This window comes from Streptosporangium sp. G11, from assembly GCF_051192615.1.
Taxonomy (GTDB): domain Bacteria; phylum Actinomycetota; class Actinomycetes; order Streptosporangiales; family Streptosporangiaceae; genus Streptosporangium.
In genome coordinates, this window is the sequence record NZ_JBPJUQ010000001.1 from 113149 (window position 1) to 167393 (window position 54245).

Here is a 54245-nt window from a genome sequence, read left to right on the forward strand (position 1 = left end):
GGCGCAATCGTCTGTCCCGTGGGGAAAAGTCCGACACCCGATCACCATAGCCCTCCCCGTGGAGCACGGGCGGCGACGTCCGGCCCGGCATGCGGGCGTACCACGAGGAGCCGCTCGGACCGGTGGCCGGTGACGCCGAGGGATGGCAGAGTCCCAGAACAGAGTCCCAGGTCGGCGAAGACCGTCAGCGACCCAAGCCACCCAGAGAACCGACCTCTGTCAAGAAAATCGCGGGAGACGGTATAAGGGTCCGAGGCGCGTCCGGCGCGGCGACGCGCCTCACACGAACACGGTCGCTGACAGGAGCACCCGGACATGGCCGGAACGGCTACCCGCTATCTGTATCTCACCCGGCACGGCGAGGCCTCGCCGGTTGAGAGCGAGCTGACGGAGAACGGCCGCCGGCAGGCCGTGCTGCTCGGCAGGCGGCTTCGGGGCGTTCCCGTCTCGGTGATCCACCACGGCCCGCTGCCCAGGGCCGGCCAGACCGCACGGCTGATCGGCGAGCAGCTGGACGGCGTCCCCCTGCGCGTCTCGGAGGCCGCCGGAGACTACATCCCCTACACGCCGAGGAGAGCGGAACTGCCGCCCGAGTCGGCCGACCACCTGCTCCGCTTCCTCGACCTGTTTCCGGTGGAGGAGCGCGAGCGCGGCGAGACGCTGGCCGGTGAGGCTCTGGACCTGCTGACGGGCCCGGTGGAGGGTGACGAGGACCGCCACGAGCTGGTCGTCACCCACAACTTCCTGGCCGGTTGGCTCGTGCGGGCCGCGCAGGACGCCCCGCAGTGGCGGTGGCTGGCGCTCAACCACTGCAACGCGGCGCTGACGGTCATCCGGTACGCGCCCGGCCGCCCCTCCGCCCTCCTCTTCTTCAACGACATGAGCCACCTGCCCGCCGAGCTGCGCTGGACCGGCTTCCCCGCCGAGCCACGCGTGTGAGACGCGGCCCGGGCGTGGTGGTAGCCGCGATCCAAGCCGCTCGGACGTGGTGGCAGCCGTGATCCGAACCACCCGGACGTGGCGATGAACGGTCCGAACCACCCGGACGTGGTGGCGGACGGTCCAAACCACCCGGACGTGGAAACGGACGGCCCGAACCACCGCTTTTGAGTATTCGTACTGGTATGGAGCAGGTATTCGTACCGGGACTTCGGCGGCGCCCCTGGGGCAGAGTCGCAGTCATGAGATCAGTTCGCAGCGTGTTCCGCTCTGTCTCCCGGTACAGACGGGGCACTCTCGCCTTCGTCATCAGCGGCGTCTATGTTCTGCTCGTCATCGCCGCGCGCGTCGTCGTCGAGGTCGGCATGCGCCAGCCGGACGACCAGGGCCTGTCGGCGGTCATGTTGATCCTGGTGACCCTGCCGCTCTCGTGGCTGGTGATGATGATCCCCGGGGAGGCCCTTCCCGACGGCACCCACCTGCTGCTGCTCACCACCGCCGGGCTGATGCAGGCCTCGCTCCTGTGGTTCCTGCTGCGCGGCCGGAGGAAGGACGTGTCCTCGCCGGAGGAGAAATGACGTGCGCCGGCCCGGAGGACCCCGGGCCGGCGCGTCGCCTTGGTGGATCAGGTCAGGTCAGGGGTAGCTGACGACGTTGCTCGTCCCGTACGAACCGACGACGGGGGTGCCCGCCTCGTTGATCGTCCGCTCGATGCCGCCGCTGCCGTTGAGGAAGACCGTGACCATGTTGTGGAACTTGGCGCCGGGCGTCTTCGGGACCTCGATGCCGCGGTCCGCGCGGATGTCCACGCCCTGGTTGAAGTAGGAGTAGACGCCCATGCCCCACGCCTCGTGGTTCCGCACCCTGCGGTCGACCTTGTACGAGGCCCAGCCCTTGCCGGTCGGGCTGTTCCAGGCGGCCTGGCTCGGCGGGTCGTAGGGGATCTCGCTCTGGTAGAAGATCGTCCGGCCTCTCTCGCCGTTCCAGATCGTCTGGTACTTCTGGTAGTGCTCGACGAACAGGCCGTACGCCGTCACGTCGTCACCGTTGACCACGACGCCCGTGTCGGCCGTGTTCTGCGTCCAGCCGATGCCGTTGCCGTGGTCGCCGCGCCAGGCCCAGATGTTGTCGATGATCGTGTCGTCGCTGTTGAGCACGAGGCTCGTCTTCGCCTTGCCCACCCACGGTCCGCCGATGCGGAAGAAGACGTCCTGCAGCGAGATCGGGTTCCTGGAGTGGTCCCTGTGGCTGTGACGGTCACCGACCTCGACGAGCGTCTCGGACTCGCGGCGCCCGGCGTCGACGAGCACGCCCGCGATCCGGACGCCGTCGACGTCCTCGATCCGCAGTGCCGCGTCGCCGGTGTCGGGGGCCAGGCTCGGCATGCCCAGGCCGAGCACGACCGTGTTCTTGTGCTTGACGCGCAGTGCCCGGTCGAGGTGGTAGACGCCCGGGGTGAGCAGGAGGTGCTTGCCGCGCGACAGCTGGTGGTTGATCTTGGACGCGCTGTCGGTCGGCTTCGCGATGAAGAAGTCGCGGATCGGCAGCGACGACCCCTGCTGCTGCTGGCCGTCGGCCCAGGTCGTGCCCGAGGTGTTGTGGCGCAGGGCCGGGACGAAGACCCGGTAGGCGCCCGCGTCGTCGACGTACAGGAAGGGCTTCTCCCGCGTCACGGGACTGGTGGGCAGCGTCGTGTAGGGCGGGTTCGGGAAGCCCTCCGCGGGGGCGCCCACCACGCCGGAGAACACCTGGTTCCAGACACCGTTGGTCCACACGTCGCCGAGCACGCTGTCGCGCGTCAGCCACTGCTGCTGCGAGCCGTTGATCGTGACCCCGTCGATCTTCGAGTCGGCGATGTACCCGCCGCTGGAGAATCCGGCGTTCCCGGGCTCCAGCCAGAGGGTGCCGCGGATGTGGACCCGTCGCATCGGGGACGCCTGCGACACCGCCCACTGGTTCGACCAGTCGGTCGGCGTCACGGACAGGTTCTCGGCGGAGCGCCAGAAGTTGGTGAGGGCGGAGATGCCCGCCTCGGAGTTCGGGTCGGGCTGGCCGACGACGCGCACCGCGCCGTTGATGTCGACGTCGTCGGGCGACTGGCCGAGCCCGGCGACGGTGGTGTAGTAGCCGAGCTTCGCGTTGACGTCGTAGCGGCCGGGCTTGAACAGCACCGCGTACCGGTTCGTGCCCATTTCATTGTTCTCTTGCTGAGCGAAGAGCTCGTCGAGCTTGGCCTGGATCTGGGTGGCGGGTGTCGACGGGTCGTACACGAAGACGTTGGGCCCGAAATCCGGTGCCCCACCCGGATTCGCGGCGGCGGGGCTCGCCACGGACACCAGCCCCGTGGCGGTGAGCGCCGCCACCGAGGTGGTCAGCGCGAGGAGACGGACTAAGGAGATGCCTCTGCGTACGCGCGACTTCGCACGCACATCCTGGTCACGGGCTGTTCTCATCGACCTGCCTATCGAGAACGGACGGCGTGACGTCACCGGGATGCGAGAGAGCGCTCTCTCGCCGCCGCCTGGCTTACGTCAAGCCTTAAACGAAGGGGTGTCGTATTTCTATACGGTTAACCACGCCTCGCGCTACGGCAGCGAGGCACCTTTGTTGGCCCGTTCCCGATCTGGACGGCGAACGGGCGTGAAGGGGACCGGCGGTCCGCGGAATCCCCGCAGGTACCGGCGAACACGCGTGAAGGTAGCCACCGGTTCGTGAAGGCCCCCGCCGCTCGGAGTCCTTCACGAACCGGCGCCTCCCTTTTCGCGCGGCCGATCCGTCCGTCAGTTCCCGGAGTACGACCACCCGGACCAGCGGGTGACCTCGATCACGATCACCGGGCCCTCGGGGGAGCGCTCCCAGTACTGGGGGTATTTCCCGGCGAGCGCCGTTATGGCCGCGGCCCGCGTGGCACCGGCATCCAGGACGGCCGCCTCGCCGTCGGCGCGCACCCACCACAGCCGGGTCCAGTCGTCGTCGTAGTGATCGGCGAGGACGCACACCCGGGCGTTCTCCCGGATGTTGCGCAGGCGCCGCAGGTCGGTCGTGGTCTTCGGCTTGTGGTCGACGGCGATCACCACTCGGTCACCGTCCACGGCGAACGTGACCGGCACCAGATGCGGGGTCCCGTCACCACTCACCGTGGCCAGCCGCGCGACGCGTTCGCCCGTCATCCTCCGCCTGGCCTCGTCGCCTCTCACCACAAATCATCCCTAACCAGAACAGGCCTCACTAGAACATGTCTCGCCAGATCGCGTCGAACCGGGAAGGGAATCCACTCACGCGATCCCGCTTCCCGCCCGGTTCGCCCGAGGCTCGGGCGATCTCGCTCTCCTGCCCGGTTCGCCCGCACCCCACACGCCCGCCCGGTTCGCCGGCGACCCACACCGTCCCGCTCTCGCCCGGTTCGCGGGAGACCGGGCACGGTGGCCCGTCCCCGGCCACCGGCGGGCGTGTCGTTCAGCGCCCGCCGATGTGGGCGGCGAGGGTCCCCAGCCCGGTGGGGCCGCCGACCGGGCGGGTCGTCGCGGGCGGGTGGTTCAGCTCGGACTCGTCGTAGCGGCGGGTCCTCATGTGCCACAGCAGCACACCGGCCATCCACTCCTGCAGCTCCCTCACGTATCCGTCGAGCGTCTTCCTGCCCTCCCCGTCGAGGTCGAAGTCGTCGTGGAGAGCCGGGATCTCGGTGGCGACGATGTGCTCGAACTGTCGCATCCTGGACGTCATCAGGTCGTTGACGATGTCGGCGGCCTGTTGCGGGTCGCAGTCGAGGAATTTTTGGACCACCAGGACGCAGTTGTGCAGCTCGCCCTCGAACTGAATCTCCTTCTGGTACGAGAAGAGGTCGTTGACCAGGCAGGCGTAGTCGGCGGCCGAGTCGTCCAGCCCGCGCATCGTCCGGGTGTCGTAGATCTCGGGCGGCACCGCCCGGCCGTGGGCCAGTCGCGACAGGCTCATCGTGAGGTCGGAGCCGAAGGTCTTGCGGCGCATCTCGATGTAGTCGACCGGGTCGGGGACCCGGTTCTGGATGTGGTTGGCCAGCTCCCACAGCCAGCTCCCCGTCATGTCCTCGACGGCCCGGCGGAACGTGGCGCGCGCGGCCTCCGGCATCGGGGTCGCCGTACGGAACCACAGGTCGGCCAGGCCCCGCTCGATCGGGTTCGTCGGCGTTGGGGTGGCGGAGAGGTCGAGCGGCATGAACGCCGGCAGCCGCTCGTTGAACGCCTTCGCGCCGGCCATGTCGCGGCGGGACCCGAACACGACCGGGAAGTAGTCGTCGGCGTAGGTTCCCCAGGTGAGCCAGAACGTCGAGATGTCCAGCTCAGGACCGGGGGCGTCCGGGTTGATCGCCCCGGCGCAGATGGCGAAGTCGTAGGTGTCGAGCTTGTGCTCGGTCCAGACGGCCAGCCCGGGAAGGCCCGGCAGCTGCTCGAACATCCCCATCTCGCGCGCCCATTCGACGGCGTTGCGGCGGGAGCCGTCGAGGTTGGGGTTCATCCGGGCGGTGTACGGCATGTAGATCTCGGGCAGCGGCAGCGGTCCCACCTGCTTGAAAGGGACGTGGGTGTGGCTTCTGACGCCCCCCGGGCCCGTGATGCCGGGCGCCAGCCTGATACGCGCCGCCGAGACGCCCAGGCCCGTGGGCCCGCCGAGAAGGGCCGTGGCCACCGGGGCGGACCGCGAGGCTCCGTTCATGTAGCGGCTGGAGCGCATGTGCCACTCGTGACCGCCCGACTGCCAGTCCTGGAGTCCCTTGACGTACGCGAGGACGTCGAGGCGCGACTTCAGGTCCAGGCCGTGCTCCTCGAAGAGCGGGGGCAGCTCGGTGAGGACGGTGTTCTCGAACTGGTGCAGCCGGGAGGTGATCAGATCGTTGACGGCGTCGGCGGCCCGCTGGGTGTCGTAGCCCAGGAAGCGCTCGAAGACCAGGACGCCGTTGCTGAGCTCGCCCTCGTCACCGACCTCCCGCTCGTAGGAGAAGAGGTCGTTGCGCAGGTGCACCCCGTCGGAGAAGGTGTCTCTCAGCACGCGCATCGGCCTGCTCGCGGCGACGGCGGCCGGGACCTCGGCGCCCGCGGCGTGCTCGACCAGATTGGCCGACCAGGGGGCGCCGCCGACCTTGCGCCGCATCTCGATGTATTCGATCGGGTTGGCGACGCGCCCCGCGTTGATGTTGGCGAGCTCCCACAGGGACTCGTCGAGGAGGTTCCGGGTGCTCTCGACGAACCGGGCCCGCCAGTCGGCGGACATCGCCGGAATCGTCCGGGCCCACAGGTCGGCCAGACCGCGCTCCACCGGGTTCTCCGGCTCGGGGGGAGGCCCGGTGGGATGCACCGGCATGAAGGCAGCCAGCCTGTCGAGATACCGCTTGGCTCCGGTCAGGTCGCCGCTGCGTTTGAAGGTCTCCAGGAAGTGGTCGTCGAAGAAGAACACCCACACGTACCAGTCGGTGATGAGATCGAGCTCGGAGGCGGGGGCGTCGGGGTGGGTGTAGGCGCACAGGAGGCCGTAGTCCATGGCGTCGAGCTTGTGCTCGTCCCAGATGCCGAGGCCGGGGTCGAGAATGCCCATGTCGTACGCCCAGGCCCTGGTGTGCTCTCGCGCGGTCTCCACGTGGGGGTTCAGCCTGGCCGGATACGGCAGATAGAAGTCAGGGAGCTCGAAGGGTTGCATGTTCTGTCCTTCCATATCTGACTTCGACGCTTTCGAGAACGCCCTGGGCATCGGACGCCGGGACCGCGACGGAGTAGCGGGTGGGCGGATCGACGAGACGGTCTGCCCTCCGGAAGTCTCGCCAGCCAGAACGTTACGCAATGACCACGGAGAGTGAAAGTGGTTACCACGAATACCCCATGCCGCACTCCGGCCCCACCCGGGGGCCGGAGCCGGATCCGGGTGAGGCTCTAGGGCGTCCCGGCCAGGACGGGGCGTCGCACTCCGGCCGCGAGGTCGCGGAGCACGTCGGCGAACGCGAGCGCCTGCTCCGGTGTCATGCGGGGCTCGGTGCCGACGTAGAAGACCACGATGTCGCCACTCGGGGACGTCGTGGCCGCGAACGGGAGAGACGGGGAAATGACCATGATGGATTCATCATCACCTGTCCCACCGACAGTTCGCAGTTCCTTTATGCCCGGCAAGCGCTTCCCGCGGAGATCGGCGACGCCCCGCGCCCGGCTCGGCCGCGGTCCCACCTCGGAACTCATCGTCACAGGCCGCGGCACGAGAGACGCGCAACATCAACTAGAGCCTTCGCGGGAGTATGATGCGCGGAAATGAAGTGTCGGCGACGATCGCCCGACACGGAGCGAAGTGGGAGCGGAGGTCGCCGATGGGCGCGGGGTCGTCGTTGTCACACCGGGAAGGACCGGGCCGGGCGGGGTCGGACCAGGTGCCGGACCAGGTGCCGGACCCGGCGTCGGGTCGCGGGACGGACCAGGTGTCCGGCCCGGGGACGGGCCGGGTGTCGAGCTGGGCGGCCGAGCGGTTCGGCGACCGCGCCGATGTCGTGCGGCGGCAGCTGGCCGCGTCGCTGCTGGAGGCGATGGGCAACGCGCAGGACGCGCAGAGTTCCGGGCACAGCGACAAGCGATACACCTACGGCTTCACCATGATGGCCAGGCGCTACGAGGCGCTCGCCGAGGGGCTGCGCGACGAACCCGGTTTCCAGCTGGTCAGGCCGCACGGCTCACCGCACCACCTGGTGGTCCTGGGCGGCAACCTGCTGCTGCCCTTCCGCTACGCCGAGGACGACCGTACGCCGATCTCCGAGGCCCGCGTCAGCGACGGCCGCATCTCCTCGCTGATCCGCGAGCTGTTCGACCGGTTCGGGCCGGCGACCTCCTATCGCCAGGAGGAGCTGGACCTGGCGCTCGGGCAGGAGTCCGCCCAGGAGGAGCTGGACCTGTCCGCCGAGGCGGACGGGCCGTCCACGGTGCGCCCCGCGCTCACCGGGCTGCCCGGCGAGACCCGGCTGATCCCCGTCGCCTACGCGGGCAACGCGCAGGCCGGCCTGCTGCGGCTCTACTGGGGCGAGGCGGAGCTCATCGACGAGTTCGGCAGGATCCGGTGGCTGCACCACGAGCCGATCCCGCTGCCCGCCACCTCCCCCGGCGCCGTCCGCGGCCTGTGGGCGGCGGAGCCCGGTGCCGCGTCGCGCTTCGACGACGGTCTCGTACCCGCCCTCGCGTTGAGCACGAGGTCTCCGGCCGAGCGGAAGAGTGGCAAGATCTTCCCAGTAAGCAGCGAGGCACCCGAGGAAACCGTGGTCACCGGCGACAATGAGCAACCGTAACCAGACCCCTCTGTTCGGCGCTCCCGGCGTCTCCGGGAGTGGCGGGCCGAGCCCGCAGGCCGTCGCCGACGCGTTCGACCAGGGGCGGCTGACCCAGGCGCGGCAGCTGGCGGGGATGACGAAGAAGGACCTGGCCGAGCGGATCGGCGTCACTCCCGCGGCGGTGGGGCAGTACGAGACGGGCATGACCCGTCCCCGGCCCGACCTCGTTCCCCACCTGGCCGACGCGCTCGGCGTACCACCGGCTTTCTTCCTGCTGGGCCGCCCGCACGGCAAGCTGGACGGGTCCATGGCGCATTTCAGGAGCCTGCGCTCCACCCGCGCGCACCAGCGGGCCAAGGCCGCGGCCTTCGTCGAGCAGGTGTGGGAGCTGGCCCACGCCCTGGAGAGGCAGGTCAGGCTGCCGCACGTCGCCCTTCCCGGCTTCTCCGGCGGCGAGGTCCACTCCGGCGTGGAGCTGCCCAGCGACCCCGCCCAGGCCGCCCGCGCCCTGCGGCGGCTCTGGGGGCTGGGCACCGGCCCGCTGTCCCACATCGTCCGGCACATGGAGGCCCACGGGATCGTCGTGGTCTTCCCGCCGCCCGACGAGGACGCCACCACGGTGGACGCCTTCTCCACCTCCCAGCTGCCCCGCCCGATCGTGGTGCTGACCGCCAACCGGTTCGACGACATCCACCGCTACCGCTTCACCGCCGCCCACGAGCTGGGCCACCTGGTGCTGCACGGCGACACCGCGTCAGGAGACACCCAGCAGGAGCGGGAGGCCGACGTCTTCGCCGCCGAGTTCCTCACCCCGCGCGACAGCATCCTGCCGGAGCTGCCCGGCCGCCTCGACCTGCGCAAACTGGTCGAGCTCAAGCACACCTGGGGCGTGTCGGTCGACTCCCTGCTGTACCGCTGCCGCGAGGTCGGTCTGATCTCCGATTCGGCGGCGAGCCGCGCCTACCAGCGGCTCAAGACGCTGCGCGACCAGCCGGGCTTCGCCGCCGAGCCGATCAGCGGCTACCCCGGCGAGCAGCCCGTGCTGCTGCGCCGGGCCTTCGACCTGGCCGTCTCCGAGACCGGTCTGACCATGACGCGGCTCGCCGCCCAGCTGGCCTGGCCCGTCTCCCGGGTGCGCGAGCTGCTCGACCTGCCCGACCACCGCCCGGCGCTGCGCCTGGTGCCCTGACCCGGCTCCGGCGGGCACCGGCCGCCGGTCCCGCCGGAGCGGGCCGACGCCGGCCACCGCCACCCGCCGGCTCCGCCCGAACGGGCAGGTCGACGTACCGCGGCGTCGCGCCGACCGGCGGGTTCGGCTCGTTGCCTTCCGCGTCGCCCGGCGGGTCCGGCCCGTTGCCGTCCGTGTCGTCCGGCGGGGTGAACGTTGTCGTCCACCAGCCGGCTTTCCCAGAGCCGGGGCGCTTCCGGTGCCATGGGGCGATGGTCACCGCGACCGCTCCACGAGGTCCCCTCTCGGCGGCCGCCCCGGCCGGACCGCGCTACTCGCCCTCGACACGCTCCCTGATCCACTCCAGGCCGTCGTCCCAGGAGGCGAAGGCCTGAAGATAGCGGCCGTCGCGGGCGTGGAAGGCGTGATACCGGAAATCTCCGTCGCTGCCCGTGCGAATCAGGTCGTAGAGGTCGCCCTTTGAGCGATACCACACGCACTCGCCGTCAGCGGGACGCGAGGACGATGCGTAGGCGAACTCACGTGTGATGGACATGGGACGGATGCTACGGATCGGCGAATCAGCAGGCAATGCCGTATCTATTTCATTCAGGGATAAAGTTCGCCCACCCTGAGGACCCAGCCGGAAACGCGTGCGCGGGGTCACCGGCCACCGGCACCGGGCGAGGGGGAATCGGGGGAGCTACGACCGGTCGGCGGACGCGGCGAGCTGGTCGATCAGCATCGCCAGCCGCCGTTCGTGGTGGTCCGCCGGAAGGCGGCCGCTGCGGGTGAGGGTGACGAGACCGTGGACGGACCCCCAGGCGACCTCGGCCAGGATGCCGGCGTCGCGGCCGTCGGCGAAGGCGGCGATCGCCTCACGGAACTCGGCAAAGGCGGCCTGGAGCGGGGCGGGGGTGTCGGGACGGCCGAAGGGCAGGTCCACGGCGAGGGTCAGCATGGCGTCGTACAGCGACGGGTTCAGGCGGGCGAAGTCGGCGTAGGAGTGGATCAGGGCGGCGAGCGCCTCGCGCGGGGTCCCGCCCGCCGCGCGGGCCTTGCCCAGCTCGGCGGCGAGCTCGGCGAAGCCCTCCAGGGCGACGGCCGCCACGATGGCGTCCTTGCCCGCGAAGTGGCTGTAGAGGACCGGCTGGCTGTATTCGATACGCTCGGCGAGACGGCGCGTCGTGACCGCCTCCCAGCCCTCGGCCTCGGCCAGCTCGCGGGCGACCTTCACGATCAGCCGATGGCGCTGTGCTCGCTCGCGCTCGCGGCGCTCGTGTGTGGACATCACGCTGATGCTAGCACCGCTATGAGACCGATCGTTGCTAGTAAAAACGCCGCTCGCATGTCTAGCATCGCTATGGCAAGAGATGCCCTCGCGAGCGGCCGCCATGACGGCGGCTCTCGCTTCCCGGACGGTCCACGCGGACGTCTTCGCCCCTCCGGGCGAGCAGGCGTCCAAAGGACACCGCCGGCCCCAGCCTCGGTCCGGCACCGGCCCGGCCCGCACCAGGCACGCTCGCCTGGTGCGGGCCGACCCCGTTCGTCACCCGGCGGGTGGCGTGGGGGTCGGGCTCACCCGGTGGTCGGTCAGGTGCAGGTCTCCGCCCAGCGTCACGCGCAACTCGTCCAGGACCTTCCTGGCGCCGAGTACGGTCCACAGCTCCCCGACCAGGTGGGGGTTGTACTCCGGCGCCTGGTCCATCCACTGGTCCTTGCCGGACTGGGTGACGAAGGTGCTGATGAAGAACTGGCCGACGGGGGTCTTGCAGGCTCCCGTCCTGATGTCGACCGCGTCGACCTGGATCTGGGGCTTGCAGTCGACCTTCTTGGCGAGCTGCTCGACGGTTGGAGGCGGACCCGCGGGGGCCGCGTTTCCGGCCGCGGCGGCGGGGGCGGCCGCGGGCTGGTCCGCGCTGCAGGCGAGGGAGAAGGACAGGGCGAGAATCACCGTGGCGACCACCCGGGCGTTCCTGGCGACACCGGTCTGGCGCGAATGTGTCAACATCCTTCAGATACGCTCACCGACCCCGGCGGGTTCACCGTTCTCCGGCCCGGTGTCGGCCGGAGGATTCCGTCCGCGTTCCCCGGGGAGGAACGCGGACGGGGCCTGAGATCCCTACGGGACCCGTCCGACGGCTCCCACGGTGATGGCACCGGCTCCCGGCGGGATGACGACGTCGCCGGCCTCGGGCCGCCAGTCGTAGACGGGCACCAGGCCGGGTTCGAGCATCTCCAGCCCGTCGAACAGGTCATGGATCTGGGCGAGGGTACGGGGGAAGATGCCGCCCGCGGTGGTCGTACCGTAGACGCCGCGGCCCTGGCGGACCTGCTCCTCGCTGAGGTCGCCGGAGGTGACGTGGGAGATCACCACGTGGCTGCCGGAGACCAGCCGCTCCGCGAAGGAGGCGGCGATGCCGGAGACCTCCTTGTCGTCGGCGACGAAGTGCAGGATGGACACCATGAGGACGGCGACCGGCTGGTCGAAGTCGATGCGCTCGCGGACGTCCGGGTGGTCGAGGATCGCCCCCGGCTCCCGCAGGTCCCCGGGGATCACGATGGTCTGCGCGTTGTCGGCGAGCAGCGCGCGGGCGTGGACGAGCACGATGGGGTCGTTGTCGACGTACACGATCTGGGAGTCCGGCGCCTCGCGCAGGACGACCTGGTGCACGTTCTCCTGCGTCGGCAGACCCGTGCCGATGTCGATGAACTGGCGGATCCCCGCGGCGGCGAGATGCCGCACGGTGCGCCCGAGGAAGGCGCGGTTGGAGCGCGCCACGTCCTTGACGTTGGGGACGAGCTCGACGATTTTCTCACCGGCGATCCGGTCGGAGGCGAAGTTGTCCTTGCCCCCCAGGTAGTAGTCATACATACGGGCCACACTCGGGACCGTAGGATCGATTCCCGGCGGAGCCTGCTCGTGCTCAGTCATATCCTCGCCTTCACCACGTCTTTCCCGCATGGTAGACGAACGAACGACCCCTTTAGATCATGAACCGATATTTCCCCGTATAACTAGACAAGCCGACCTCAAACCATCAGGCATCGCATTCACCGCGAAACCCTGCCATGCCAGATCAGCCCGCGAGCTCCTCGCGGAGGTCGCGAAGGAAGTGCTTGCTCTCGGTGACGGGGTACGCCTGGATGCACAGACGATCCATGACCTGCATGTAGTGGTCGGTCTCCTCACGCTTGTCCACGTAGAGGGCGCTGGTGAGTTGCTCCATGTAGACCACGTCGGGCAGGTCCCGCTCGGGGAAGCGCAGGATGGAGAACGGGCCGCCGGCCGCGGCGTGGCCGCCCCGCTCGAACGGCATGATCTGCAGCTTGACGTTGGGCATCTCGACCACTTCGAGCAGGTGGTCGATCTGGGCGCGCAGCACCTGGGGCCCGCCGATGGGCCGCCGCAGCACGGCCTCGTCCATCACGGCCCAGAGCGTCGGGGCGTCCGGCCTGGTCAGGCGCTCCTGGCGGGCCATACGGAGCGAGACGCGGCGGTCGACCTCCTCCGCGGAGGCGCCGCCGTGCACGAGCATGATGACGGCCCGCGCGTATTCGGGACTCTGCAGGAGGCCGGGGATGAACTGCACCTCGTAGGTCCGGACGATCGAGGCGGCCTCTTCGAGCCCGACGTAGACCTGGAACCAGTTGGGGAGCAGGTCTCCGTACTTGTGCCACCAGCCGGGGGCGCTGGCCTGGCGGGCCAGCGCGAGCAGCGGGGCCCTTTCCTGGGTATCGGTCACCCCGTACATCGTCAGCAGGTCCGCGACATCGCGTTCCTTGAAGCCGACCCTCCCGAGCTCCAGCCGGCTGATCTTGGCGTGGGAGGCGCGGATGGCGTAACCGGCCTGCTCGCGGGTGATGTCCTTGGCGACGCGCAGCCTCCGCAGCTGGGCGCCCAGCAGAATCCGCAGGATGGTGGGGCCGCCACCACCCGCGTACGCGAGAACGCCGCCTTGCTCACCGCTGTCTTCCGCGGCCTGTCTGGCCATGTGGGCTCCCTGTCGCACCTTCCTACGGTGCCACAGTTTCACACATACGGCGTGTTTCGCACAGCACGACTAGACACGCACTTGCGTATGCACTTGCAACCGTAAGTGCAGATCGAGACGAATCTCCCTTTACCACTGACTTTCCCGCCCGGCGGACCGTGTCCGAAACCCCTCGGCGCTACAGCCCCGACGCGAGGTCGTACGCGTCGTCGCGCGTGTCGCCGTACGTGTCGTCACGGAAGGTTCCCCGGCTCGCGGCGGTACGGCGCGACAGCATGCCGCGCACGATGTCGCACAGCTCGCTCGTCTCCCTCGGTGAGAGCACCTGGCTGAGACGGCGCTCGACCACGCCCCCGCTCAACGGCCCCGGCGCCCTCGTCACGTTGAGGTAGCCGGACAGGAACGCGATCCTGAACAGCTTCTCCTGCGAGGGCGACTCGGCGGGGGTCCTGCCGGATCCCCTGGCCGGACCCGCCGCGTCCTCCCCCTCGCGGGACACCTCCAGCCCGGGAAGCAGCAGGTGCGCCGCGGCCCGCTGCAGGGCCAGCCCGTACGCGCGCATGGCTCCGTCGGGGGAGAAGGCGACGATCGAGCGCCCGACGGCCTCGGCGGAGTCCGGCGACAGGTCGGCGATGCCGGTCTCCGCGCCGAGGGAGGTGTAGACGCGCACCACCCGCTCCCCCACGTACCCCGGCTGGATGTGCTGGGAGAGCGTGACGGTCACCGTGGACCCGTCGGGGTTGTACAGCTCGGCGATGTCGGCCGCGTGGGTGACGTACGTGGTGGAGTGCTCGCGCTCGCACCACGAGGGGCACGACGCCTCGGAGCGAGGGTGAAGAGTCCCGACGGAGGCCGTGATGTCGTCCATCCCAATCCTTCCAGCGTGGAGATCCGCGTCATCGGAGGCGCGAGGGCACGACGCCGGATCGCGCCCGGCCACGAGCCGGGACCGCGGCTCGGGTCCGGCCTCGCGCCACCGGTTTCGAGGTCGCTTTCACTGGCAGGTACGCAGGACCGGCATGCCGGGTTCAGCTTCCCCCCGTCCTCGCGCCGCGTCCCCGGACGGGAGGCCGGGGACGCGGGAAAACGGGAGCCGGATCCCGGAGCGGGTCTCGGAGCGGATCGCCGGCGAGAGCACCCGGGATCAGCCGGGATCAGCCGAGTTCGAAGAGGCTCGGAACGGCTTGGGCGGGATCAGAAGGTGACCAGCGGATCACCGATGAAATCGGCGATGAAGTTGACGAAGAAGAACCCGAAGAACAGGAAGTTCAGCACCAGGATCACGTAGTGCCACCAGCGGGGACGCGCCGGGCGGGGCAACCTCGCGTTGAGGTACATGAGCATGAACGGATAGATCAGCGCGCCCAGGTTGGACATGTTGGCCGACCACTGCACCAGGCTCACCGGGAGTGCCAGGTGCAGCACGACGGCGATGACCACGAGCAGGCCGAACATGAACGGGTAGTAGAACCTGCGGGGGTCGCCCTCGATGAGCACCCGCAGCCGGGGGCTGGTGGCGTGGGCGGCGTCGGTCACCACCCGGACCATCGCCTCGAAGATGCCGAGCTGGGTGGAGAAGAGGATCAGCACCCCCAGGATCAGCGCGCCGACGAACATGGCCTGGCCGTACTCGTCGCCCAGGGCGCTCGCCACGAACGTCGGGACGTTCTCCTGGGTCGGCCGCTCGCCGGACAGCTCGACCGCCCTGGACATCAGGATGGTGGGCAGCAGCATCCCGAGGACGGCCCCGACGAAGAAGACGCCCCACATGTCCACCAGCAGAAGGCGGTACCAGCGGCGCCAGCGGCCCGCGTTGGCGGCGTCGTCGGGGAAGGTCACGCCACTGGCCAGCAACTCGTTCTTCGGCCCGCGCATGCCGGCGATGAACCCGGTCCGGTAGCCCATGCCGTAGCCCTTGTCACGGTAGTGGCCCATGACGTACCAGTTCAGCCCGGAGGCGAGCGCGGTGAACCCGGCCAGCGCACCGAGCTGGGTGGCGGTGATCCCCGCCGGTGGCGCCGCGGGGGTGACGAAACCGCGGATCGCGTCCCACCAGATCTCGAACGGCACCACGAACAGGTCGATGACCAGCAGCGCGATCAGGATCGCGCCGACCATGCCCCAGTTGGCGAGTTCCAGGGCCCTGCTGATCCTGCGGGCGGCGGCGGTGATGACGAAGACGAGCAGGAGCAGGCCTATCGCCCACAGCCGGGGCTCCTCGGCCCCGGCGGGCGCGACCTCGCCGTGGACGAGTGCGTACACGCCCTGCCCGGCGGAGGCGGCCCAGCCCCCGGCGATGAACGCGAAGATCACGACGAAGACCGAGAGCGGCACCCAGAGCTGGAAGCCGGGCGGCACCCGCCCCCAGCCGACCACCGGCGCCTCACCGGTGGCCACGACGTAGCGGGAGCACTCGACGTTGTAGAAGGTCTGCAGGATGGCCGAGACCAGGATGACCCAGCCCACCCCGACGAACCCGTACTGGCCGACGGCCTGCGGCCCCAGCAGCCACTCGCCGCTGCCGATGGAGATGCCGAGCGCGATGAGGCTGGGACCGACGGCGTATTTGAACAGTTCCTTCCTGCCGAGCCGGGAGACTCCGAAAACCTCCTCGGGCTCGGGCAGGTCAGCGACGGCGAGATCCGGGCGGCTGACTCCGAGCGGATGGGACCGGGTGACTTCAGTCATGGCGATCCTCCAGGGTTTCGATCCCCCCTGCTCCGACAGTGATCCTCGGACCGCACTTCGACAAGACCCCATTGTGAGATCCACGCGGCCCGCTTCCGGCTCCCGGTTCCCTGCGAGATCCCTCGGCGACCGGACCGAAACGGGCCGGGTACGGGGGCCGAAGCCGGGTCACGGACCCGCTCGACGGTCTTAACCTGCCTTTAGGGTTGCCGCAGCGTGCCGCTAACGGGAGACCCGGCAAGCTCTGGGACATGCGAAACACGACGAAACTCACCATCGCCGCCGCCGGACTCCTCGCCGTTGTCTCCGGAGGTGGCGCAGTAGCCTTCGCCGGAACCGCGACGCCCACCCCGGCCCCCAGCGGTACGGCGACGACGCCCGCGCCGGTGAACGAGACGCCCGGGACCGAGACCGCCCCCGCGACGCCCGCGCCCGGTGAGGCGGAGGCCAAGGTCAAGCGGGACGCGGCCATCAAGATCGCTCAGGACAAGGTGCCCGGCGCCCAGCTCGTCAAGGCCGAGTTCGACGGCGACGAGACTCCCACCAGCTGGGAGATCGAGCTCCGCCAGGACGACGTCGAGCACGAATTCGACATCGACGCCACCACCGGCGCGATCCTGGAGCAGGACCAGGAGACCGAGACCGCCGCCGAACGGGCCGCCGACGCCGCCGATGACGCCAACGACGACGCCGACGCCGACGCCAACGACCAGGACGACGACTGACAGTGAAGGAGCCCGTGACACCTCGCGTGTTACGGGCTCCATATCGGACCGGCCGGACATGACGGTGGTGCCCGGACACAGGAGCAGGTCACTGACGCAAGGTGTCAGTGACCTGCTCCTAGCATGCGGGCACCACTGAGCAGTTCAGGGAAGGACCGACCACGGTGACGAACGACGCCCCTCACGGGCAGGCGGAGAACGCCTGCTGCCCGATCCTCGAACTGAGGCGGTACACGCTGCGCCCCGGCAGGAGGGACGACCTGATCACCCTGTTCGACAGGGAGTTCGTCGAGTCCCAGGAGGCCGCGGGCATGCGCGTCGTCGGCCAGTTCCGCGACCGGGACGACCCCGGAAGGTTCGTCTGGCTGCGCGAGTTCCGCGACATGGAGTCGCGGGCCGAAGCACTGACGGCCTTCTACGGGGGGCCGGTGTGGAAGGCCCACAGCGACGAGGCCAACGGGACGATGATCGACTCCGACGACGTCCTGCTGCTCCGCCCGGCGGGCCCGGGAGCGGGCTTCGACCTCTCGGGCGCCGTCCGTCCCGCGGCGAACGGTGAGGCGACGGCCGGTTCCGCGAGGAACGGCGAGGCGACAGCCCATCCCACGGTGGACGGTGAGGTGACGGCCCGTCCCGCGACGAACGTGGAGACGACAACCCGTCCCACGACGGCCGGTTCCATCACCAACGACGGGGCGGCCTCGTCGTTGTTCACCGCGGCCATCTGCCACCCGGGCATACCCGGCGACGAGTTCGCCCGGTTCTTCGATGACCGGGTGGCGCCGTTGCTGGCGGAGACGGGTGCCGCCCCGCTGGCCCGCCTGCGTACCGAACACGCCGAGAACACCTATCCGGCCCTGCCGGTGCGGACCGGCGAAGACGTCTTCGTGTGGTTCTCCGCCTTCGCGAGCCAGGAGCGGCACGACGAGCACGCCGAGCGGCTCGCACGTTCGGCGAGGTGGGCGAAGGAGGTGCTTCCCGAGTTGTCGGCGCGCCTGGCCTCCCCTCTCGAGCGGCTGAACCTGACGCCGACGGCGAGATCCCTGCTCCGCTGACCCGGGTCTTCCTTGCTCGCCGCCCCAGACCTTCCTCTGTTCCGCTGATCGGGGCCTTCCCCTGCTCCACCGCCCCGCGCCCCTGCCGTCGGCGAGCCGCTCTCCGGGCTCGCCCCGGCGGTCAGCGTCGCCGTACCCGGTAGGCGAGAGCGGCGAGGGCGACGGCTCCCAGAAGTGCCGCCACCGCGTACGAGGGCCGCCACCAGGATCGCTGTTCCACGACCGCGACGGTGGTCGTATCCCCGGGCGACCCTCCGGCGGGCGCCGCCGCCGGGGTGATGACGGGGGTGGCGGCCCTGGAGGGAGGGATGCCGGGAGTGACGTCACCGACGGGAACGCTCGGCGGGCGGATCACGCCCCAGTGGTCCTGCTGCGGCGACTGGTTGGCGATCATCTGCCTGAACTCCCTGGGAACCGGGGCGACCTTCAGCTCGCCGGGCACGGCCAGGGTGCCGATCCGGTAGGGCGCGAACCAGCCCTGGATTCCCTCCATCTCCCACGTGCCCTTGGGCAGGGAGACCGCGGCGGCGTAGTGGGCGGGCTCCTTCAGCGCCACGCCGGGGAACCGGAGAGTTCTCTTGCCGTCGGTGAACTCCAGCGCGACCTCCCCCAGGTCGTCGCCCACGTACGGGTGGGTGCCGTGCTGGAGCAGCCAGAAGCCGAGTGTGTACGTCTTGTCGGGGCTCGTCACCGGGACCGGGTCCATCACGGTGAGCGCCCAGCCTCCGGCCCGCGCCGGGGCGCCGAGGGCCAGCAGGGGGACGACGAACGCCAGGAGGATAAGGATTCTTCTCATGCGGGAGGTACACCGGCCGGGCCGGTCGGGTTCCCGTCACCGCGCGGCGTGCTTTCCGATCACCGAGGTCGCGGGACCGGAGAGCGGCATGGGTGGGAGCGGCGGCGGGGCGCGGCGGCCAGGGCCGTGGAGTCGTGGCCGAAAGCAGGGGTATGGACAGCGGATGAGCCTTCAGGAAGAACTGCGGCAGATCGAAGAGGACCTGGAGAGACTGCGTGCCGAGGTCGCCGAGTTGCGCGGGCAGGTCGGGGAGATCGGCCCCACCGACTCCACCGAGCGGGCAATGGTGATCAACCTGGCCGACGAGGAGGAGATCCTTGTCCGCGAGCTCGAAGCCAGGCGCGAGGACCTTCTCAAACGTCTCGGCGAGAAGGGTGAGCGGAAGCACGCCGAACCTCGCGAGACGACATGAGCTGACGGGGCCCGCACGTCCGGGGGAGCTCCCACCTGCGATTCGTCACATTCGGTTATCCATGGTCCCTCGGGGTAACCATAAGAACGAACCATCATCAGGGGGATGAAATGATCAATATGCTTCACAAAATGGGCGTGAAGTCCAACATGATGTACCTCGCCGGGCTCGCCTCGATCGGCGCGTCGGTCGCGGCGTGGTTCACGTCGACCGCGAAGGAGAGCGCGGGCATCGATCGGGCGGACCGCTGGGGAATCTTCATCGGCGAGTGGGCGCCGACCTTCTTCGCGATGGGGATCGCGCTGCGAATGGAGGAGACCCGCGACGAGATGCGGCCCTCCCTGGAGCAGGAGTCGTACCGCGGCTCGTACTCCGAGGGCAGGATGCCCTCGCGCGCGGGCGTGTAGCGCCGCGGCCGGAGAATCGAAGGCAGGGCGCGGCCCCGGGGGACGCGCCCCGCTTCCACGTCGGCTCATCACCCTCGCCCCGGATCCCCGCCGCCGCTCCCGCCCGGCTCCCGCCTCAGGGCCGGAGCCTCAACTTCTCCCGGCTCCCACGTCAGGGCTGGAGCCTCAACTCCGCCCAGCTCCCGCCTCAGGGCCGGAACCTCAACTCCGCCCGGCTCCCGCGTCCGGCGGGATCCCGGCTCTCGCGTCCGGCTCCCGCGCCGTCCCGTCCCGGTTTCGCGTCCCGTTCCACCCGAAGGCGGGTCATGACGGTGTGACCAGGGCCGGATGCCTCGGGTCGTCGACGCGGACGACCACGTCCGCGACCTCCGCCGGAGCGATCTCCTCCTCGTAGCGCGCGTAGGCGGGCAGCGTCCAGCGCTGCCCGTCCGGGGTGCGCCGGGCCAGCGCGCCCGGCGAGAGTCTCAGGTGCACGGTCAGCTCGAACGGCAGTCCCCGGCCCAGCAGCAGGGGTCCGGCCATCAGCAGCACCCCGCCCGGGGGAAGCGTGACGTAGGACGCGCGGGTGGCCCTGTCGATGGTGCTGTCCCAGAGCGTGGGCAGCACCTTTCCCGACCGGCCGGGGTCGAGCGGCCCCAGGACCTCTCTGACCAGCCCCCCGTAGTCGAACCAGTCGGTGTAGAAGGAGTCCGGGTCGGTCCGGCCGTACTCGAAGCGGAGCGAGGCCGGGCGCAGGAAGTCGGCGGTGGAGACGCGGAGCACCTCCCTGCCGCGAAGCCTGAGCGGGTCGGCCAGCGCGTCGGCGAGGTTCTCCGGCCGCGCCGCCGGAGCCCCGTCGAGCGCGACGCGCACCCAGGAGTCGCGGGGCTCCGCGGCCACCCGGTCAGCGAGTTCCTCCACCAGCGAGGACGGGGAGATAGGCCGTATGTCCACCCCACCATCCTGGCCGACGCGCGCCCGCCCCCGGCCGGGGGCCGATCAACCATCACGGCCGGGTCAAGGTCGGACGTGATGCCGATCAAATATCGGTCTGTCCGGGTTGTCTTGCCGCTACGGGCGGTAACGATCCATATGGATCGACGGCTCGGCCGTGACTGGGCGTCGACCTTCTGGTCGCGTCACGTCCATGTCGGCGCGATCCGGTAGTTGGCGTGATCTTCACGTCTTTCCGCAAACAAGATCACGGCACATTACGCACGGAGACAGTGATGTCAGGAGGATTTCAGTGATCAAGCGCGGTAAGCCGACCAAGAACGGCCAGGTCAAGCTGACTTTTACCATAGCGGAGAGCCCGACCGTCGGCGGGGTCTCGCTGGTCGGTGACTTCAACGACTGGGACCCCTACGCCCATCCCATGCAGCGCAGGGACGACGGCACCTACCAGGTGAGCCTGATGGTCCCCGCACGGCGGCCCATCCGCTTCCGCTACCTCGCGGACGGCGGCGTGTGGTTCGACGACGCGGACGCGGATCACCATGACGAGCACGGCGGCAGGATCAACCCCGCGGACGTCCAGGAGGCGCCGGAAGGTCCCGGCGCGGCGCGTACCGTCGGCAAGCCGATACGGCAGACGCTCTCGGCCGGGCAGCCGGTCACGGCCTCGGTGGCCGCCTCCTAATGTCTCGGTGACAGTTCGCAGGACGGGATCCCCTTCGCGGGACAGACCGTTCCACCGTCTCCGCGATCACCGTGGCGGCCCGCACCTTCCCATCCCGGCATGGGCACGGAAGAGGCGGGCCGCCCCGCGGGGACCCGGGGGCGGCCCGCCCGACGAGGCCGTTCACCGCGAAGTCCCGCGCATGCCGCGCGGTCCATCAGGTCTCGCGGCGGAGGGCGTTCACCGCGAGGGCGAGCATCGCGCCGTACACCACGTGGCCGGTGGCCATCACCGCCTGACGCCCCGGCCGGTCCTGGGCGATCGGGGGCAGGATTCCCAGTTTCGGCACCCAGCCCTGATAGCTGACGAACCAGATCGCCAGCCCGTACGCCACCCCGAGCGTCACCGGAGCACGGCGTCTCCCGTGGAGCAGGGCGAACGCGGCCCCGCACGCGGCGCCGAAGCCGAAGTGGGCGACCGCGCCCAGCACGCCCTCTCCCGGTTTGGGCCGGTGCCTGTGGCCCGGCAGGAAGGCGCGGGCGATCCGCTTGGGCGGCTGGTCCCCCATGAGACCCGCGCGGTCTCCGGCGAGCATCACCGCGCTCATCGCCGCGGTGGCGAGGACGCCGCCCTCGGCGCCCCTGATGAGATCGTGGGTCACGATCGCTCCTCCCCCTTCCCTTGAAACGTCCTTGAAGGTCTTCGCAGGTCCCCGGACGGTTCCGCTGACCGGTTCCACTGGCCGGTGGCCTGATCCCGCGCCGGATTCTCACCGACGCCGGTCGAGCGCGCCGAGGGTCTCCCTGGCGAGTTGCAGTTCCTCCCGGGGCCGGACCACCAGCACGGGCACGGACGCGCCGGGCGCGCTGACCGTCCCGTCGGTGTCGAGGCCGGTACGGGCGGGCGGCTCGACGCCGAGCAGCGAGAGCCGACGGCAGACGGCCTCGCGGACCTCCGGCTGGTCCCAGCCGATCTCCCCGGTGAACACGAGCGCGTCGAGCCGGTCCAGGCTCGTCGCGGCGGCGGCGATCTCCCGGCTCACCCGGTGCTCGAACACCGCCAGGGCCAGCGCGGCGGCGGGGTCCCCGGAGGCGACCAGCTCCCGGGTGTCGCCCGACTTCCCGCCCGAGAGCCCGAGCAGCCCCGACTCCCGTTCCAGGCCGTCGCGCAACTCGTCGAGCGTGAGCCGGGAACCGGACAGCAGCCACAGCAGCATCCCGGGATCGACGCTCCCCGACCGCTTGCTCATCGGGACCCCCTCCAGCGGGGTGAACCCCATCGAGGTGTCCACGCTGCGGCCCTCGCGGACGGCGCATACCGAGGAGCCTCCGCCGAGGTGGGTCAGGACGACATGGAGAGTGCCGGCGGGCCGGTCGAGCATCTCCGCGGCCCGGCCCAGCGCCCAGGCGTACGACAGGCCGTGGAAGCCGTAGCGGCGCAGGCCGTAGCGGCTCCTCCACTCCGCGGGCAGCGCGTAGGTGGCGGCACGGTCGGGGAGGCCGGCGTGGAAGGCGGTGTCGGGGCAGAGCACGTGCGGGATGTCGGGCAGCCTGCGCCGGGCGGCCTCGACGAGCGCGAGGGCGGGCGGCACGTGCAGCGGGGCGAGGTCGGCGTACTCCCGCACCGCCTCCAGCACGCCGTCGTCGACGACCGCCGGCTCCCGTACGGCCTCGCCCCCGTGGACGAGGCGATGGCCGACCGCGGCGAGGCCTGCGTCGGGGGCGGCGTCGAGGAAGTCCGTGATCGCCCGCTCCGCCGCCCCGGGGTCGAGGCTCCGCTCGCTGTGCTCGGTGCGCAGGACCTGACCGTCCCGGACGAGGTGGAGCTGGAGGCTCGACGATCCCGCGTTGACGGTGAGCACCGCCGGATCACTGGTTCCCATTTTCCTGGCGTGCCCGGGGGCGGATGGGGCAAACGGCACCCCATGGCGGGCCCGCCGTCCGTCACTCCGCGTGAGCGTTTCGGGCGAGGGCACCGACGCCCGTCTCACCGCGACGACCTGGGACGGTGATGCGCCGGAACGGGTCGCGGCGCCCGTCCGCCAACCTTCCTGACCGCTGGCAGTTCGCAGTCACTTGTTGAACTGTCATGAGCCACGGGCGTACGGTGGGGCTAATGGCACCCGTCCTTCGTACGGCTCCCGACAGGGCGCTGTCTCCAACTGCCGTAGACAGCGGGGCGATATGACTCGACTTTCCGTTACCGTGGACGCACACCCGCACTTCTCCGTAGTGACCCTGATCGGCGACCTGGACAAGTCCTCCGCACCGATGCTCGAGGAAAAGCTCGCGGACTATATGAGGCGCGGTCATATCTGTCTGGTCGTCGACACGACGGCACTGGGATTCTGCGACTCCACGGGCATCTGGGTGCTGCTGACGAGCCTGCGGCGCGCCTACGAGCGGAAAGGCTGGCTGCGCCTCGTCGGCGTGCACGGGTTCCTCGGCCGCCTGCTCGACCTGACCAGGCTGCGAGAGGCGTTCCCCATCGACTCCACCGTCGAGGAGTCACTGCGCGCGGTCTCCGACGGGAGCATCCCCGTCTCGCACTGATCCCGGCCGATTCGCGATCGCCGGTGGCCGCGGCCAGGTCCGCAGCGGCGTCGAGAGAGCCCTGACGGGGACCTCTGGGGGAAGAACACGGCACGGCACGACACGCCGCGCGCTCCCGGAAGAGGCCTGCCGGTTCGCGGGAGCGGACCGGGGCCGCCGGTTCCGGGAGCGGGGGCGGATCAGTCGCGGGAGACCAGGCGGACGAACTCCTCGAACGAGAACCGGCCGTCGCCGTCGGAGTCACCGTTCTGGTTCAGCGACCCGATGGCCTCGGCGGGCAGGGCGGGAAAGTGCTCGCCGAACTCCCGCTCCGTGATGAATCCGTCGCCATCGGTGTCGATGGCCGCGAACGCCTGCCTGAGCTCCGCCAGCCGCTCCCCGTTGGGCTCTGTCGACATGGTGACCCGCCTCTCTCAACGACCCGCACTTCGATCAGCAGACAACTTACGGGAGGAGCCACCCGTACAGCCAGGCGGCCCCATATAAGACGTTTTACCACCAAAAATCCCTTTTCCTCACCCGGTTCGCCCGCAGCCCCCACCTAGACTTCGAGCATGATTCGCCCCGCAACGCCGGACGACGTCCCGGCGATCATCGACATGATCCGTGGACTCGCGGAGTACGAGAAAGCGCTGGACGAGGTCGAGAACACCGAGGACATGCTCCACGAGACGCTCTTCGGCCCCACCCCCAGCGTGTTCTGCCACATCGCCGTCGACGGGGAGAGGATCGCGGGGTTCGCGATCTGGTTCGTCTCCTACTCGACCTGGCTGGGCACCCACGGGATCTATCTCGAAGACCTCTTCGTCCATCCCGACCACCGGGGCGGCGGGTACGGCAAAAAGCTGCTCGCCGAGCTGGCGGGCATCTGCGTGGAGCGCGGCTACGGCCGCTTCGAATGGTCGGTGCTCGACTGGAACACCCCGGCCATCGACTTCTACCGGGCCATCGGCGCGAAACCGCTCGACGAATGGGACAGGTACCGGCTCTCGGGACCCGCGCTGGAGAAAGTCGCGGCGGGAGGAACGCGGTAGCCGTACCGGGAAAGGGATTTCGTCCCCGACCCGTCCTCCCCGGGAAGGCCCCGCGAAGGCCCCGCGAAGACCGGCCGGAACACGCTTCCGGCCGGTCTTCCGTTTTCCCGCGCCGCCTTCTCCCTTGCCCTGGCAGACCGTCGCGCGAACCCCCTCCGGGACACGCTCCGGCCGTGAACCTTTCATCTCGCGAGACCGCCTCGTACCCTCTCTGAGCTGGTACGACGAGCCGCCGGCGCGGCGCGGGAAAAGCGCTCCGTTTACACCCCGGGATCGGCGACCTAGAGTCCGTCTCGCGTGAGCGCCTCACCGCCATTGATCAGCAATTCGTCACCCCTCGAAAGGGAGGGTAATTCTGTGAGTAAATGGCGAAGTATGGCTGTCGCCGGTGTGGTCACGTTCATGACCGCGCTCCTTGCCGTCGTCCTCATTCCGCAGCCGGCCTCGGCGCACGGCGCCATGATGACGCCCGGCAGCCGGACCTTCTTCTGCTGGCAGGACGGTCTTTCCCCGCAGGGGAACATCGTGCCCATCAACCAGGCGTGCTCGGCGGCGGTGGCCCAGAGCGGGGCCAACTCCTTGTACAACTGGTTCAGCCTGCTGCGGTCCGACGGGGCCGGGCGGACGCGCGGGTTCATCCCCGACGGGCAGGCGTGCAGCGGCGGCAATCCCGGCTACAGCGGGTACGACCTCCCGAGCGCCAACTGGCCGGTGACGCACCTGACCTCGGGCGCGTCCATCCAGTTCAAGTACAACAAGTGGGCCGCGCACCCCGGCTGGTTCTACCTCTACATCACCAAGGACGGCTGGAACCCCAACCGGGCACTGACCTGGGACGACCTGGAGAGTGAGCCCTTCCACACGGCCGACCACCCGCAGAGCGTCGGCTCGCCGGGCACCAACGACGCCAACTACTACTGGAACGCCAGGCTCCCGTCGGGCAAGTCGGGCCGTCACATCATCTACTCGGTGTGGAAGCGCTCCGACAGCGCGGAGACGTTCTACAACTGCTCCGACGTCGTCTTCGACGGCGGCAACGGCCAGGTGACCGGTGTCGGCCGGACGGGCAACGACCCGACCCCGACGCCCACCCCCACCCCCACCCCCACCGTGACGCCGACGCCCGGACCAACGCCCGGACCCGGCGCGTGCGCCGCCACCTACCGGACCATAAGCTCCTGGTCGGGCGGTTTCCAGGGCGAGGTGACCGTGAGAAACACGGGCACGGCCACCATCAACGGCTGGACGGCGAGCTGGACGCTCGGTAGCGGCAGTTCGGTGAACAGCCTGTGGAGCGCCACGCACACCACGTCGGGGTCCACCGTCACGGCGAAGAACGTCGACTGGAACCGCACGATAGCGGCCGGCGCCTCGACCACCTTCGGATTCACCGGAACGGGAACCAGCGGCTCCCCATCCGTCACCTGCACCAGCCCCTAGCGGGACGCGGTCCCCGCCGGTGCGTACCGGCGGGGACCGACCCGCGCCCGCCCCTGCTCCGTTCCGCCGGTCCGGCGGAACGGAGCAGGGGCGGAGCGACAAACCGGCAGATCGACAAGACCGGCGAATCGCCGGATCGCCGCGTCCGTGCCGGACCACCGCCCCCCACGGCCGCCGCGCCCTCGCGAAAGGGAGGAAGGCAGTCTCGTGCCGCTCACCACGAAGATCGCCCCCCTGCTGGGTCTCGTCTCGCTCGGAGCGGCGGTGGCCCTGGTCGTGGCGGCCTGCGCCGGCCGGACGACGGAGGGCGGGCACGCCGTGGCGCACCCGCCCTCTCCGCCCTCCCTCAGCTCCGCCCCGGTGTCCCCACCCGCCGACGGGGACGCCCCGGCGTCCTCGCCTCCCACGCCCGTCCACAAAACCGCCAAGCGGGACACCCCGGCCACGGCGTCCGCGAGGTGCCGGGCGACGGTCACCCTGGTGGAGTCATGGCCGGGTGGCTACCGGGGCGCCGCGACGATCAGCAACACCACCGACCGGCCGATGCGTGACTGGTACATCCAGTGGATGCAGCCGCGCGAGGCGACCTTCAGGCAGTCCTGGAACGGCACCCACATGCAGAGCGGTCCCGTCGCGATGATCCATGCTCCCCTGGAGAAGCCGTCGCTGCCGCCGGGGGCGACCGTCTCCGACATCGGCTTCGTGGGAGCCGCCGCCACTCCCCCCACCTTCACCGAGGTCACCTGCGGCTGACGGGAGCGGCTCGGCCCCGGCCGGCCCGACCCGGGATCGGTCCGGCGTCAGCTCTTCCCGTAGCGCTGCTTGAAGCGCTCGACGCGCCCGGCCGTGTCGACGACCCGGCTGCGCCCGGTGTAGAAGGGGTGGCTCGCCGAGGAGACGTCGACGTCGACCACCGGGTAGACGTTGCCGTCCTCCCATTCGACGGTCTTGCGGCTGGTGACGGTCGAACAGGTCAGGAAGGCGAAACCGGCACTCGGGTCGCGGAAGACGACCGGGTGGTAGTCGGGGTGGATGCCCTTCTTCATGACTATCTGTCCTCTCGGAACGGGACGTGCTGGCGGACGATCGGGTCGTACTTGACGAGGGTGAGCCGGTCGGGGTCGTTACGCCGGTTCTTGCGGGTCACGTAGGTGAAACCGGTGCCCGCGGTCGACCTCAGCTTGATCACTGAGCGCACCTCGTTTCTGGCCACGGTCGGCTCCTCTCGGGGTTGGCTGGTTGCACGATGCCGCTGATAACGATTTTCATTAGCCGAACATTCCCGTTCGTCCCACCTCTCCCGCGGAACGCCCCGGCGGCCTCCGACGCCCCTGCTCGGCCCCCCTTGGCGAAGACCCCATGGCCTGCCCGACGGCCCGCGGACCCACGCGGCGGGTCACGGCGCGGACCGCCACGGGCGCGGGCGGGCGGGTGCGGGGACGACGGCCGTGTGGGCGTCACCCCCCGGTAACCTCCCGTCCACCCGCCACCTGTTCGCTGTGATCCATGCCCTGGCCGGAAACCGAGATCGTCGGATCAGATGTCAGCCCTCCCGTGACCGTGTACGGCACGGTGGACAGAAATCCCGACGGGGAGCTCGCCCACGAGGGCAACAGGGTTCCCGACATCGTCGCCCTGGACCACCGGCGGCTGGTGGTCGCCTGGCGGGCCGGGGTCCGGGACGCGCGGGACCCGGCGCCGACCGACCAGGGCTCCATCATGTACGCCCGCTCGGAGGACGGCGGCCTGAGGTGGACGGTGGGAACGCTGGCCGCCGCCACCGCCACGACCCGCTACCACTACGTGATCTTCCTCAACGACGCGGGCACGCTGTACGCGCTGCTCGGCCTGATCTCCGTCGAACGCGACCGCGACCGGGAGGGCGACGTCGACGGCTTCCCCACCTCGCTGGTCGTCAAAAGGAGCACCGACGGCGGCCGTACGTGGGCCGCCTTCCCCGTCACCGTCGATGTGCCGGACAACGGCAGGGGCGTGGTCGTCGCGGGCAAGCCGCTGCGGCACGGCGGTGTGTGGCTGGTGCCGTACTGGCGGCACTCGGGCGGCACGAACAAGGCGGGCGTGCTGCGCTCGGCCGACCTGGTCACCTGGACCTCCGGCGGCATCGCGGAGAACCCGCCGGGGGTGGCGATCGAGGAGCCGCAGATCGCGCCCTCCCAGGACGACCCCGGGACGCTCGTGATGGTGACCCGCGCCCTGGATCTGAGGAGCGGCACCTCGGCGGCGGCGCGCGACGCCCGCTACCGCTCGGGCGCGGCCCACAGCGCCACGGCGACCAGCACCGACGGCGGGCTGACGTGGTCACCGCTGAGGCTGGACGCGAACCTGCCCAACTACTACGTCAAGACGTTCTTCACGCGCGACTCCGCGGGCCGCCACCTGGCCATCTTCAACACGCTGGCCGGGCCGTTCACCGGCTCCTCGGCGAGCAAGCCCGACCAGTATCGCGAGGTGCTCTACTACAAGGTCAGGCGGCCCGGCGAGCCCTGGGAACCGGCGCGGCTCTTCGCCGACGGCCCCCGGCTGACGAGCGGCGCGGCCCGGGGATGGGACGTCTACCCCAGCGCCGACGAGTACGAGCCCGGCCGGTTCTTCGTCGTCTGGGAGCACAACCAGACCAACATCAAGGTCGCCAAGCTCGACATCTCCCGTCCCGTCTCCGGAGCGCCCCTCGCCGCGGGCGACTGGACCGCGGGCGCGAACGCGAGGGGCTGGACGCTGGGCGGTGGGGCGCGGGCCGCCGGTGGCGGGCTCCGGCTCAGAAGCACCGGCACCGCGGCGTGCCGGGCGTCCTTCCCCCTCGACGCCTCCAAGGGATGCGACTTCACCCTGGAGTTCCGCGGCAGGGTGGACGACGACAGCGCGCTCGACCCGCGTACCGGCAACGGTGTCTGCCTCGGCGTGAAGGTGGCCAACGGCGCCAAGCGGCTCATGCTGACCGTGCAGCGGAGCGGGGTGTGGACGATGCGCAAGGGATCCGCCGTCTGGGAGAAGGTCTACGCGCTGGACACCGCCGGCCGGGCCGCGACCTGGAGGGTGCGGGTGGACAGCGCGGGGACGGCCCGCCTGTTCAGGGACGGCGCCGATACCGGGGCGACCTGGGTGATCCAGGACAGCAGAGAGAGCCCCCAGCTCACGCACTGGGTGACCGGAACCCCCGGTGGCAACGCGGCCGAGGCCACCGTCGAGTGGACGCGTCTGACCCCCACCGTGGAGACGCTGCCCTAGCCTCCTTCCCGCGCCCGGTGTCCCCCGCGGCGGGCGTTCCGGCACGCACCGGCGCGCCCGTGCGACCGGCGGCGGTGCGCGCCGGATCGCTCACGGTTCTTTTCCGGCTCTCATGTGATTCGTCCCTCCGGCTCTCCGGCCCGCCAGGGGGGTGAGACGGTAGCTTGGGACTGCCATCACAGAGGAAGAGAGATCGTGACCACGTCTATTCATCAGCGGATCGCCGAAGAGCTGGGTGTGCGCGAGCGACAGGTGAGTGCGGCGGTGGACCTGCTCGACGGCGGGGCCACCGTGCCGTTCATCGCCCGCTACCGCAAGGAAGCCACCGAGATGCTCGACGACACGCAGCTGCGCACGCTGGAGGAGCGGCTGCGTTACCTGCGGGAGCTGGAGGAGCGACGCACCGCGATCCTGGAGTCGATCCAGGGCCAGGGCAAGCTCGACGACACCCTGCGGGCGCAGATCCTGGCGGCCGACTCCAAGGCCCGCCTGGAGGACATCTACCTTCCGTACAAGCCCAAGCGGCGGACCAAGGCGCAGATCGCCAGGGAGGCGGGGCTCGAACCGCTCGCCGACGGTCTCCTGGCCGACCCGTCGGTCGACCCGCGGGCCGCGGCCGAGGCGTTCGTCGGCGAGGGGGTGGCCGACGCCGCCGCCGCGCTGGACGGTGCCCGCGCGATCCTGGTCGAGCGCTTCGGCGAGGACGCCGACCTGGTCGGCGAGCTGCGCGAGCGGATGTGGACGAAGGGCCGCCTGATCGCGGCGGTCCGCGAGGGCAAGGAGGAGGAGGGCGCCAAGTTCTCCGATTACTTCGACTTCGCCGAGCCGTTCACCAAGCTGCCCTCGCACCGGATCCTGGCGATGTTCCGCGGCGAGAAGGAGGAGGTCCTCACTCTCACCCTGGAGCCCGAGCAGGAGCCCACCGGCACCTACGAGGGCCGCATCGCGCACCACTTCGGCATCTCCGACCAGGGGCGGCCCGCCGACGCGTGGCTGGTCGACACGGTCCGCTGGGCCTGGCGCACCCGCGTCCTCGTCCACCTCGGCATCGACCTGCGAATGCGCATGTGGCAGGCCGCCGAGGAGGAGGCGGTGCGCGTGTTCGCCGCGAACCTGCGCGACCTGCTGCTCGCCGCGCCCGCCGGAAGCCGCGCGACCATGGGGCTGGACCCCGGGCTGCGCACCGGTGTGAAGGTCGCGGTGGTCGACGCGACCGGCAAGGTGCTGGCCACCGACACGATCTACCCCCACGAGCCGCGCCGGCAGTGGGACCAGTCGCTGGTCACCCTCGCCGCGCTGGCCAGGAAACACGACGTGGAGCTCGTCTCGATCGGCAACGGCACCGCCTCGCGCGAGACCGACAAGCTCGCGGGCGAGCTGGTGAAGCTGGTCCCCGGGCTGACCAAGATCGTGGTGTCGGAGGCCGGGGCCTCGGTTTACTCCGCCTCGGCGTTCGCCTCGCAGGAGCTGCCCGGCATGGACGTGTCGCTGCGCGGCGCCGTGTCGATCGCCAGGCGGCTCCAGGACCCGCTGGCCGAGCTGGTCAAAATCGACCCCAAGTCGATCGGCGTCGGCCAGTACCAGCACGACCTCGCCGAGACGAAGCTCTCCCGCTCGCTCGACGCCGTGGTGGAAGACTGCGTGAACGCGGTCGGCGTCGACGTCAACACCGCTTCCGCGCCGCTGCTCACCCGGGTCTCCGGCATCGGCTCCGGGCTCGCGGAGAACATCGTCCAGCACCGCGACGCCAACGGCCCGTTCCGTTCCCGCAAGGCGCTGAAGGAGGTGGCCAGGCTCGGCCCGAAGGCCTTCGAGCAGTGCGCGGGCTTCCTGCGCATCCGCGACGGCGACGACCCGCTCGACGCCTCCAGCGTGCACCCGGAGTCGTACCCGGTGGTGCGGCGCATCCTGAAGAGCACCGGCGGCGACCTCGCGTCCCTGATCGGCAACGGCACGGCGCTGCGGGCCCTGCGCCCGCAGGAGTTCGTGGACGAGACCTTCGGCCTGCCGACCGTCACCGACATCCTCACCGAGCTGGAGAAGCCGGGCCGCGACCCGCGACCCGCCTTCAAGACCGCGACCTTCAAGGAGGGCGTGGAGAAGCTCTCCGACCTCAAGCCCGGCATGCTGCTGGAGGGCGTGGTCACCAACGTCGCCGCCTTCGGCGCGTTCGTCGACGTCGGCGTGCACCAGGACGGCCTGGTCCACGTGTCGGCGCTGTCGCACACCTTCGTCAAGGACCCGCGCGAGGTGGTCAAGCCCGGCGACATCGTCCGGGTGAAGGTGCTCGACGTCGACATCCCGCGCAAGCGCATCTCGCTCACCCTCCGGCTGGAGGACGACGTCAAGCCCTCGGGACCCCGAGGTCCGCGCGAACAGCGCGACCAGCAGGGTGGCGGGCGCGGCGAGGGTGGCGGCGGGCAGCGCCAGGGCGACGGCGGCGGCAGACGCGGTGGCGGCCAGGGCGGCCAGGGACGCGGCGGCCAGGGCGGGCAGGGACGCGGCGACCGGCAGCGTCAGGAGAGCGGCGACCGGCAGCGCAACGCGCCGAGCGGCGCGATGGCCGACGCCCTGCGCCGCGCCGGGCTCGACGGCTCCGGCGGCAAACGCTAAAGGCTCCGCGCGAGCCCTCCGCCGTACGAAACCCGCGGAGGGCTCAGCGGCGGCCGCGGCGGAAGGCGGAGACGGCGAGGACGAGGCCGACGGCGAGGGTCGCCAGGCCGATCCAGAACCACTCCCGCGCGCCGCTCATGGAGCTGCCGCCCACGTAGCCGAGGCCCTGGAGCGCCCAGAGGCCGCCCGCCAGGACGAGCAGGACTCCGAGGCCGATCGGAAGCCAGGTCTTCATCGCTCACAGATCCTTCGTGGTGCGCAGGTCGTTGAACTCGGAGGCGAGGAGGCCGAACAGCGCCTCGTCGACGAAGGAGCCGGCCACCCAGGCGTGCTTGCGGAGCGTGCCCTCGCGGCGGAAGCCGGTCTTCTCTGCGGCGGCGATCATCGCGCTGTTGGTGGCGAGCGTCTCCAGGCCCAGCCGGTTCAGGCCCCGGATGCGGAAGGCGTAGTCGCACAGCAGCCTCAGCGCGTCGGGGGCGTAGCCGTGGCCGCGCGCCTCGGGAAGCAGCGAGATGCCGAGGTGCCCGTTGCGGTTGAGGGTGTCGATCCCCCAGACGTTGCCGGACCCCAGCAGATCCCCGGAGAGGGACTGGATGGCGAAGTCGACGTTGGCCGGATCGGGTTTCCGCCCCTCGTAGTGGGCGATCACCTGGTCGATCGTCTCGGGAACCCAAGGCGTCGTGGTGGCCCCGGCCGCCGTCTCCACGTCGTCGTTCAACCGGTGGAGCGGGACCAGGTCCTCCTTGGTGATGGCCCTGAGCAGGACCCTGTCTCCACGAAGCATGAGCGTGAACCCCACTGTCGATCGCCTGGCGGCGCGCGAGAGGGCTCGCCACCTACCGGACATCACACCATACGAAAAGTCGGAAAGGACAATGAATAACGCCACGCCGCGGATAATCCGCACGGCATCCCATCACGGGGCACCGAACCACACATGCGACACCAGACCGTACGATGCCACAGCGGGCGCACCGCCATACCGGGTCTCACGCGTCTCTCCCAACGCCGGCCCGCGACGCCCTGACAGGAAATCCTGACAGGAAACCCTGACAATCCCGCGTTCTGGAACGTTCCCCCCAGGCCTTCCGTCGCGAGCCCGCTTCCCCTTTCCCATCCAGTTCACAGCGTTTCGCACGAGCGCGAACCCGGAACGGTGAGGCTTTTTTTACTGCTTGTATTGACTAGAGAACGAAGGCTGCCTTAAGGTCCCGGGCAAGCGAGACCTTGCCGTGAAGGGACCCCCATGACTCGCTTTCCCTGACACCGCATGGCGGCGGGCACGATGATCGCACCCGCCCCACCACCTGAACCACACCCCGTCACGGGGGTGGGGCGCACTGGCCGCCTCGCGTCCGTGAAGGCTCCCGTTCTCCCTGCCGTATCCGTCGCGGCAGGGCTCAAGGACGCGCCGAGCACCGCGTGCCGCCGCACGGCGGGCCCACTCCGGGCCACCCGTACGGCCGCCCGTGGAGAGCACGCTCGCCGCGTCCGGCAGCACCGCATGTCACCCCCCTGATAAGGGCCGTGATGTCACGCGCGCGTCGCGCCCCACGGGGCGCGTCACCCGTACGTCACTCCCCGAGACGGAAGGAAATCCGCGCATGGACACCGGACAGCCGACTCCCCGGCGCCGTCGCATGTCGCTCCCCGCCACACTCGGCGGGATGTTCACCGTCGTCGTTCTCGCCCTCGCCGGCGTGACGACCGCGTCGCCGGCCGCCGCCGCCACCGGGCAGATCACCGGCATCGGCGGAAAGTGCGTCGACGTCGCCGCGGCCTCCACCGCCAACGGCACCCCCATCCAGCTGTACGACTGCAACGGTAGTGGCGCCCAGCAGTGGACCCTGGGCACCGACGGCACCGTGCGCGCCCTCGGCAAGTGCCTGGACGTCACCGCCGCCTCCACCGCCAACGGAGCGCAGATCCAGCTGTACGACTGCAACGGCAGCGCGGCACAGCAGTGGACCTACAGCGCCGCGAACGACCTGGTGAACCCGGCCGCCAACAAGTGCCTGGACGCCACCGGCCAGTCGAGCGCCAACGGCACCCGCCTGCAGATCTGGACCTGCACCGGCACCGCGAACCAGAAGTGGAACGCCCCGAGCGACGGCGGCACCACCCCGCCCCCTCCGGCCGGCAAGATGGCCGGAGCCCCGTACCTCTACATGGGCTGGGGTAACCCGCCGAGCCCGGCGACGATCATGAGCACCACCGGCGTGAAGTCCTTCACCATGGCGTTCATCCTGTCCGGCGGCGGCTGCACCCCGCGCTGGGACGGCTCCAGGCCGCTGACCGGCGGCACCGACCAGGCCGCGATCAACCAGATCAAGGCCGCGGGCGGCAGCGTCCAAGTCTCCTTCGGCGGCTGGTCGGGCAACAAGCTCGGCCCGAACTGCTCCACCCCGGCCGCCTACGCCGGAGCCGTGCAGCAGGTCATCAACGCCGTCGGCCCCGCGGTCGTCGACTTCGACATCGAGAACAACGACGAGTTCGAGAACTTCACCGTCCAGGACCGCATCCTGAACGGCCTGAAGATCGTCAAGCAGAACAACCCGAACGTCAAGATCGCCGTCACCTTCGGCACCTCGACCACCGGCCCGACCTCCCACGGCATCCGCCTGATCAACCAGGCCAAGGCGCTGGCCGTGCCGATCGACAACTACACGATCATGCCGTTCGACTTCGGCGCCTCGAACATCTACAACGACACCGTCAACGCCTCCGAGGGCCTGAAGAACGCCCTCAAGGCCGCCAACGGCTGGACCGACGCGCAGGCGTACGCCCGGATGGGCATCTCCGGCATGAACGGCCTGTCCGACCAGGGCGAGCTGACCACGGTGGCGGCCTGGACCCAGATTCGTGACTGGGCCAAGTCCAAGGGCCTGACCCGTCTGGCCTACTGGGCGGTCAACCGCGACCGTCCCTGCCCCGGCGGCAACGCGTCCTCCGAGTGCAGCGGCATCTCCCAGCCCAACTGGGAGTTCACCCGCATCACGGCCGGCTTCTAGACCGTGACCCCCTTCCAGCGGACACCGGCTCGAAAGGAACAGCCGATGATCTCCACCAGCCCGGCGCCCCTCACCGGCCCCCGCCCCGCGCGGACCCGGCTCGCGCGGATCGGCGGCCTCCTCGCCGCGACACTCCTCGCCCTCGGCTCCGCCACGCTCGTCCCCTCCCAGGCGGGCGCCCAGGCCACCACCGCCCAGCCCGCCACCCAGCGGGCCCTGGCCGCCCCCGCCCCCGGCCCCCTCGTGTGGTCGGACGAGTTCAACGCCGCCTCCGGCGCCGGCCCCGACACCTCCAAGTGGCGCCGGGACGTCGGCGGCGGCGGCTGGGGGAACAACGAGCGGCAGTACTACACGGCCGGCAACGAGAACATCGCCCACGACGGCGCCGGCAACCTGGTCATCACCGCGCGCAAGGGCAACCCCGCGGGGCTCGGCTGCTGGTACGGCTCGTGCGAGTACACCTCGGGCAAGCTCACCACCGCCGCGACCTTCACCCGCGCCTACGGCCGCTTCGAGGCCCGGATGAAGCTCCCCCGGGGCAAGGGCATGTGGCCCGCGTTCTGGATGCTGGGCACCGGAGGGGCCCAGTGGCCCGCCAACGGCGAGATCGACATCATGGAGAACGTCGGCAGCGTCCCCGGGCAGGTGCTCGGCAGCCTCCACGGTCCCGGCTACTCGGGGGGCAGCCCGCTGAGCGGCAGCTACAACCTCCCCGCGGGCCAGGCCTTCGCCGACGCCTTCCACACCTTCGCCGTCGACTGGGAGCCCGGCGCGGTGACCTGGTACATCGACGGGATCCAGTACTCCAGGAAGACCCCCGCCGACACGCGGGGCAACCCCTGGGTCTACGACCACCCGTTCTTCATGATCCTCAACCTGGCCGTCGGCGGGAACTGGCCCGGCTCGCCCGACGCCTCGACCACCTTCCCCCAGCAGCTCACCGTCGACTACGTCCGCGTCTACGCCCCGCCCGGCGGCGGCCGTACGGGACAGATCACCGGTATCGGCGGGAAGTGCGTCGACGTCGCCGCGGCCTCCACCGCCAACGGCACCCCCATCCAGCTGTACGACTGCAACGGTAGTGGCGCCCAGCAGTGGACCCTGGGCACCGACGGCACCGTGCGCGCCCTCGGCAAGTGCCTGGACGTCACCGCCGCCTCCACCGCCAACGGAGCGCAGATCCAGCTGTACGACTGCAACGGCACCGCGGCCCAGCGGTGGACCTACTCCGCGGCCCGCGACCTCGTGAACCCGGCCGCCAACAAGTGCCTGGACGCCACCGGCCAGTCCAGCGCCAACGGCACCCGCCTGCAGATCTGGGAGTGCAGCGGCAACGCCAACCAGAAGTGGAACGCCCCGGCCTGACCCGCTCCGTCGCGGGCCGGAACCCTCACCCTCGGTTCCGGCCCGCGACGGGCTTTTCCGTCGTCACCCGGTCCGCCCGAGACGTCCCGGAAAGTGTGGCCGGTATCTGACATTCCCCGGCCAGAAAAACCTCCTACAAGAGCGTGCCCGCCGTCTCGGGCGGGTCGCCGCGCCGGTCGGAGTCGCCGCACCGGTCGCCCCTCACGACACGCTGACCGCGTCACCGATCGCGATCGTGCCGAGGGCGCGCGGGATGCCGAGCCGGCCGAACATGATGCCGCGATCGCCCTCGAAGACCCGGGTCCGGTAGCCGGCCAGGACCCGGAGGGGTTCGCCGCTCCTGCGCGCGGAGTCCTGGTCGACGTTGATGATGACGCAGCGCCCGCAGGGCTTGATCAGCTCGATCTCGGCGGCGCCGATCCGCAACCTGGAGACCGCGTCCTCGCCATAGGGGCCAAGTCCCTCCAGCACGATGTTGGGCCGGAACCGGTCCATCGGCAGCGGGCCGTCCACGCGCCGGTTCAGGTCGTCAAGGGACTCGCGCGACAGCACGGAGAGCGGCTGGCCGTCGGCGAACGCCAGCGTGCCGCCGCCCCGCGAGGTGGCCCGGGTGCCGGTGAAGCGGACCAGGCGGCAGGGCAGCCCGAGGAGGTCAGAGAACCACGCGGCCGCGACCTCTCCCTGGTCCAGCCCCTGGCAGGGCTTCCCGTGCACGGTCACGTCCAGCGCCGGCCCGTCCAGCGGCTCGTGGACCAGGGGCGTCGCCGCCCCGGGCGCGCGCGCACGACGAGCACCGCGCCGTCGTACGCGGGCCGCAGCGTCGCCAGCCGGGGCACCTCCCGCTGCGACAGGTGCCGCAGGTCCGGCCGGACCAGCATGAACTCCCGGTCGTGCCGCAGCCCGGCCGGTGTCAGCTCGGCAGCGGTCAGGGAGGTGCCGCCCGCGCTCTTGAGCGGGAAGACGTTCACCTCCACGACGGCGGCGACCGCGCTCTCCGCGCCGCGCGCGAAACCCTCCCGCGCGAAACCCTCACGCTTGAAGCCCTCACGCCTGAAGCCCTCACGAGCGGAATTCTCGTGGCCCGGCTCACCTCTGCCGGGATGAGCCGGGTTCTCCCCGCGGGCGGGGCCCTCCGCCGCTTTCACCTGGGCCTCACCGCGGCCGTCGCGCACCATGTATCGGACGCTAGGACATTCACGCGGAAGAAAGGTCAGGAAGCGGCAGTATCTGACAAAATTTCGTCAGCTTTGCGAGCGCCCCGTCCGGGGGGTGATCAGAGCAGGCGCTTGATGTCGCCGTACGCGCGGTAGAAACCGCCCCGCTCGGAGAAGCGGACGCCCTCGACGAGATAGCGGGCCCCGGCCTCGCGGACGCCCTTGGGGAACTGCACGTTCCGCCGCACGTCGTAGCCCTCGCTGAGGACCCGCACCCGCAGCCGCTCGCCCTCGCGGAAGCACTCCAGCACCACGCCGTCACCGGTGTCCGGGACGGTGTCGAACACCACGGTCTCCAGCACGGCGGTGGGCTCCACCACCGCGAGCCCGGCGGACGCCTTGACGTCGACCGCCTCGGGAAGGGTGCCGTCCTGGGCCGCCCTGATCGCCTCCTCGGTGGCGTCGATGCAGGCCAGGGTGCCGTCGGTGGTCACGATGTAGAGGCGGTCGTCGAGATACTGCATGGAGAAGGCGGAGCCGCAGCCGGTGGCCAGCTTCCACAGGCGCTCGCCGCTCTGGTCGAAGCAGTAGATGGAGGAGTGGTTGTCTCCGGCGAAGACGTACCGGCCGCCGGGGGCGGTGGCGCAGGAGAAGACCGTGGCGTCGCAGAGGTAGACCGCCTGGGAGGCGCCGTCCGACTTGCGCAGGCGGTGCACGGTGGAGCGCGAGGTTCCGGCGTAGACCGAGTCGGCCTCCTGCCAGCCGAACAGCACCGCGCCGTTGACGGGCGTCTCCCAGACCGGCGCGCCGTCGGCGGCGTCGTAGCGGGCCACCCCGGTGGAGTGACCGTGGTAGACGGCCTCGTCGTCGCAACGGACCATCCAGGCCGAGTCGCCCCTGCCCTTGCGCGCCCACTGGAACTCGTCCTCGTGGTCGATCGTGGTGATCCGCCCGGCGCGGTCGGAGACGCCCAGCACGCCGTCGTGGATGTCGAGCCAGTAGATGTCGACGTCCTCGGCGATCTCGTACGCGACCCTCGGGACCTTGCCGCCGAGGTCGTAGACCTTGCCGTCGTCGGCACCCGCGTAGATCCAGAAGTCGTCGCCGACGATGCACTTGACCCCGTCGGGCAGCTTGAAGCGGCCGGTGACGGTGCCTCCGTGGGTGACGGTGTAGACGTCGCCACGCTGGTTGCCGACCCAGCAGCGCTCGGAGTCGACGAAGATGCCGAACGCCGCCGCGCCGCTGGCGAAGCGCCAGAGCACCGGCGCCTGGGTGGCGGTGGAGCGGGCGCTCTCCACGCTGCGCCGGGTGACCGCGCGGCGCTGGCGCACCCCCTGGACGGCGGGGGCGTAACCCCGGCGGACCTTCTCGTTGATCTTCTTCGCGGCGGCCGCCTCGGCCTTCGCCGCGCTCGCGAACGCCGACGCCTTGCACTGGCCCGACTCGCCGATGCGGCCGTACCTGATCGTCACCTCGGTCCCGTCGACCACGACCTCGTAGAACTTGTGCGAGCTTCCGCCGTCCTCGGACAGTTCCAGGTATGTGCTCCGCGCGGCCATGCTCCACCTTCTCGGTCGATCGACTTTCCGGGAGCGTATGGCAGTCGTACGACAAATAATGAAAAGTCAGGAAAAGTAGCGGCGAGGGTTGTCGATCAGCATCTGGTCCACCTGCGTGTCGCCGACCCCGGCCTCACGCAGGGCCGGGAGCACGTCGTCGTGGATGTGGCCGAAGTGCCAGTTGGGCGCGGCCAGCGGTATGCCGTCGTCCCAGGCCGCGCCGAAGTAGTCCATGAAGCACGCGCTGTCGTGGCTGAGCACCATCCGATCGGCGTAGCCCCGCTCGCAGAGCGCGACGACGGTGGCGACCCGCGACGCCGTGGAGTTGTAGGCGTCCAGCCCGAAGCGGTCCATGCCGAGCGTCGCCCCGGTGTCGGCCAGCCGCATCAGGTGGTCGAGGTCGTTGGAGTCGCCCGAGTGCCCGAGCACGATTTTGGCCGGGTCGACGCCTTCCTTCAGGAACAGTTCCAGGGCGAGCAGCCCGCTCCCGGTGGAGGGGTTGGTGTGCACGGTGATCGGCACGCCGGTCCTCAGGTGGGTCTGGGCGACCGCCCGGCAGATCCGCTCGACGCCGGGGGTGAGCCCCTTCCGCTCGATCACGCACTTGAGGAACGCGGCTCTGACCCCGGTGCCGGCGATGCCCTCGACGATGTCGCGGGAGAAGTCCTCGACCATCGGCTCGGGAACGTCCATCATCAGGCCGGGGCCCCGGTACTCGTACTGGTGCGGGATCTCGTCGAAGGAGTAGATCCCCGAGGCGACGACGATGTTCAGTTCCGGCACCTGGTCCGCCACCCGCCGCACGCGCGGGATGTAGCGGCCCAGCCCCCACACGGTCGGGTCGACGATGGTCCTCACGCCCTTGGCCGCCACGGCTTTGAGCTTGGCGACGGCGTCGGCCACCCGATACTCCTCGTCCCACCAGGCATCCCTGCCGTAGTTGTCGACGTGCTCGGGGGAGATGACGAAGACGTGCTCGTGCATGAGGGTCTGCCCCAGGTCGGCGACGTCGACGGGGCCTCGGACAGTGTTCACGACCGGCATGCGCGTCCTCCCGGGGCTCGTCCGACCGGGCTGCGGTGACATACCGAGCGGTCGCTTTCTGAGAAGGTAGGCCGGGGCGCCGGGAGCGTCAACCTGCCACTCCGCCCGGCCCGTTCGACCGTCCCCGCGCGGGGACGGTCGAACGGGCCGGGCGGGCAGGCGGATCGGTCAGGCGAGCCGGTCAGGCATGGGCGGTCGCCGGGAGCGGGCGGCGGCGGACACGGCCGCTCCTGGCCCCGGCCACCAGCCCCAGCAGGGCCAGCACCGCCACCTCGAAGCCCACCACCAGCCGCTGGGTCACCCCCGCGGGGATGTCGTCGTTGGTCAGGTCGACACCGAACATCCGCACCACGTACGGCAGGACCACCAGGGCCAGCACGCCCAGGGCGGCCAGGCTGAGCAGCCGGACCGGGCGGGCGTACGGGCTGGCCGCGTACCGTCTGGCGAGGAGCAGCCCGGCGATCGGCATCGTCAGGAAGGCGACGAACGCCGCGTACCTGTGGATGCCCCCGGACATCGACAGCGGCACGCCGGGCTCGTCGGTGGGGAAGGCGCCGATCAGCAGCATGCACAGGCCCCAGGTACCGACCAGCAGGGCCACCGCGCGGTCCTCCCCGCGCCGGGCCAGGATGGTCCCGATGATCGTCGCCGCGGCGGCGAAGAGCGTGAGCGACAGGGGCAGCAGCCAGCCGTCCGCCTCGAAGGCGTACTCGCTGATCACGGTGTGCACCGGGTCGAGACCGGTGACCACGTGCAGCCCGAGCATCGCGACGGCCCCGGCGCCGATCGCCGCGTAGCCGCCGAAGATCATCCTGTGCCGCGTGAACGTCTGGCTTCCCATGCCTCAACGATGGCGACAAGCAAGATCACGGAGTATCGGAGACAGCCCCCGGCCGCCCCTGAACGATCCCGGACGGCCTCCGGGGCGGGGTGGTGCCCACCCCAGGGGGATATCTGCCGCGATATGCCCCTGAGCTGGGTAAAAACCCCTGATAGTAGGGAATTCCCCCTCAGGGTCGGCCCCGGAAGGGACCCCCCTTGACTTCGAGCGCACTCCAAGGAGCATGGTTGTCCCCATGGGGATCACCATCCAGGAGGCCTCGCGCAAATCGGGGCTGAGCGCGCACACGCTGCGCTACTACGAGCGCATCGGGCTCATCCACGAGGTGGACCGGAGCACGAACGGGCATCGCGCCTACACCGAGCCCGACCTCGACTGGCTCGGCTTCCTCACCAAGCTGCGCTCGACCGGCATGCCGATCGCCGACATGTGCCGCTACGCCGAGTTGCGCAGGCAGGGCCCGGAGACCTTCGCCGAGCGGCGGAAGATCCTGGAGGCCCACCGCGAGCGGGTGACGGCGCGGATCGCGCGGCTCACCGAGGATCTGGGGGTCCTCCATCGAAAGATCGACTTCTACGACGCACAGGAGCAGCAATGAACAAGCGCCGTCTCGGCCAGGGAGGCCCGGAGGTCTCCGCCATCGGGCTCGGCTGCATGGGCATGTCGGAGTTCTACGGCGCGGCCGACGAGACAGAGTCGACCGCGGTCATCCACCGCGCCCTCGACCTGGGGGTGAACTTCCTCGACACCGCCGACGCGTACGGCAGGGGTCACAACGAGGAACTGGTGGGCCGGGCGATCTCCGGCCGCAGGGACGAGGTGTTCCTGGCCACCAAGTTCGGCATCGTCAGGACCGACGACCCGTCCTTCAGGGGCATCGAGGGCAGCCCCGAGTACGTGAGGAGCTCCGCCGACGCCTCGCTCAAGCGGCTGGGCGTGGACCACATCGACCTGTACTACATGCACCGCCGCGACACCCGGGTGCCCATCGAGGAGACCGTCGGCGCCATGGCCGAGCTGGTCGCCGCGGGCAAGGTCGGCCACCTCGGCCTGTCGGAGGTGAGCGCGGAGACGCTGGGAAGGGCCCACGCCACACACCCGATCGCGGCCCTGCAGAGCGAGTACTCCCTGTTCACCCGCGGCCTGGAGGAGGAGATCCTCCCGGCCGCCAGAAAGCTGGGAATCGCGCTGGTGGCCTACTCGCCGATCAGCCGCGGCCTTCTCGGCGGGACGCTGGGCCCGGCCGACCGGCTGCCCGACGACGACTTCCGCAAGCACCACCCCCGGTTCACCGGAGAGGACGGGGCGGCCAACGAGGCGCTCGTCGCGAAGGTCCGCGACATCGCCGCCGAGGTGGGCTGCACCCCCGCCCAGCTCTCCCTGGCCTGGCTGCTGTCCAGGGGCGAGGACGTCGTTCCCATCCCCGGCACCAAGCGGCTGAACTACCTGGAGGAGAACAGCGCGGCGGCCGACGTCACGCTGACCGCCGACCAGCTCGACGCGCTTGAGGCGGCCGTACCCGCCGGAGCCGCCAGGGGCGACCGGTACGCCAACATGTCGTCCGTGGAGAGGTGACCCCGCGTATCAAGGATCAGCGAGCTCGTTGAGCCGCCTCTCCCGGTGATCCTCGTCTTCGGCCAGGCCCTGCCCCCGGGAGATGGACACCGCGGGTTCGGCCATGGCTCGCCGAGCGCTGACTCCATGGCGAAGGGGAAGGGAGGGCTTCCTCGGGAGGCGGAGATCACCGTCTCCCGGTCGGCCTGGAGGCGGGCGTCGAACCGGCGGGACCGCTTCCCCCTCCGACGAGGCGACGAGTGTGTCCCTGCTCGACGGGTCGACCTCGGAGGGGAACGTCACGCCCCGGCGAGGTCGACCCTGGGGCCAGCCCGGCTTGAGAAGGCCGCGGAAGACCGGCAGGAGGATGTGGCCGTGCGGGAACGGCAGGAACCGTCGGCCGCGGTCTCGCAGCGGCCGGACGGCCCCGGGCGGCAGATTCCCGGCAGCGCGTCGAGCACCAGTGGCGGGGGAAGGACGGCGCGGGTGCGGTTCGTCGTTCACGGACGGGCTCAGACGTCGAAGGGCAGGCCGACGTAGTTCTCCGCGAGCGTGGTCGCGGCGGCCTCGGAGGAGGTGACGTAGTCGAGGTGGGCGGTCTGCAGCCGCCGCCCGTAGGGATCGTCGTCATCGAAGGTGTGCAGCAGCGTGGTCATCCACCAGGAGAAGTGCTGGGCGCGCCAGACCCGCTTCAGGCAGCTGTCGGAGTACGTGTCCAGCGGCCCGGTGGAGCCCGTCGCGTAGAACTCGGCCAGGGCCGCGGTCAGCAGCCGGACGTCCGCGACGGCCAGGTTGAGCCCCTTGGCGCCGGTGGGCGGCACGATGTGGGCGGCGTCCCCGGCGAGATAGAGGTTGCCGTGACGCATGGGCTCGGCGACGAACGAGCGCATCGCCGACACGTCCCTGGAGATGATCGGCCCCTCGGTCAGCGCGAACCCCGGGACCGTCTCCAGGCGGGCCCGCAGCTCGGCCCAGATCCGCTCGTCCGGCCAGTCGTCGAGCGAGGCGTCCGGGGGGACCTGGAGGTAGAAGCGGCTGATCTCCGGAGAGCGCATGCTGTGCAGCGCGAAGCCCCGGTCGCCGCGGGAGTAGATCAGCTCCTCGGACGACGGCGGAACCCGCGCGAGAATGCCGAGCCAGGCGAACGGGTAGTCGCGCTGGAAGACCGACAGGACCCCCTCGGGGATCGACGGCCGTGAGACGCCGTGGAAGCCGTCGCACCCGGCGATGACGTCGCAGTCGAGGCGCTCACCCCGGAAGGTGAGATAGGGGTCCTTCTCCAGCGAGTGCAGGGCGACGTCGGGGACGTCGAAGAGGATCCTTCCTCCGTCGGCCAGCCGCCGGGCGATGAGGTCCTTGACGACCTCCTGCTGTCCGTAGACGGTGATGGCCCGGCCGGGAACCAGCCTCTCGAAGGCGATGCGGTGCCCGGCCCCGCCGTAGCGCAGCTCGATGCCGTGGTGCGGCAGCCCCTCGGCGCGCATCCGGTCGCCGACACCCGCCTCGTTGAGCACGTCCACCGTGCCCTGCTCCAGCACCCCGGCCCGCACGCGCTGCTCGACGTACTCCCTGCTCCGCGCCTCCAGGACCACCGATTCGATGCCCCGCAGATGAAGCAGATGAGAGAGGAGCAGCCCGGCGGGTCCCGCGCCGACGATCCCGACCTGAGTTCGCATGCACCGAGCATTCCGTACCGTCCACCCCCGCACGCCACACCCTTCCGCTCAGCGGAAAACGGCGGCGAGGTCGCGGGAGAGCGCGGCGGCGGCGGTCAGCACGGCCGGTGCCAGCCGTCGCGGATCGGCGGTGTGCCGCCAGGCCACCAGCGACAGCGCCGCCACCACCCGGCCGCCCGCCCCCCGTACCGGCACCGCGACCGAGCAGGTGCCCACCGACATCTCCTCCAGCGTGCAGGCGACCCCGGTCCTGCGGACCTCCTCCAGCTCGGTACGGAGCCGCGCCGGGTCCACCACCGTGTTCGGCGCGTGCGGGGTGAGTTCCCGGGCGAGCACCCGCTCCACCGTCTCCGGATCCGCGAAGGCCAGCAGGACCTTGCCGACGCCCGTCGCGTGCAGCGGCAGCTCCCCCGCCACGCGCGAGACGACCGGCACGGAGGTGGGCCCGCGCAGTCGCTCGACGTACAGCGCACGGTCGTCGCGGAGCACCGCGAGCTGGACGTTCTCGCGGGTGGCGGCGTAGAGGTCCTCCATGTACGGCAGGGCGAGCTCGCGCAGCTCCCTCGGCTCCGCGGCCTGGGCGCCGATCTGCCACAGGAGCATCCCGACCCGGTAGGAGCCGTCGGGGAGCCGCTCCACGAACCCGCCCTCCACCAGCTCCTTGACCAGCCGGTGGCCGGTGGCGGGGGGCAACTCGGCCCGGCGGCAGATCTCGGTGAGCGTCAGCCGCACGTCTCCCGGCAGGAACGCGCCGAGGATGGCCATGACCTTCCCGGTGACCGTGGGCGCCCTCACGCGTCCCACCCTAGGTCCCGGCCGGCCGGTCCCGCCGCCGGGAGCATGACGGAAACCTAGGGGGCGGAGCCCAGGCGAGAGGCCAGGACCCCGGCGCGGGCGAGCTGCACCTCGCGGGCCTTCTTCGCGGCGTAGCCCAGCAGCGGCCTGGCCCAGGCGTGCACCACGAGGATGTCCTCGACCTCGGTGCCCCCGTTTTTCTCGTTGAGGGTGAACCGGTAGTCCAGGCGCACGCCGCCGGGGCTGTCGACCTCGCCCTCGACGGTTCGCGGCGTGCTCCGCAGCGTCACCTTGATCATGTTGTCGTACTTGACGAAGCCGAGGAACCTGAACCGCTCCACCGAGGTGTAGCGGGTCCCGGACTCGTCCCGCTCGACGTCCTTGACCGCGACCACCATCGGCGAGAGCCCCACGTAGCTCTGCGGCTGGCTCAGGTGGGCATGGAGCGCCTCCGGAGTGTTCCGGACATGGAAGGTGTTACGCAGTGTGACCTTTGGCATACTATGCCCCCGTTTGAAGATCTTTACTGGGAGACACTAACGGGTTCGGCCATGTACCAGCGGGCGTGTTGCTCACCTCGGGTGAGGGAATTCAGCCTGCGGGGAAGCTCGCGCCGGGAGAACGGATCGGCGGCGGCGTTGCGGATGTGGATGCCCACCGCGTAGATGTCCCTGACCTCCATGAGGGTGGAGTATCCCGGCCAGGAACGCAGGTCGCTGCCGTACGCGTCGGCGAAGGCGTCCACGTCGGCGGCGGTCAGGCCGAAGCGCCGCTGGCCGTGGTAGGTGTGGACCAGGTCCCACTCGCGGGGGCCGACCGCGACGCCGTCCCAGTCGCAGAGCACCACGTGGCCGTCCGTGCAGCGCAGCAGGTTGTCGATCCACGCGTCGCCGTGCAGCAGCACCGGCGAGCCGTCCATGCCGAGGTCCGACCAGCGCTCCGTCAGCTCCGCGATGCGGTCGCGCAGCCAGGCCCGCTGGCAGGGGGTGAGCTCCTCGGAGCGGTCCACGGCGCGACGCACCTCGCACAGCGGGTCGACGAACCGCCTCAACGCCACGGGCGGCACCGGCAGCAGGTGCAGGCTGCGCAGGATCTCGCCCAGCTCCGTGGTGGTGGGACGGCCGCTGGCCGGAACGTAGTGCCAGAAGGTGACGACCCTGCCCTCGTGCACCACGGGCTGCTCGGAGATCTCGTCGGCCGGGCGCACCGCGGGGAACCCCTGCTCGGCGAGCCAGCGGGCCACCGCGAGGACCAGCGGCAGCCGGGTCAGCGCGTTGGGAGCGGTGGCGATCCTGACGACGATCTCGCTGCGCAGCTTGAAGACGGCGTTGCTGCGCACCCTCAGCAGCTCCGCGTCCCTGTGGTCGATGCCGAGGTCCTCACAGACCTCCCGCAGGACGGTGAACGCCTCCTCGGCGAGCGAGTTCATCAGCTGACCGGTGCCGCGCCGGTGACGAGGTCGTTCAGGCGTCGCACCGCCGCCGCCCTGTTCCTGGCCTGCGGCACCTCCGACAGCAGCGCCCGCGCGCGGTTGAGCACGATGGAGGTGCGGTGCTCCGGCGGGACCTGGAGCAGCGCCTTCTCCGCCAGGTGGCAGGCGTCGTCGATCTTGCCGTCGCGGACCAGGTGCGCGGCCTGGTCGAGCAGGAGGAGAACCGGGTCGATGGCGTACGGCATCGAGGGCCCGGCGGGCCCCGGGTTCCAGTCGACGTCCTCGCCCAGCTCGATCAGTGTGCCGATCCGGTAGAACTGCAGCCGCCGCTCGGAGAAGCGGAACGCCAGGTGGTCGTGGCCCTCTGGGGGCATCCTGGCGAAGATCCGCTCCGCCTCGGCCAGCGCGACCCTGGCGGCCTTGTGCTCACCCATCCGGGCCAGCGCCCGCGCCTCCGCCGCCGCGCCGAGCGCCGCGGGGGAGCTGGGCGCGCTGCCCGCGAGCATCCTGGCCTCGCGGGCCAGCCGCACGGTCTCGGCCAGGTCGCCGTAGTAGTAGGGGAGCATCGCCTGCTGCGCCCGGACGAGGGCGCGCAGCCGCACGTCACCCATGTCGTCGGAGGCGTTGCGCGCGGTGCCGTACCAGGCGTGGGCCTGGCGAGTGTCGCCGAGCTTCATCAGCGCGTCGGCCGACAGCAGCGCCAGCATGACGGTGGCGTTGAGCAGGCGGCGCTGGACCATCGCGGGCTGGCGGGCCAGCGAGAGCATGCGGACGTCCGACAGCTCCAGCATGAGCCGGTAGAGCATCGGCACCGGCGCGCTGCTGATGTACTCGCGCCGGTAGCGCAGCACCTGCTCGTCGAGCCGGTCGAGCTGCTCCTCGGAGACGGTGGCGACGGCGAGCGTACGGTCCAGGTCCTGGCGGGTCCGTTCGACCTCGGCCAGCAGCCGGCCGCTCATCACGGACCGCGACCCGAGCAGAGCGTGGTGGAACAGCGCCCGCCGCTCGATGTCGTCCTCGGGCCGCTCCCGCTCCTCCGTCTGGTACGGGGTGCGGGTCTCACCGCCGGTGACGACCACGACCTTGGCGCCCTCGACGTCCTCGCAGTAATCTCCGGCCAGGCCCAGCCTGACGGCGTTCGCGCGATACAGTCGGGCCAGCAGATCGATGGTCTGCGGGCGCGGTCGTGCCCGGTTGTTCTCCCAGGCGTTGAGCAGGTCGATGCTGGCCCGCGCCTCGCCCAGGTCCTGGCGCTCGCAGAGTTCCTCCAGCTCCTGCACGGACTGCCTGGCCGACCATCCCCTGGCCAGCCGGTGTGCCTTGAGCAGGCTTACCCCGCAGCAGCCGTGAACGGCCTGCGCGGTCTGCCAGTGGGTCCATTGCCTGGACGCCGCCTGCTCGCGCCAGCGTCGCGCACACGCCGGCGAATGCTCGCCTCGAGCCACGGCGCCCCTCTCGGTCGCTGTTTACACAACATTAACAAGCGCGCACCCCAGCGTAAACGCGGCTGTGCGCGACCTTCCGTTTATTCGTGGTTTCCCCACGGAACATCAACGACTTTCCGGTCTATTCCACTGATCCCGAGGGGGATTGAGGAGGGACCGATTGCCTCAAGTGCCACAAAACCGCACTCTGCAGAGAAGCAAGTCACGAGTGTCCGCCAGGAGTGATCCGGATGATGACAGAGCGCGGCGAGGGTATCGACCACCTGCGTCGGTTGGCCGCCCAGCTGGAGGCGCACGCCTTCCAGGTACGGCTGAGGTCGACCGCGGGACTTTATCCACGGCTTCATGTGATCAACCCCATGGCCCCCGCCAGGACCGAGGACGTGCTCGCCGCCCACGAGGAGGACGGCGAGTGGTGGTTCTGGCTGTCCTGGGCGGGGCGTATCGGCCACGCCGAGGACGTCGCGACGGCCGCGGAGCGCGTGGCCAGTGTTCTTCATGTGATTCGGAGATAGGTGATTCTTGGGCTTGGCATGGGTAACACCCGGTGATCAAGCCCAGAATGGAGCGGCACCGTGAAAAGGATCCTGGTCGTGCAACGTCCGCGTCCGCCCCGTGAGCCGGTGCCGCTCGATCTGCGCAGCCCCTCGGGTCGTACGCTCCCCTTCTGACGGCCCTGACGAATCCCCATCGGCTCGCGCCTCCCCTTGGAGCAGTCGGCGAAGAGACCTTCCCGCTGCCCCCAAGGGGAGGTCAAGAGGCACGATCCTCCGTCATGTAGGGACTTGCAAGAGGCTTTCAAGTGTTCTGCAGGCGGTTCGGTAGACCTTGTGACCATGAAAAGCGCCCCTTTCGCCTTCAGTGTCAGCGTGGTCGTCCCCGCCATGAACGAGGCGGAGAACCTTCCCCACGTCTTCGCGACCCTGCCGTCCTGGATCGACGAGGTGATCCTGGTCGACGGCAACTCCACCGACGACACGGTGGCCGTGGCCAAGGCTCTCCGTCCCGGACTGCGCGTCGTCAGCCAGACCGGCAGGGGGAAGGGCAACGCTCTCACGGAGGGTTTCGCCGCCGCGACCGGTGACATCATCGTCATGATCGACGCCGACGGGTCCACCGACGGCCGGGAGATCCACGCCTTCGTGACCGCGTTGGTCGAGGGCGCCGACTTCGCCAAGGGCTCCCGTTGCGCCCCCGGCGGAGGCTCGGACGACATCAGCCCGATCCGCTCGCTCGGCAACACGATGCTGACCAAGATGACCAACCGGCTGTACGGCACGCGCTACACCGACCTGTGCTACGGCTACAACGCCTTCTGGGCCCGCCACCTCGACGCGCTCGACCTCGACTGCGACGGCTTCGAGATCGAGACCCTCATGAACATCCGCGCCGCCCAGGCCGGCCTCGTCATCCGCGAGGTCCCCAGCCACGAGCGCAGCCGCATCCACGGCACCAGCAACCTGAACGCCGTCCGCGACGGCCTGCGGGTGCTCCGCACCATCCTCCGCGAGCGCGAGGGACGCGTCGCCGGCGTCCGGCTGCGGCAGGAGCACGCCACCCAGGCCGCCGCCTGACGCACCGGGGACTCCCCCGAGGATCAGGCGAGCCGCGGCGCCGAGCGTTCCTTCGGCAGGCCGCGAGAAGAACGAGGATCATCTGTCAGGCGACAACCATCGGGCAGGAGCGAGAATCATCCGCGCGATCCCATGTCGGAGCTAATCTGGGTCTAGACAGACTAGACAGGGGGACGGTCATGGGCGGGTGGCAGGTCCAGGAGGCGAAACAGCGCTTCAGCGAGGTCGTACGGCGTGCGGTGAACGAGGGCCCTCAGGTGGTCACCCGGCACGGAGAAGAGGTGGCCGTCGTCATCGACATCGCCGAATACCGTCGCCTCAGGGGTGACGCCCCCGACTTCGCACGGTTCCTTCTCTCCGATCCCGACTGGGACGACGACGTCGAGTTCCCCCGGAACCAGGACCTTCCCCGAGAGGTCGAGCTCGACTGATGGGCATCGGCTACCTCCTCGACACGAACGTGGTCTCCGAGGCGCGGAAGCGAAACGGGAGCTTCCAGGTCAAGGAGTGGATCGCCGCGGCTCACGGACCCACCCTCCATCTCAGCAGCCTGACGGTCGGTGAGATCCGCTGCGGAGTCGAACTCCGCAGACGCCGTGACCCGGTGCAGGCAACCACCCTGGAGCGCTGGCTCCACAGCCTTCACCGGCAGTTCGGCGACCGCATCGCCCCCGTCACCCCGGAGATCGCCGAGGAGTGGGGACGACTGAACGCCATACGGCCCCTCCCGACCACGGACGGCCTGATCGCCGCGACGGCCAGGGTGAACGGCTGGACCCTGGTCAGCCGGAACCTCAAGGACTTCGCCGGCACGGGGGTGTCCGTCGTCAACCCGTTCGACGTACTGACCTGATCGGGCGAACGCGGACACCGGGCGGTCCTGGAGAACCTCGTCCACGGAGACGTCGACCTTCTCGTTGTGGAAGGAGACCACCCCGGCGACCCGCCGACTCTCCTCCAACGGGTTCCGGTAGAACCAGGTCCGCGCAACCGTTCACGCCCCAGCACTCCGCCTGCTTCTTGTACGGGCGGCGGGTCCTGGTGCCGGGCAGTTCTCTCAGTGTTGCCACGCCGCCAGCAGATCCTCCGGGGTCCAGGCCTCGGCCAGCGGAAGTCCTGGTTCGAACCCCGCTCTGGACACCGCCACCTTCGGCGTATCGGTGGTCACGCCGGGGACGGCGGCGGAGCCCTGAACCAGGTTGTCGTAGTCGTGACGGTCGAAGGGCCGCGCGTCGAGCCACTTGATCGATCCGACGAAGTGGATCCGGCTCGCGACAGGTCCGCGGTCCGCGCCCACGAGGTCGATCTCGGGATTGTTCTGCCGGTTCCACCACCCGCCCACGGCCTCGGTATCGGGCCATTCATCGTCTGGAAGCATCCTGGCCAGGCAATCGCGTACGAGCGGTTCCACCGCGCGACCTCGCCAGGTCGCCCACGAACGCTCGATCCGCCGCAACGCCAGATCCGGCCGGCCCCGCTCGCTGTCGGCGATGGCCCGCCGCAGGAACGCGAGCCAGAACCGGAGATAGTGGTCGGCCACCCGGTATCGCTTGTTCTTGGTGTCGGGCCGATCGGAGAGGGGAAGGTCGGCCGCCACCACTCGTTTGGCGACCAGGTTCGTGAGGATCGGCGCCAGGGTGCCGGACGGCAACGGCGTCGCTCCTCCCACGTTGGCGGCGATCGCGCTGAAGGTGCGCTCTCCGGCCCCGATGGTTTCCAGCACGGCCCGGGCATGGGTCGCCGACGGAAACTCTCCGAGCAGGGACAGCTCCCCGGCGGCGAGAAGAGCGGACAGTGGGCTGGCGAGACTATCGCGCAGAAAATCGATCCTGGCCAGACCCCGCTCCCACGAGCGGACCACTTCGGGGAAACCTCCCGTGATGAGCAGCGCGTCCACGGCGTCAGCGGCGGGCAGCCCCGTCATGTCGGCGACGTCATGAAGATCAAGCGGCTTCAACGTCATACGAGCGGCCCGGCCGAAGAACGGGCGGCCATACTCCTGGAGAGACTCCATCACCGACAGGTCACTCCCGACCAGGATCAACAGGATGGGCCGGGTGGACAGATATCTGTCCCAGATCGTCTGCAGAGCCCCCTCGAACTCTCCATCCTGCTCGATCAACCACGGGACCTCGTCAAGAACGACGATGCACGGGGTCTCGTCACCCGCGGCCAGCACCAGGGACCGCAGTGCGTGGTTCCAGTCCTGTGGCACAGCCCCCCGGACAAGATCGCCACCCGCGAGCCCGGAGCAGGCGATGGCTTCCGCGAAGTCGCTTCGCTCCGCGACGGGACTGCGCCCTCTCGTCGCCTGGAAGACGACGTGCGGCAGGCTGGAACGATCGCAGAACTCCTGCACCAGGCGTGACTTGCCCACCCGCCTGCGGCCGGTGACGATCACCGCCCGGCCTCGGGTCCCTCCCTTCCCCTCCAGCACAAGCCGCAGCTGCGCGTCCAACTGGCCGAGGTCGAAGGCCCTGCCGGCGAACTCCATCGATCACACCTTAGTAATATTGAATCTTACTTAGACCAAGCCTATGTGGCAGACCTCCATCACGAGCTTATTGTCGGGCCCCCTGGTCTGGTCGATTGTCATGCCGAGAGCAGAGGTTGAAGGAAGGTTGCCCGAAAGTACCTGCTACGGGCAGTGGGTGCCGGTGGCGGTGAGCGGGTCCAGGCGGATGCCGGTCTTCGACAGGCGGTAGCGCGGCGACGGGCCGGTCTCGAAGAGAATGCGGGAGTCGGCTACGGACGCGCCGTCCACGTCGTACAGCACGCCGTCGCAGCGGCCGGGAGGGCTTCGTCCGCCCGTAGACCGCCTCGGAGTCTCAGATCAAGATCACCCCGGAACTTCGGGCCACCGGGGCCTCAGGCCACCTCGAGCGCGTCGGCCACGGAGGGGAGGACCTCGAACACCTGGATCAGGCCGGCGAGGTTGAGCCGCCGGGCCAGATTGCCCTGAACGCCGGTAAGGATGACCCGCACCCCCTTGGTCAGGCCCTGGTGGCGCACCTGGAGCAGCTCGCCGATCCCGGAGGAGTCACAGAAGGTCAGGGCCGACAGGTCGAGGATGAGCATCGACGAAGGCAGGGAAGCCCACGCTCTTCCCATCTCCTCGCGCAGAACCAGCGTGTGGTAGTGATCAAGCTCTCCACTCGCCCGCACGACGAGCGTCGTACCGTGCAGTCCGGATGTGGCGGTGAAAACCGACTCCGGCTCATCTCCCACGAACATGACCAACCCTTTGACCGACCCTTTGCCCAAGCAACGATAACTGTCTCATACGGCCCGGATCGCCCTGATGTGGAGCAGCACCCCCGTTCACGTTGTTTTGGGGAACGCCTCCATCGCCTCTTCGACCGTGCGCCGGGTGTCGAACAACTCGGCCACCCCGAGACGCCTCAGCCGTTGCCTCATCACGGTGGAGGGGCCGACGAGGACGAGTGAGCCCGCGACCCGGCGGACTCGGGTGAGGGCGTACATGAGCACGCCGTACCCGGTGGAGTCGCAGAAGGTGACCTCGGTGAGGTCGATCACCAGGCGCGGATGGTCCGTCGCTCCCAGCGCGACGTCGGCCTGCTCTTTCAGTAGCGGGGAGGACCCGTAGTCCAGTGCCCCCACCGCGTGCAGGGCGGTGAAATGGCTGTGCTTGTCGGCTCGGACGCGGAATCTCTCGTCCCCTTCGGCCTTCGACATCGGCATCCTCTCCCGCCTACGTCCCCGGTGCCCGATTCAGGAGGTTCTAATCATGGCGGGCACGGCCGGACTACGGAGGCATGCGGAACAATGGTGACATGGTGAAAGCGCGCCCGGTGGCGGTCATGGTCGTCGGAGCGCTCCTGACCGCCGCGTGCGGCGCGGCTCCGGCGGTGCCCAAGCCCACCGCGGCGCCGGTCGACACGGCCTCGCCGATCCCCCCTTCCCCCGGTTCGACCTCCCCGATTCCCACCCCGCGGAACCTCTCGGCGAGCCCCGCGGCGACCGGGGCGGTCGCCGCGTCCGCCGAATGGGCGGCCGTGGGGGGCGCGAGGCTCTCGGGCGGCACGGCGTTGCTCGACGTGGCGGCGACCGGTCCGCGCGACGCCTGGGCCGTGGGATACCAGGACAGCGCGGAGGACCGGGAGGGCACGCCCGCCGTCCTCCGCTGGAACGGGAGCCGCTGGCGGGAGGTCCCCCTGGGCGAGGAGGCCGGTGCCCACCACCTGGAGGGGGTCGGCGCGGCCGGGCCCGACGACGTGTGGGTGGTGGGCAACGGCCCGAGCGCGTTCGCCGCGCACTGGAACGGGCGGGCGTGGGCCCCGCACCGGCCCTTCGGGGTGGCCGAGGACTACCGGCTGGCGGGCGTCGCGACGAGCGGCGGCGACACGTGGTTCGCCGCGAACGGCCCCTCCGGCGCGGTCGTCCTGGAATGGGCGGGCGGCGAGTTCCGCAACGCGCTGAGCACCGGGGGCACCTTCGAGGCGATCACCTCCGGGGAGGGGCACGTCTGGGCGGTGGGGACGAGCGAGACCGGCACCCCGCTGGTCTGGCACGGCACGGCCGGATCGTGGGAGAGCCTGGAGACGCCTCAGATCCCGGGCGGCCGTCTCAACCGGGTCTGGCAGGTCTCGCCGTCGGAGGTGTGGGCGGTCGGACAGGTCTCGGCCCCTCCGGAGACGCCGCCGGGGACCGGCCCGAACACCCCGGCGGACGCGCGGGCCGGCGAGGGGACACGGCCGCTCGTCATGCGCTGGGACGGGACCCGCTGGACGCGAGTGGAGGTGCCGGTCTCCCGGGGAAGCCTGCACGGGGTCACCGCCTCCGGCCCCCGCGACCTGTGGATCAGCGGCGTCGACGCCGACCACGCCGGACAGGT

The 54245-nt window shown here is 70.2% G+C and carries 59 protein-coding genes (2 of these 59 only partly in view); 24 read left to right on the plus strand and 35 right to left on the minus strand.

The annotated features are described in order from the left end of the window. Positions 1-37: the 5' end (the start) of a class I SAM-dependent methyltransferase gene (locus ACSDR0_RS00560; protein ID WP_435286679.1), read on the minus strand. Its footprint begins 605 nt before the window's first position; only the first 37 of its 642 coding nucleotides appear in the window; its start codon is at positions 35-37; its stop codon lies off the left edge, out of view. Between the two features lie 278 nt (positions 38-315). On the opposite strand from ACSDR0_RS00560, the gene ACSDR0_RS00565 reads away from it, so the two are divergent. Next, entirely contained in the window at positions 316-939 is a 624-nt protein-coding gene (locus tag ACSDR0_RS00565) for a histidine phosphatase family protein (protein ID WP_435286680.1), read from the plus strand. 242 nt (positions 940-1181) lie between these two features. Further along, a complete protein-coding gene (locus tag ACSDR0_RS00570) occupies positions 1182-1517 on the plus strand; it encodes an SCO4225 family membrane protein (RefSeq protein WP_435286681.1) in 336 nt (111 codons plus the stop codon). Positions 1518-1574: 57 nt separating this feature from the next. Here ACSDR0_RS00570 and ACSDR0_RS00575 read toward each other — a convergent pair whose 3' ends face one another. The 4 genes from ACSDR0_RS00575 to ACSDR0_RS00590 form a co-directional block, all read right to left on the minus strand. Continuing rightward, the gene (locus ACSDR0_RS00575; RefSeq protein WP_435286682.1) at positions 1575-3392 is read right to left on the minus strand and encodes an adenylyl cyclase; all 1818 of its coding nucleotides are present in this window, start codon (positions 3390-3392) and stop codon (positions 1575-1577) included. A 327-nt stretch (positions 3393-3719) separates the two neighbouring features. Beyond that, complete coding sequence (locus ACSDR0_RS00580; protein WP_435286976.1) at positions 3720-4109, minus strand: TIGR03668 family PPOX class F420-dependent oxidoreductase; 390 nt, start codon at positions 4107-4109, stop codon at positions 3720-3722. Between the two features lie 286 nt (positions 4110-4395). After that, entirely contained in the window at positions 4396-6609 is a 2214-nt protein-coding gene (locus ACSDR0_RS00585; RefSeq protein ID WP_435286683.1) for a family 2 encapsulin nanocompartment cargo protein terpene cyclase, read from the minus strand. Positions 6610-6839: 230 nt separating this feature from the next. Further along, on the minus strand, positions 6840-7016 hold the full coding sequence (locus tag ACSDR0_RS00590; RefSeq protein ID WP_435286684.1) for a hypothetical protein: 177 nt from the start codon (positions 7014-7016) through the stop codon (positions 6840-6842). Between the two features lie 380 nt (positions 7017-7396). Here ACSDR0_RS00590 and ACSDR0_RS00595 point away from each other — a divergent pair, with 380 nt between their 5' ends. Both ACSDR0_RS00595 and ACSDR0_RS00600 read left to right on the plus strand, forming a co-directional pair. Beyond that, complete coding sequence (locus ACSDR0_RS00595) at positions 7397-8227, plus strand: hypothetical protein (RefSeq protein WP_435286685.1); 831 nt, start codon at positions 7397-7399, stop codon at positions 8225-8227. Continuing rightward, positions 8214-9398, plus strand: coding sequence for a helix-turn-helix domain-containing protein (locus ACSDR0_RS00600; protein WP_435286686.1), 1185 nt, complete (start codon positions 8214-8216; stop codon positions 9396-9398). Before ACSDR0_RS00595 ends, ACSDR0_RS00600 begins: the two co-directional genes overlap by 14 nt. A gap of 310 nt (positions 9399-9708) precedes the next feature. Here ACSDR0_RS00600 and ACSDR0_RS00605 read toward each other — a convergent pair whose 3' ends face one another. From ACSDR0_RS00605 to ACSDR0_RS00635, 7 genes are all read right to left on the minus strand, one after another. Then, positions 9709-9933, minus strand: a complete 225-nt coding sequence (locus tag ACSDR0_RS00605) for a hypothetical protein (RefSeq protein ID WP_435286687.1) — start codon at positions 9931-9933, stop codon at positions 9709-9711. 147 nt (positions 9934-10080) lie between these two features. After that, positions 10081-10668, minus strand: a complete 588-nt coding sequence (locus ACSDR0_RS00610) for a TetR/AcrR family transcriptional regulator (RefSeq protein WP_435286688.1) — start codon at positions 10666-10668, stop codon at positions 10081-10083. Between the two features lie 258 nt (positions 10669-10926). Further along, positions 10927-11388: a hypothetical protein gene (locus tag ACSDR0_RS00615; RefSeq protein ID WP_435286689.1), complete on the minus strand. Its 462-nt coding sequence runs from the start codon at positions 11386-11388 to the stop codon at positions 10927-10929. Positions 11389-11499: 111 nt separating this feature from the next. Continuing rightward, positions 11500-12342 (minus strand): SAM-dependent methyltransferase, encoded by an 843-nt coding sequence (locus ACSDR0_RS00620; RefSeq protein ID WP_435286690.1) that lies wholly within the window; start codon positions 12340-12342, stop codon positions 11500-11502. Positions 12343-12457: 115 nt separating this feature from the next. Then, the gene (locus ACSDR0_RS00625) at positions 12458-13372 is read right to left on the minus strand and encodes a helix-turn-helix domain-containing protein (protein WP_435286691.1); all 915 of its coding nucleotides are present in this window, start codon (positions 13370-13372) and stop codon (positions 12458-12460) included. 178 nt (positions 13373-13550) lie between these two features. Then, on the minus strand, positions 13551-14240 hold the full coding sequence (locus ACSDR0_RS00630) for a hypothetical protein (RefSeq protein WP_435286692.1): 690 nt from the start codon (positions 14238-14240) through the stop codon (positions 13551-13553). A gap of 326 nt (positions 14241-14566) precedes the next feature. After that, positions 14567-16060 (minus strand): Nramp family divalent metal transporter, encoded by a 1494-nt coding sequence (locus ACSDR0_RS00635; protein WP_435286693.1) that lies wholly within the window; start codon positions 16058-16060, stop codon positions 14567-14569. 251 nt (positions 16061-16311) lie between these two features. Here ACSDR0_RS00635 and ACSDR0_RS00640 point away from each other — a divergent pair, with 251 nt between their 5' ends. After that, positions 16312-16785: a PepSY domain-containing protein gene (locus ACSDR0_RS00640; RefSeq protein ID WP_435286694.1), complete on the plus strand. Its 474-nt coding sequence runs from the start codon at positions 16312-16314 to the stop codon at positions 16783-16785. A 164-nt stretch (positions 16786-16949) separates the two neighbouring features. After that, positions 16950-17840 (plus strand): NIPSNAP family protein, encoded by an 891-nt coding sequence (locus ACSDR0_RS00645; protein WP_435286695.1) that lies wholly within the window; start codon positions 16950-16952, stop codon positions 17838-17840. A 121-nt stretch (positions 17841-17961) separates the two neighbouring features. Here the strand turns inward: ACSDR0_RS00645 and ACSDR0_RS00650 are convergent, their stop codons facing one another. Further along, entirely contained in the window at positions 17962-18636 is a 675-nt protein-coding gene (locus ACSDR0_RS00650) for a hypothetical protein (protein WP_435286696.1), read from the minus strand. A 163-nt stretch (positions 18637-18799) separates the two neighbouring features. Between ACSDR0_RS00650 and ACSDR0_RS00655 the strand changes: the two genes are divergently transcribed. Together ACSDR0_RS00655 and ACSDR0_RS00660 are read left to right on the plus strand one after the other, a co-directional pair. Then, positions 18800-19048, plus strand: a complete 249-nt coding sequence (locus tag ACSDR0_RS00655; RefSeq protein WP_435286697.1) for a hypothetical protein — start codon at positions 18800-18802, stop codon at positions 19046-19048. A gap of 131 nt (positions 19049-19179) precedes the next feature. Further along, complete coding sequence (locus ACSDR0_RS00660; protein WP_435286698.1) at positions 19180-19455, plus strand: hypothetical protein; 276 nt, start codon at positions 19180-19182, stop codon at positions 19453-19455. A gap of 303 nt (positions 19456-19758) precedes the next feature. Here ACSDR0_RS00660 and ACSDR0_RS00665 read toward each other — a convergent pair whose 3' ends face one another. Continuing rightward, positions 19759-20388, minus strand: a complete 630-nt coding sequence (locus ACSDR0_RS00665; protein WP_435286699.1) for a uridine kinase — start codon at positions 20386-20388, stop codon at positions 19759-19761. 292 nt (positions 20389-20680) lie between these two features. On the opposite strand from ACSDR0_RS00665, the gene ACSDR0_RS00670 reads away from it, so the two are divergent. Beyond that, on the plus strand, positions 20681-21073 hold the full coding sequence (locus ACSDR0_RS00670) for an isoamylase early set domain-containing protein (protein WP_435286700.1): 393 nt from the start codon (positions 20681-20683) through the stop codon (positions 21071-21073). 196 nt (positions 21074-21269) lie between these two features. Here ACSDR0_RS00670 and ACSDR0_RS00675 read toward each other — a convergent pair whose 3' ends face one another. Together ACSDR0_RS00675 and ACSDR0_RS00680 are read right to left on the minus strand one after the other, a co-directional pair. After that, on the minus strand, positions 21270-21713 hold the full coding sequence (locus ACSDR0_RS00675) for a DUF6789 family protein (protein ID WP_435286701.1): 444 nt from the start codon (positions 21711-21713) through the stop codon (positions 21270-21272). A gap of 108 nt (positions 21714-21821) precedes the next feature. Further along, positions 21822-22934, minus strand: a complete 1113-nt coding sequence (locus ACSDR0_RS00680; RefSeq protein ID WP_435286702.1) for an acetate/propionate family kinase — start codon at positions 22932-22934, stop codon at positions 21822-21824. A gap of 322 nt (positions 22935-23256) precedes the next feature. Between ACSDR0_RS00680 and ACSDR0_RS00685 the strand changes: the two genes are divergently transcribed. Then, a complete protein-coding gene (locus tag ACSDR0_RS00685; RefSeq protein WP_435286703.1) occupies positions 23257-23604 on the plus strand; it encodes an STAS domain-containing protein in 348 nt (115 codons plus the stop codon). Positions 23605-23783: 179 nt separating this feature from the next. Here ACSDR0_RS00685 and ACSDR0_RS00690 read toward each other — a convergent pair whose 3' ends face one another. Beyond that, the gene (locus ACSDR0_RS00690) at positions 23784-24002 is read right to left on the minus strand and encodes an EF-hand domain-containing protein (RefSeq protein WP_350968267.1); all 219 of its coding nucleotides are present in this window, start codon (positions 24000-24002) and stop codon (positions 23784-23786) included. A gap of 156 nt (positions 24003-24158) precedes the next feature. Between ACSDR0_RS00690 and ACSDR0_RS00695 the strand changes: the two genes are divergently transcribed. The 3 genes from ACSDR0_RS00695 (at position 24159) to ACSDR0_RS00705 (ending at position 26831) form a co-directional block, all read left to right on the plus strand. Next, positions 24159-24638: a GNAT family N-acetyltransferase gene (locus ACSDR0_RS00695; RefSeq protein ID WP_435286704.1), complete on the plus strand. Its 480-nt coding sequence runs from the start codon at positions 24159-24161 to the stop codon at positions 24636-24638. A gap of 402 nt (positions 24639-25040) precedes the next feature. Then, positions 25041-26078: a lytic polysaccharide monooxygenase auxiliary activity family 9 protein gene (locus ACSDR0_RS00700; RefSeq protein WP_435286705.1), complete on the plus strand. Its 1038-nt coding sequence runs from the start codon at positions 25041-25043 to the stop codon at positions 26076-26078. Between the two features lie 207 nt (positions 26079-26285). Then, positions 26286-26831, plus strand: a complete 546-nt coding sequence (locus tag ACSDR0_RS00705; RefSeq protein ID WP_435286706.1) for a cellulose binding domain-containing protein — start codon at positions 26286-26288, stop codon at positions 26829-26831. Positions 26832-26878: 47 nt separating this feature from the next. On the opposite strand, the gene ACSDR0_RS00710 is transcribed toward ACSDR0_RS00705, so the two are convergent. Then, entirely contained in the window at positions 26879-27124 is a 246-nt protein-coding gene (locus tag ACSDR0_RS00710) for a type B 50S ribosomal protein L31 (protein ID WP_435286707.1), read from the minus strand. Between the two features lie 2 nt (positions 27125-27126). Then, the gene (rpmG, locus tag ACSDR0_RS00715) at positions 27127-27291 is read right to left on the minus strand and encodes a 50S ribosomal protein L33 (RefSeq protein ID WP_329084587.1); all 165 of its coding nucleotides are present in this window, start codon (positions 27289-27291) and stop codon (positions 27127-27129) included. A gap of 293 nt (positions 27292-27584) precedes the next feature. Here rpmG and ACSDR0_RS00720 point away from each other — a divergent pair, with 293 nt between their 5' ends. Both ACSDR0_RS00720 and ACSDR0_RS00725 read left to right on the plus strand, forming a co-directional pair. Further along, positions 27585-29324 carry a sialidase family protein gene (locus tag ACSDR0_RS00720; protein ID WP_435286708.1) on the plus strand — a complete coding sequence of 580 codons (1740 nt, stop codon included), beginning with the start codon at positions 27585-27587 and terminating at the stop codon, positions 29322-29324. Between the two features lie 195 nt (positions 29325-29519). Then, positions 29520-31937 carry a Tex family protein gene (locus ACSDR0_RS00725; RefSeq protein WP_435286709.1) on the plus strand — a complete coding sequence of 806 codons (2418 nt, stop codon included), beginning with the start codon at positions 29520-29522 and terminating at the stop codon, positions 31935-31937. 43 nt (positions 31938-31980) lie between these two features. On the opposite strand, the gene ACSDR0_RS00730 is transcribed toward ACSDR0_RS00725, so the two are convergent. Beyond that, entirely contained in the window at positions 31981-32172 is a 192-nt protein-coding gene (locus tag ACSDR0_RS00730; RefSeq protein ID WP_435286710.1) for a hypothetical protein, read from the minus strand. A gap of 3 nt (positions 32173-32175) precedes the next feature. Continuing rightward, a complete protein-coding gene (locus tag ACSDR0_RS00735; protein WP_435286711.1) occupies positions 32176-32721 on the minus strand; it encodes a GNAT family N-acetyltransferase in 546 nt (181 codons plus the stop codon). An 820-nt stretch (positions 32722-33541) separates the two neighbouring features. Between ACSDR0_RS00735 and ACSDR0_RS00740 the strand changes: the two genes are divergently transcribed. Next, positions 33542-34948, plus strand: a complete 1407-nt coding sequence (locus ACSDR0_RS00740; protein ID WP_435286712.1) for a ricin-type beta-trefoil lectin domain protein — start codon at positions 33542-33544, stop codon at positions 34946-34948. Between the two features lie 45 nt (positions 34949-34993). Further along, a complete protein-coding gene (locus tag ACSDR0_RS00745; protein ID WP_435286713.1) occupies positions 34994-36313 on the plus strand; it encodes a ricin-type beta-trefoil lectin domain protein in 1320 nt (439 codons plus the stop codon). Between the two features lie 201 nt (positions 36314-36514). Here the strand turns inward: ACSDR0_RS00745 and ACSDR0_RS00750 are convergent, their stop codons facing one another. The 5 genes from ACSDR0_RS00750 to ACSDR0_RS00770 all read right to left on the minus strand — a co-directional run bounded on the left by ACSDR0_RS00750 (position 36515) and on the right by ACSDR0_RS00770 (position 40914). After that, positions 36515-37033, minus strand: a complete 519-nt coding sequence (locus ACSDR0_RS00750) for an MOSC domain-containing protein (protein WP_435286714.1) — start codon at positions 37031-37033, stop codon at positions 36515-36517. Next, complete coding sequence (locus ACSDR0_RS00755; RefSeq protein ID WP_435286715.1) at positions 37030-37488, minus strand: MOSC N-terminal beta barrel domain-containing protein; 459 nt, start codon at positions 37486-37488, stop codon at positions 37030-37032. The genes ACSDR0_RS00750 and ACSDR0_RS00755 overlap by 4 nt, the downstream gene beginning before the upstream one ends. 98 nt (positions 37489-37586) lie before the next feature. Continuing rightward, positions 37587-39029 (minus strand): WGR domain-containing protein, encoded by a 1443-nt coding sequence (locus ACSDR0_RS00760; protein ID WP_435286716.1) that lies wholly within the window; start codon positions 39027-39029, stop codon positions 37587-37589. A gap of 66 nt (positions 39030-39095) precedes the next feature. Next, the gene (locus ACSDR0_RS00765) at positions 39096-40073 is read right to left on the minus strand and encodes a phosphotriesterase family protein (RefSeq protein WP_435286717.1); all 978 of its coding nucleotides are present in this window, start codon (positions 40071-40073) and stop codon (positions 39096-39098) included. A 181-nt stretch (positions 40074-40254) separates the two neighbouring features. Then, positions 40255-40914, minus strand: a complete 660-nt coding sequence (locus ACSDR0_RS00770) for a DUF998 domain-containing protein (RefSeq protein ID WP_435286718.1) — start codon at positions 40912-40914, stop codon at positions 40255-40257. 235 nt (positions 40915-41149) lie between these two features. Here ACSDR0_RS00770 and ACSDR0_RS00775 point away from each other — a divergent pair, with 235 nt between their 5' ends. Together ACSDR0_RS00775 and ACSDR0_RS00780 are read left to right on the plus strand one after the other, a co-directional pair. Next, a complete protein-coding gene (locus ACSDR0_RS00775) occupies positions 41150-41512 on the plus strand; it encodes a MerR family transcriptional regulator (RefSeq protein WP_435286719.1) in 363 nt (120 codons plus the stop codon). Then, positions 41509-42489 (plus strand): aldo/keto reductase, encoded by a 981-nt coding sequence (locus ACSDR0_RS00780; RefSeq protein WP_435286720.1) that lies wholly within the window; start codon positions 41509-41511, stop codon positions 42487-42489. Before ACSDR0_RS00775 ends, ACSDR0_RS00780 begins: the two co-directional genes overlap by 4 nt. A 491-nt stretch (positions 42490-42980) precedes the next feature. Here the strand turns inward: ACSDR0_RS00780 and ACSDR0_RS00785 are convergent, their stop codons facing one another. The 5 genes from ACSDR0_RS00785 to ACSDR0_RS00805 are packed head-to-tail and all read right to left on the minus strand — an operon-like array spanning position 42981 to position 47816. Next, entirely contained in the window at positions 42981-44144 is a 1164-nt protein-coding gene (locus ACSDR0_RS00785) for a 4-hydroxybenzoate 3-monooxygenase (RefSeq protein WP_435286721.1), read from the minus strand. Positions 44145-44192: 48 nt separating this feature from the next. Further along, positions 44193-44939, minus strand: a complete 747-nt coding sequence (locus ACSDR0_RS00790; protein WP_435286722.1) for an IclR family transcriptional regulator — start codon at positions 44937-44939, stop codon at positions 44193-44195. Between the two features lie 56 nt (positions 44940-44995). Next, positions 44996-45439, minus strand: a complete 444-nt coding sequence (locus tag ACSDR0_RS00795; RefSeq protein ID WP_435286723.1) for an SRPBCC family protein — start codon at positions 45437-45439, stop codon at positions 44996-44998. A gap of 23 nt (positions 45440-45462) precedes the next feature. Further along, a complete protein-coding gene (locus ACSDR0_RS00800; RefSeq protein WP_435286724.1) occupies positions 45463-46368 on the minus strand; it encodes a phosphotransferase enzyme family protein in 906 nt (301 codons plus the stop codon). Beyond that, positions 46368-47816, minus strand: coding sequence for a helix-turn-helix domain-containing protein (locus ACSDR0_RS00805; protein ID WP_435286725.1), 1449 nt, complete (start codon positions 47814-47816; stop codon positions 46368-46370). The genes ACSDR0_RS00800 and ACSDR0_RS00805 overlap by 1 nt, the downstream gene beginning before the upstream one ends. A gap of 230 nt (positions 47817-48046) precedes the next feature. Here ACSDR0_RS00805 and ACSDR0_RS00810 point away from each other — a divergent pair, with 230 nt between their 5' ends. The 4 genes from ACSDR0_RS00810 to ACSDR0_RS00825 all read left to right on the plus strand — a co-directional run bounded on the left by ACSDR0_RS00810 (position 48047) and on the right by ACSDR0_RS00825 (position 50243). After that, positions 48047-48331, plus strand: coding sequence for a hypothetical protein (locus tag ACSDR0_RS00810; RefSeq protein WP_435286726.1), 285 nt, complete (start codon positions 48047-48049; stop codon positions 48329-48331). A gap of 321 nt (positions 48332-48652) precedes the next feature. Then, positions 48653-49390: a glycosyltransferase family 2 protein gene (locus ACSDR0_RS00815; RefSeq protein WP_435286727.1), complete on the plus strand. Its 738-nt coding sequence runs from the start codon at positions 48653-48655 to the stop codon at positions 49388-49390. 179 nt (positions 49391-49569) lie between these two features. Next, positions 49570-49821, plus strand: coding sequence for a type II toxin-antitoxin system Phd/YefM family antitoxin (locus ACSDR0_RS00820; RefSeq protein ID WP_435286728.1), 252 nt, complete (start codon positions 49570-49572; stop codon positions 49819-49821). Continuing rightward, positions 49821-50243, plus strand: a complete 423-nt coding sequence (locus ACSDR0_RS00825) for a type II toxin-antitoxin system VapC family toxin (RefSeq protein ID WP_435286729.1) — start codon at positions 49821-49823, stop codon at positions 50241-50243. Before ACSDR0_RS00820 ends, ACSDR0_RS00825 begins: the two co-directional genes overlap by 1 nt. 204 nt (positions 50244-50447) lie before the next feature. Here the strand turns inward: ACSDR0_RS00825 and ACSDR0_RS00830 are convergent, their stop codons facing one another. The 4 genes from ACSDR0_RS00830 to ACSDR0_RS00845 form a co-directional block, all read right to left on the minus strand. Further along, complete coding sequence (locus tag ACSDR0_RS00830; RefSeq protein WP_435286730.1) at positions 50448-51884, minus strand: ATP-binding protein; 1437 nt, start codon at positions 51882-51884, stop codon at positions 50448-50450. 144 nt (positions 51885-52028) lie between these two features. Then, positions 52029-52166: a hypothetical protein gene (locus ACSDR0_RS00835; RefSeq protein WP_435286731.1), complete on the minus strand. Its 138-nt coding sequence runs from the start codon at positions 52164-52166 to the stop codon at positions 52029-52031. A 92-nt stretch (positions 52167-52258) separates the two neighbouring features. Continuing rightward, positions 52259-52624: an STAS domain-containing protein gene (locus ACSDR0_RS00840; RefSeq protein ID WP_435286732.1), complete on the minus strand. Its 366-nt coding sequence runs from the start codon at positions 52622-52624 to the stop codon at positions 52259-52261. 87 nt (positions 52625-52711) lie between these two features. Next, positions 52712-53086 carry an STAS domain-containing protein gene (locus ACSDR0_RS00845; protein WP_435286733.1) on the minus strand — a complete coding sequence of 125 codons (375 nt, stop codon included), beginning with the start codon at positions 53084-53086 and terminating at the stop codon, positions 52712-52714. A 98-nt stretch (positions 53087-53184) separates the two neighbouring features. On the opposite strand from ACSDR0_RS00845, the gene ACSDR0_RS00850 reads away from it, so the two are divergent. Continuing rightward, positions 53185-54245: the 5' portion of a hypothetical protein gene (locus ACSDR0_RS00850; RefSeq protein WP_435286734.1), read on the plus strand. The gene runs 202 nt beyond the window's last position; 1061 of the gene's 1263 nt are visible here — the first part of the coding sequence; the start codon lies at positions 53185-53187; its stop codon lies off the right edge, out of view.

Excerpts from the sequence above, each read along its gene's own strand:
- ACSDR0_RS00565 (WP_435286680.1), top strand. The coding sequence starts at position 316 with ATGGCCGGAACGGCTACCCGCTATCTGTATCTCACCCGGCACGGCGAG.
- ACSDR0_RS00570 (WP_435286681.1), top strand. The coding sequence starts at position 1,182 with ATGAGATCAGTTCGCAGCGTGTTCCGCTCTGTCTCCCGGTACAGACGG.
- ACSDR0_RS00575 (WP_435286682.1), bottom strand. The coding sequence starts at position 3,392 with ATGAGAACAGCCCGTGACCAGGATGTGCGTGCGAAGTCGCGCGTACGC.
- ACSDR0_RS00580 (WP_435286976.1), bottom strand. The coding sequence starts at position 4,109 with ATGACGGGCGAACGCGTCGCGCGGCTGGCCACGGTGAGTGGTGACGGG.
- ACSDR0_RS00585 (WP_435286683.1), bottom strand. The coding sequence starts at position 6,609 with ATGCAACCCTTCGAGCTCCCTGACTTCTATCTGCCGTATCCGGCCAGG.
- ACSDR0_RS00590 (WP_435286684.1), bottom strand. The coding sequence starts at position 7,016 with ATGGTCATTTCCCCGTCTCTCCCGTTCGCGGCCACGACGTCCCCGAGT.
- ACSDR0_RS00600 (WP_435286686.1), top strand. The coding sequence starts at position 8,214 with ATGAGCAACCGTAACCAGACCCCTCTGTTCGGCGCTCCCGGCGTCTCC.
- ACSDR0_RS00605 (WP_435286687.1), bottom strand. The coding sequence starts at position 9,933 with ATGTCCATCACACGTGAGTTCGCCTACGCATCGTCCTCGCGTCCCGCT.
- ACSDR0_RS00610 (WP_435286688.1), bottom strand. The coding sequence starts at position 10,668 with ATGTCCACACACGAGCGCCGCGAGCGCGAGCGAGCACAGCGCCATCGG.
- ACSDR0_RS00615 (WP_435286689.1), bottom strand. The coding sequence starts at position 11,388 with ATGTTGACACATTCGCGCCAGACCGGTGTCGCCAGGAACGCCCGGGTG.
- ACSDR0_RS00620 (WP_435286690.1), bottom strand. The coding sequence starts at position 12,342 with ATGCGGGAAAGACGTGGTGAAGGCGAGGATATGACTGAGCACGAGCAG.
- ACSDR0_RS00625 (WP_435286691.1), bottom strand. The coding sequence starts at position 13,372 with ATGGCCAGACAGGCCGCGGAAGACAGCGGTGAGCAAGGCGGCGTTCTC.
- ACSDR0_RS00630 (WP_435286692.1), bottom strand. The coding sequence starts at position 14,240 with ATGGACGACATCACGGCCTCCGTCGGGACTCTTCACCCTCGCTCCGAG.
- ACSDR0_RS00635 (WP_435286693.1), bottom strand. The coding sequence starts at position 16,060 with ATGACTGAAGTCACCCGGTCCCATCCGCTCGGAGTCAGCCGCCCGGAT.
- ACSDR0_RS00640 (WP_435286694.1), top strand. The coding sequence starts at position 16,312 with ATGCGAAACACGACGAAACTCACCATCGCCGCCGCCGGACTCCTCGCC.
- ACSDR0_RS00650 (WP_435286696.1), bottom strand. The coding sequence starts at position 18,636 with ATGAGAAGAATCCTTATCCTCCTGGCGTTCGTCGTCCCCCTGCTGGCC.
- ACSDR0_RS00655 (WP_435286697.1), top strand. The coding sequence starts at position 18,800 with ATGAGCCTTCAGGAAGAACTGCGGCAGATCGAAGAGGACCTGGAGAGA.
- ACSDR0_RS00660 (WP_435286698.1), top strand. The coding sequence starts at position 19,180 with ATGGGCGTGAAGTCCAACATGATGTACCTCGCCGGGCTCGCCTCGATC.
- ACSDR0_RS00680 (WP_435286702.1), bottom strand. The coding sequence starts at position 22,934 with ATGGGAACCAGTGATCCGGCGGTGCTCACCGTCAACGCGGGATCGTCG.
- ACSDR0_RS00690 (WP_350968267.1), bottom strand. The coding sequence starts at position 24,002 with ATGTCGACAGAGCCCAACGGGGAGCGGCTGGCGGAGCTCAGGCAGGCG.
- ACSDR0_RS00695 (WP_435286704.1), top strand. The coding sequence starts at position 24,159 with ATGATTCGCCCCGCAACGCCGGACGACGTCCCGGCGATCATCGACATG.
- ACSDR0_RS00700 (WP_435286705.1), top strand. The coding sequence starts at position 25,041 with ATGACCGCGCTCCTTGCCGTCGTCCTCATTCCGCAGCCGGCCTCGGCG.
- ACSDR0_RS00710 (WP_435286707.1), bottom strand. The coding sequence starts at position 27,124 with ATGAAGAAGGGCATCCACCCCGACTACCACCCGGTCGTCTTCCGCGAC.
- ACSDR0_RS00720 (WP_435286708.1), top strand. The coding sequence starts at position 27,585 with ATGCCCTGGCCGGAAACCGAGATCGTCGGATCAGATGTCAGCCCTCCC.
- ACSDR0_RS00730 (WP_435286710.1), bottom strand. The coding sequence starts at position 32,172 with ATGAAGACCTGGCTTCCGATCGGCCTCGGAGTCCTGCTCGTCCTGGCG.
- ACSDR0_RS00735 (WP_435286711.1), bottom strand. The coding sequence starts at position 32,721 with ATGCTTCGTGGAGACAGGGTCCTGCTCAGGGCCATCACCAAGGAGGAC.
- ACSDR0_RS00740 (WP_435286712.1), top strand. The coding sequence starts at position 33,542 with ATGGACACCGGACAGCCGACTCCCCGGCGCCGTCGCATGTCGCTCCCC.
- ACSDR0_RS00745 (WP_435286713.1), top strand. The coding sequence starts at position 34,994 with ATGATCTCCACCAGCCCGGCGCCCCTCACCGGCCCCCGCCCCGCGCGG.
- ACSDR0_RS00755 (WP_435286715.1), bottom strand. The coding sequence starts at position 37,488 with ATGGTGCGCGACGGCCGCGGTGAGGCCCAGGTGAAAGCGGCGGAGGGC.
- ACSDR0_RS00760 (WP_435286716.1), bottom strand. The coding sequence starts at position 39,029 with ATGGCCGCGCGGAGCACATACCTGGAACTGTCCGAGGACGGCGGAAGC.
- ACSDR0_RS00765 (WP_435286717.1), bottom strand. The coding sequence starts at position 40,073 with ATGCCGGTCGTGAACACTGTCCGAGGCCCCGTCGACGTCGCCGACCTG.
- ACSDR0_RS00770 (WP_435286718.1), bottom strand. The coding sequence starts at position 40,914 with ATGGGAAGCCAGACGTTCACGCGGCACAGGATGATCTTCGGCGGCTAC.
- ACSDR0_RS00775 (WP_435286719.1), top strand. The coding sequence starts at position 41,150 with ATGGGGATCACCATCCAGGAGGCCTCGCGCAAATCGGGGCTGAGCGCG.
- ACSDR0_RS00780 (WP_435286720.1), top strand. The coding sequence starts at position 41,509 with ATGAACAAGCGCCGTCTCGGCCAGGGAGGCCCGGAGGTCTCCGCCATC.
- ACSDR0_RS00785 (WP_435286721.1), bottom strand. The coding sequence starts at position 44,144 with ATGCGAACTCAGGTCGGGATCGTCGGCGCGGGACCCGCCGGGCTGCTC.
- ACSDR0_RS00795 (WP_435286723.1), bottom strand. The coding sequence starts at position 45,439 with ATGCCAAAGGTCACACTGCGTAACACCTTCCATGTCCGGAACACTCCG.
- ACSDR0_RS00800 (WP_435286724.1), bottom strand. The coding sequence starts at position 46,368 with ATGAACTCGCTCGCCGAGGAGGCGTTCACCGTCCTGCGGGAGGTCTGT.
- ACSDR0_RS00810 (WP_435286726.1), top strand. The coding sequence starts at position 48,047 with ATGATGACAGAGCGCGGCGAGGGTATCGACCACCTGCGTCGGTTGGCC.
- ACSDR0_RS00815 (WP_435286727.1), top strand. The coding sequence starts at position 48,653 with ATGAAAAGCGCCCCTTTCGCCTTCAGTGTCAGCGTGGTCGTCCCCGCC.
- ACSDR0_RS00820 (WP_435286728.1), top strand. The coding sequence starts at position 49,570 with ATGGGCGGGTGGCAGGTCCAGGAGGCGAAACAGCGCTTCAGCGAGGTC.
- ACSDR0_RS00825 (WP_435286729.1), top strand. The coding sequence starts at position 49,821 with ATGGGCATCGGCTACCTCCTCGACACGAACGTGGTCTCCGAGGCGCGG.
- ACSDR0_RS00830 (WP_435286730.1), bottom strand. The coding sequence starts at position 51,884 with ATGGAGTTCGCCGGCAGGGCCTTCGACCTCGGCCAGTTGGACGCGCAG.
- ACSDR0_RS00840 (WP_435286732.1), bottom strand. The coding sequence starts at position 52,624 with ATGTTCGTGGGAGATGAGCCGGAGTCGGTTTTCACCGCCACATCCGGA.
- ACSDR0_RS00845 (WP_435286733.1), bottom strand. The coding sequence starts at position 53,086 with ATGTCGAAGGCCGAAGGGGACGAGAGATTCCGCGTCCGAGCCGACAAG.